A 56,055-nucleotide genomic window follows, 5' to 3' on the forward strand; every position below is an offset into this window, starting at 1 on the left:
TTCACCGAGCGGCTGCTCGACGACAAGTCCACGCTCGGCGATGTCGCGAACCGGCTGATCCATGACATCCAGGACAGCAAGCCTGACCTGGTGGTCATCGGCACCCACGGCAAGAGCGGGCTGCAGCGCGTCGTGCTTGGCAGCGTGGCCGAAACCCTGGTGCGCCACGCTTCCGTTCCCGTATTGGTGGTGCGTGGGGACATTCCGCTGGCCGAGGAAGTGACCGCCGGCCAAAGCACCACCTCCGCGTAACTCCCTATCCCAATCCTTGCCCGCTGGAATCGCTAGTGGCCGACCTTGAGGTCGGTCCACGCGCGATTCCACGCCCGCCGCGTGCCGCTGTCGAGGTCGTTCAACTGTTCGAGCCGCTGCCGCTGCGCGGCGCCCGGCGTGATGACCGGGTCGGCCAGCAGGTCTGGCCGGATGAACGCGCGCGCCGCGGCATTCGGATTGCCCGCGCCGATGGCATTAGTGATCTCTGCGGCATTTTCAGGGCGCAACATGAAGTTGATGAACCTGTATGCCAGCGCGGGATGCGGCGCCGTCTTAGTGACCACGAAACTGTCGGCGGTCATGCCATTGCCCTCGCGCTGCAGCGATGACGTGATCGAGAAAGCCCGATGGGTGTTGCGCGCGTCCAACCCGGCCTGATAGACATCGCTCGAATAGCCGAGCACCACCCAGATATTGCCGACCGTAAGCTCGCGGATATAGCTCTGGCTGTTGAACGCTGCCCAGTAGGGCAGCGCGGCGCGGATGGCCGCCTCGGCTTCGCGCAGTTGCGCAGGGTCCGTCGAGTTACCGGAGTGGCCCTTGTAGCGCAACGCGGCCGCGATGACTTCGCGGGGGTCGTCCAGCACGGTGACACGGCCCCGCAGCTTCTCCAGCATGTGCGGGTCGAAGACCAGTGACCATGACGACGCATCGAGCCCCAGAGCGTGCAGGCGTGTGGCGTTGTAGCCGACCAGCGTGATCGTGAAATCGTAGGGCAGGGAATAGACGTTGCCCGGGTCGAGCGGCGTGTTCAGGAACGCCGGGTCGATATTGCGAAGATTCGGGATGGCGTGCTTGTCCAGCGGCCGGAGCAGCCCCAGGCGGATCAGCGCCGGAATGCCGTAGTTGCTCGGACATATCACGTCGAACCCTTGCGCGCCGCCCGCGAGCTTGGCCAGCGCTTCCTCCATCGAACCGAAGTACGTCAGGTTCACGTGACAGGCGCATTCGGACTCGAACCGGGCGATCGTCTCGGGCGACAGCGCGTTGTTCCAGGTGAATACGTTCAGGTCCTCCGTGGCCATGGCCAGGCCGAAGCACCCCGTCAGCGTCAGGCCCACCAGCAGATGGCGCACCTTTGCCCATATACGATGACTCATAGTTGCGCCCTCCAGACGTCGCGCGAAACGCGATAGGCCGTGAGCGACACGGCCAGTGTCAGCATCATGAGGATGGACGAGATCGCATTCACTTCCGGCGTGACCGCGATCCGGATCATCGAGTAAATCTGCAGCGGCAGTGTCGGTTGGCCGGGCCCCGCCGTGAAGAAGGTCACGACAAAGTCGTCCATCGACAGGGTGAAGGCCAGCAACGCGCCCGCGAGGACGCCAGGCAGCATCAGCGGCAGCATGACATGCCACCCGGCCTGAAGCGGCGAGGCGCCGAGATCGCGGGCGGCGTCGATCAGGCTCTCGTCGAGCCCTTCGAGCCTGGCACGGACCACCACGGCAACGAAGCCCACGCAGAACGTGATATGCGACAGCGCCACGGCTGTCAGGCCGAGATCGATATTCACGGCAACAAAGAACAACAGCAGCGACACCCCCATCAATACCTCGGGCATCGCGATTGGCGCGAGCACCAGCGTAGTCAGCAATGGCGGCCGGTAGCGGTGCAGCGCGATGGCGGCGAGCGTGCCGAGCACGCATGACGTGCCTGCTGCGATCGCGCCGATCATCAACGAGTTCCACGCCGCACCCAGCATGTCCGGATCGTTTGCCAGCACGTCATACCAGTGCAGCGTGAAGCCGTCCCATTCCGCGTTCAGGCGCGAGTCATTGAACGAGTAGGCCACGACGATCAGCAGCGGCAGGTACAGGAACGCATAGACCGCGCAGCCCAGGCAGGCCACCCACACAGGCCATCGGGGGCGATTCATGACGATCTCCTGCCAGTGGCCACGGCGGCCGGCGCGGGTTGCGCTGAACGACGGGCGGACCTGCGCGTACCCCGCTGCGAGGCGGCACGCGCCGTGCCCTTCACGCGTGCCGCCAGCGTCGCCAGTCCGATCAACGCCAGCACGATGCCTACCAGCGCCAGCGATAGCGCCGACCCCAGCGGCCAGTCGCGGCTATCGAGGAACTGCTGCTTGATCAGGTTGCCGATCAGGATCGATCGCGTGCCGCCCACCAGTTCAGGCACGGCAAAGATCCCCAGACACGGCGTGAAGACGAGTGCGATGCCCGCGTAGACGCCCGGCAGCGAAAGCGGCCAGATCACCTGCCAGAAGCAATGCCAGCCATTCGCGCCCAGATCGCGCGCGGCATCAAGCAGCAGTGGGTCCTGCTTTTCCAGACTGGCATAGAGCGGCAGGATGAAGAACGGCAGGTGTACGTAGACCAGCACGAGGATGACGGCCGCGGGTGTGTAGAGCGCTTCGACCGGGGCGAAGCCGATCCAGCCGATGAGGCTGTTGACGCCATGCATCAGGTATCCGCGTGGACTCAGGATGATCATCCATGCGTAGATCCGGATCAGGAAGTTCGACCAGAACGGCAGGATCACAAGGATCAGCAGCAGGTCGCGCCGTCGCTTGTCGCTGCGGGCGATCCACCATGCCAGCGGGTAGGCAGCCACCAGGCAGATCGCGGTGGTCAGCGCGGCGTAGCCGGCTGACTTGAGAAACAGTCCGGCATAGAGCGGTTCCTGGATCAACTCGCGGATGTTGTCGAGCGTGAACAGATCCTGCCAGTGCCTGAGCACGGTGAGGGCCGCGGTGGTGGTCAGACCTTGGTCAGGTGGAATCAGCGGCAGCAATCCGCCGGACTCCGCCGGTGTCCGGAATGCCGCCACGATCATGATGGCCGAAGGAATGCCGAAGAAGGCGAGCAGGAAGGCGATGGGGATGCCACAGACAAGCCAGCGGGCCAGCCGATCCGCGCGCGTGATCATGGCTGTCTCTTCGCCTCACCGGCTTAGAAACACGCCGGCGTTGCCGGGCCAGTCGAGCTCGACCCGATCGCCCTGCGTGAACTGCCCGTCGGTCACCGGCCCCGCGTTGGCGACCATCGTTTGCAGCCGGTGTCCGCTGGCAAGCTCGACCGTGTATAGCGTGACATCGCCCTGGTACAGCCGGTCGACGACGGCGCCTTCTAGCATCGGCGCACTGGTGTCGTCGCCCGGCGACGCACCACGTGGCCGCAGCCGGATTTCCTCGGGCCGGATGGCGACGGTGCCGCGGCTGCCGATGGCCAGCGCTTGCCCCGCGGGCATGTCGCGCTCGCCCACGCCGGCAATGCGCACACGCAGGCGCGCCGCGTTCGATTCCGCGACGGTGGCATCCAGCAGATTGCAGGACCCGATGAATCCGGCCACGAATGTCGTGGCCGGTGCGCGGTAGATCGCTTCGGGTGTGTCGAGCTGGACGATGTGGCCTTCATGCATCACCGCGATGCGTTGCGAGAGCGCCAGTGCGTGGGTCTGATCGTGCGTGACGTAGATGAACGCCACGCCCAGTTGCTGCTGCAACGCTATCAACTCATGAAGCATCTGGGTTTGCAGCGCCGCATCGAGCGCGGACAGCGGTTCGTCGAGCAGGAGCAGCCGCGGACGCGCGGCCAGTGCCCTGGCGATGGCCACGCGTTGACGCTGTCCGCCGGAAAGCTCGTGCGGGTAGTAGCGTTCGAAGCCTTGCAGGCGGACGTTTTCGATCAGGCCGCCCAGGCGCCCGTCGATTTCGTGGCGCGGCAATTTCTGCATCCGCAGCGGGAAAGCGATATTGGCGGCCACGGTCATGTGCGGGAAAAGTGCGTAGCTCTGGAAGACCGTGTGCATGGGGCGATGCTCGGGTGGCACGCCCTGAAGGCTCTTGCCATCGAACAGTACCTCGCCGCCATCGGGCTCGGAGAAACCGCCGAGCAGCCGCAGCAGCGTGGTCTTGCCGCATCCGGAAGGCCCCACGAGCGTGAAGAATTGCCCCGATCCGACGTTGAAGCCGATATCGTCAAGGACCAGCCGGCCGCCGAAAGACTTGGACAGGTGATGAACTTCCAGCAGGTCCATGGACGCATTCCTCCCGCGCCGGCGCCGACGATAGCAATGCGGCGTTCAAGGCCACATCCACAACTGCATGATAGAAGCCCGCGCGTGATCTGGCGGCGCCAGCAGCGCAATGTTGGAGGCAAGAGGAGAAGCGTCGTGGCGCGAACGGCCACTAGGCATGAAAGTGCAATTGCCGGTCCACCTTGGGTTGGCAAGGTGGACCGGCAACCGGGTCTGGCGGGACTTCGCGCGCCTGGGCGCGCACGTCGTTACTTCTGGCCGGCAGCAGCGTGAGCAGCCGAGATCGCCGCATCGCGCTCTTTGGCCGCAGCCGCCTTGGCCTCGTTGTAGACCTTCTTCGCTTCGGCAACCTTCCGGTTGTATTCCTTGCGTGCCGCGTTAACCTCTCCGCGCATCTTGACGATGGCGTCATTGCTGCCCTGCGCCGCCGCCCCGGAGGCCGACTGCGCCCAGGCCGGGGCAGTGCAAAGTGTCGCGGAAATCATGATCAGGCTTGCCAGATATCTCATGCGGGTCTCCCGTGGTTGGCGTTTTACACCTTAGCGTGTGATGCGGGCGATCTCTATTGGCCCAAAGACTAACGGTGACGCAGGATGCCCGCCGCAGGAAAGCAAAATACGATAACTCCTTGTGTCGAATCAAAGGGCAATCGGCGTGGGGGAGTATCACGGGTAGTAAGCCATATGCAGTACGTTGGCTGTACTTGGAATGCCTGCCGTAGCGTCTACACTCGACAAACTCCTCACCGTGAAGGCCCTGCCATGTATCTCGCACCTGGAACCGAGCCAGATCGTTCAAGCCCCGCAATTCCCTCTGCGTCGGGAGGTGGCTCGATGCGTCGCCCGGCATCGGGCGAACACGCGATCGACCGGATTGCGGAGCTTTATGGCGCACCCAGGAAACTGGTCGAGCGGGAATTTTGGGACGCATGGTGCTCACTATCGTCCGATGCGCGGATTCTGGACTACGTCGTGGTGCTGGCGGAGCGGCGCGTCATCAAGGCACTGCGCGGACGATACGCGGCTGGCCCGCACTAACGGGCGTCGTTGCGTCTATCAACCCCGCCTGCCCATTACCAGATAGAGCCCGATTGCGGCCATGGCCATCCCCGGCCATGCGGCGAGCGGAATCGACTCGCCAAGCACCGCGAAGGCGATCACCGCCGTCATCGGCGGCACGAGGAAAAACAGCGCCGATACTCGCGAGGCCTCGCCGTGCCGAATCATCGCCAGCAGCAGCGAAATGGCGATGATCGAATTGCCAATCACCAGGTAGGCCAGCGAGCCGAACAGCTCCGGCGTCCATGCCACATGCATTGGTTCGAGCGCATAGGCCAGCGGCGCGGTGATGGCTAGCCCGACGGCGTACTGCACGAGATTCGACGCCACCGGATGCACGGTCGTGCCGAAGCGCTTTTCCCACAGCGTGCCACCCGTCATCGCCAGCAGCGCGAGCAGGGCGAATATCAGCCCGGCAGGGGTGGCCACGTCGATGGACGATCGGGATGTGATGACGATGGCCGCGCCCGTTACGCCCAGTGCCAGCCCAAGCCATCGCACCCGGTCCACGCGTTCGCCGGCAATGGCTGGCGCCAGCAGCCCGATCAGGATCGGCTGTTGTGATGTGACGAGCGCAACCGCGCCGGCCGACATGCCGTGCTTGAGACTCAGATAGGTGAACGAGAAATAGCCGGCCTGAATCAGCAGGCCCACCATGCCTAGATGCAGCCAGGGCTTGATGCCCGACGGGAACGCGGGGCGGATCCAGAGGCAGGGGATGATCAGCAGCCCGACCACGCAGGCATAGCGCAAGGCCAGAAAGGTCAGCGGGTCGGCATGGCGCAGGCCGAGCTTCAGAAAGACGAATCCGCCGGACCAGAGCAGCAGGAACAGTGCGGGCGCTACGCGCAGCCACTGCGTGTTCGGTGTGGCGCCCGGCGTTGCGGCGGGTACCTCATACGTCGGGCGTTCTGACATGCCTGGCTGGCGGGAGCGGGGGATGGGCCGACAGTAGCACTTTCCAGCCCGCGCCGCCTAGCGTGCTTTCCCGATCAGTGCACCGTCATCGACTCGGCTGATTCGGCGGATTCGGCTTTCGCCGCTTGCATAGCCGATGCGCGCGCGGCCGCCAGCCGCCGGTATCGGCCAAGCGCCCACAGCGGGAAGTACGCTGTGTACCCGTGATACTTCAGGTGGAAGATGCGCGGGAAGCCCGGTGCGTTGTGATACGGGTGCATCCAGAAGCCATCCTCGTTCTGCGCCTCGAGCAGATACGCGGCGCCACGATGTACCGAATCCGCGTCGCCTTCGCCGACCGCCATCTGTCCGAGCATGGCCCACGCCGTTTGCTCGGCCATGCTGCCGTCTTCATGCTTGCCGGCCAGTTCCGGGCGGGCATAGCTGTCGTTCGTCTCGCCCCAGCCGCCGTCGGCGTTCTGCTTGCCGCGCAGCCATTGCAGGCCGTTGCGCACCATCGGCAGCTTGCGATCGACACCAGCGAGCCCCAGGCCCGCCAGCACGCTCCAGGTGCCGTAGATGTAGTTGGTGCCCCAGCGTCCCCACCAACTGCCATCAGGCTGCTGCGTGTCGCGCAGGTACTGGATGCAGCGCTCGCGTGCCGTTGCGTCCTGCGGACGCTCGGTGATGCCGAGTGCCAGCAGCACGCGGCCGGAGACGTCCTCGGTTGGCGGATCGAGCAGAGCGCCGTGATCGGCGAACGGGATCGCGTTGAGAAAGTCGCGATCGCAGTTCGCATCGAACGCGCCAAAGCCGCCGTTGCGCGACTGCAGGCCGATGATCCAGTCCAGACAACGCGCCACGGGCATCTCGTAGCGCCCGGGCTGGCCCGTACGCTTGCCACGCGCGTGAAGCATCGCCAGCACGACGGCCGAATCGTCGATGTCCGGGTAGTACGGGTTCTCGTACTGGAATGCCCAGCCGCCAGGCGGCGTGTTGGGCGCAGCATTGCTTTCCCAGTCGCCGCGCAGGTCCAGCACCTGACGGTCAGTGAGCCAGTCATAGGCGCTGGCGATGGCGGCTTCGGTGCGTGCGTCGGGCGGTGCCTGCTCAAGCGCCATCACGCTCCAGGCCGTGTCCCACACCGGCGACAGGCAGGGCTGGCAATAAGACGAACCATCGTCGCGATGGACCACGAGCTTCTTCAGCGCGGCCTTGCACTCCACTCGCAACGGATGATCCTCCGGGTAGCCGAGCAGCACCATCATCTCGTAGCTGTACACCATCGGCGGGAAGATGCCGCCGAAGCCGTCTTCACCGTTCATGCGGGCTTCGGACCATTCCACCGCGCGCTGGATGGCGCGGCGGCGCAATGCACGCGGAATCAGCGGTTCGAGGTGGCGAACCACGCGGTCCGCAATCAGGAACGCGCGCTGCAGCCCACGCTTGCGCGGGAAGTATTCGCGCTCCAGTTCGGGCGGCGTGACGAACAGTTCCTGCACGTGCACGCCAAGCGGATTCTTCGCGGCGGCGCGTATCGAGCACAGCACCAGCAACGGCACCATCGTGGTACGCGCCCAGTAGGCCACCTTGTCCATGTGGATCGGCGCCCAGCGCGGAAACAGCACGAATTCCACCGGCATGAACGGCGTGCCGCGCCACGGAATCTCGCCGAAGGTCGCCAGCAGGATGCGCGTGAACACGTTCGACTTCGCCGCGCCGCCGCGCGCCAGGATGGCTTCACGCGCCCTGACCATATGCGGCGCATCCGGCGGATCGCCCGCCGCCTTCAACGCGAAGTAGGCCTTGACGCTGCAGGAGATATCGAGATCGCCGCCGAAGTAGAGGTCCCATGCGCCATGGCCGTCGAGCCGTTGCACCGCGCGCAGATACTTCGCCATGCGGGCCTGCAGCGCGGTGTCGATTTCGTCGACGAAGTGCATCATCAGGATGTACTCGGCCGTGATGGTGGCATCGCATTCGAGTTCGAAACACCAGTGGCCGTCGGGGTGCTGGCGGTCCAGCAATGCGTCGCGTGCGCGGACGATCGCAGCATCGAGTTCCGATGCGGGGATTGTTTTTCTGGTCATGCTTGTTGAGGACGGCAGTGCGTCAATTGCTCGAGTCGGCGAACCAGCTCGGCCCGTTGAGCCGGGGGGATGGCGCGATGGCCGAGAAGATCGGCCAGCCAGAGCCCGTCAGCCGCCAGCCGGCACAGGAGCAGGCCGACGGGGTCCTCGCATTGCGCGAGGTCCGTATTCAGGCTGCCGGATTCCCACTCCTGGTAGGGCGTGCGGAACTCGGGACGCGCCATGATGAGCATCATCGCGGCCTTCCACAGCTCGCGTTCGCCGGATTCGGCGAAACCATCGGCGGAGGCGCGCAGATAGGCTCGTGTATTGCGTCCCTGGGCATCGGTATCGGATTCAGCCAGCGTGGCAACCTGGCCGGTGAAATGCTGGAGCACCTTGGCAGACAGGGCTTCCAGCAGTTCCTCCTTGTTTGAGAAGTGATGCTGAAGGCCACCCTTCGACACACCGGCGCGTGTGGCGACAGAGTTGAGGGTGACGGCGCCGATGCCTTCCTCGACCAGCAGGTCGATGGTGGCGGAGAGCAGGCGGTCGCGTATCAGGAGCGGTTGCTTGGGGCGGCGGTGGGCTTCACTCATGGACCCGGAAGATACCATCCGGACGGATTGTTTTCAATTCATGGACGAATTGCCATGGATTGCGTATCGCCATGAACGTCCAGGAAAAAAGTCCGGGGAAGACCGGCGACCGAGGATCTGGCAGGGGTAAGCTCATGGTCACGGCGCTGGCACGTCCCGAGCAAACCATGCAAGAGCTTGCTTTTCGCACCCTGCTATACCGGTACTTTTTCTTCGACTGGCTGTTCAAGGACGCCAGTCGAGGCGATCTGCGCGAGCGATCGGCCGCGTGGCGCTTCAACCAGGCGCACGCGCACTGGCTGCTGACCTATCTGCGCCGCTGGGTCTGGTGTGGCGCGCTGTTCTGCCTGCTCGGCGGTTCGATAGAACTGATGCTGAGCGCGCCGGTGCTGTCGGCGTTCTTCTACGTGCCGGGCGTGTTGAGCGTGCCGATCAACGTCGTCATCTGCGTGCTGTGGGTCGGGCTGAAGACGCTCCCCGGGCCGATGTGAAGTCGCCGGTACACCAGGTCTCAGGGTCTCCGCGTCTCAGGGTCTTCGTGTCTCACGGTTTCGGTTGGGGCACGCTAGAGAATCCCGCGCGTTTGTGCGAACCATCGCAGAACGGCTTGCTCTCGGAATGGCCACAGCGACATAGCCAGACCTGATCCCCCTCGAACGTGAACGGTACGCCGGCCGGCGTCACGATGGTGATCGGCCCCTTGATGCGGTAGGGCCCGTTGTCCTGCACCGTGACAGTGACGGCCCTGTCGTTACCCTTGTCATCCATGACGTCCCTCCTTCAGGCTCGGTATCTGCCTGCGTGGCCGGAGCCTGTCGGGGACTGTACTCCGAATTTGTCCGCGCGGACGTTCTCCGGACACACGCGTTGCGCACTATGCTGAATTCACCACGGGCTGCGTCGGCGGGTCCGCCGCGCGCCTCTGCCCGGCGCCGTGGTGGCTATTCGAAGGAGAGCGTTTCATGGATATGCAGCAACTCGTTTCTGAATTCCTGGCTTCCGATCACGGCACCCAGGCGGCCCAGGCGCTGGCCGATCAGGGGGTCAATCCGGCCGATGCTCAGCAGATGCTCGGGCAGGTCGCGGAGACCGCTCACGCCCACGTTGAAGAGCAGGGTGGTGGCCTCCTGGGCGATCACGCAGGCAAGAGTTTCTTCGCGGCGTTCGCGGCGGGACTGGTGCATGGCGATGGATTCTTCAAGTCGCTGACCGAGGGGGGTGAAGGCATCCTGACCGGCCGCGTGGCCGAATCGCTCGGCGAGAAAATGGGGCTCGACCCCGGTACGGCGGCGACTGTCGCGGCCGCCGCCACACCGTATATGGTGGCGTTCCTGAAGGAGAAGCTGGCTTGAGCGTTGGACCGCTGTCGGCGCCGGATTGAGCCGTTGCAGGAGCCGTTGCAGGAGCCGTTGCAGGGGCGGTTGCCGCAGCCGATCGCGCGGGCTGATCGCCGATTTCAATATCGGTCGAAAGAAATGCTTGCGCAAGGGTGGCAGTGTCTATACAATGCGCTCCCTTCAACAGGCTCGTAGCTCAGCTGGTTAGAGCACCACCTTGACATGGTGGGGGTCGTTGGTTCGAGTCCAATCGAGCCTACCAACGCATCACGCAGAAACGGACGGTCGCCATATTTGGCGCCGTCCGTTTTTGTTTTCCGGGTCCGCCGGATACGGTCGTGATGACTCGGCCGTGATTACTCCGCTGTCGCGCCGCTGCTCTTGATCAGGCGGGCCATGATGGGCTCCGACGTTTCGAACGAGCGGCGGAATTCCTCGGGGCTGTTGCCGACCGGTTCCAGCGCCAGCGAGTCGAGCCGCGCCCGCATGGCGGGGGACTGGATCGACGCGCGCGCCTCTGCTTCGACGCGCGACAGGATGGCGGCCGGCGTGCCCGAGCGCGCGAACAGGCCGATCCATGCCGGCGGACGCATCTCCTGGTCCTTCATGCCGGCCTCGGTCATGGTCGGCACGTCGGGCATTTCCTTGATGCGGTTATCGCCCATGACGGCCAGCGCGCGCAGGCGGCCGCTCTTGATCTGCGGCCCGAGTGTGGTGACCGAGCCGATGGCCCAGGCGATATTGCCGGCAAGCATGTCCTGCACCATCGGGGCCTCGCCCTTGTAGGCCACGTGGATCATGTCCAGATGGCGGGTCTGGTTCAGGTGCGCGCCCACCAGATGGGGAAAGCTGCCCACCCCATATGAGCCGAAGCTGACCTTGCCCTTGTTCTTTGCCGCCCAGTCCAGAAACTCGGGCACGGTCTTCACAGGCACGTCGCGGCCCACGGCCAGCACGAGCTTGCCGACGCACAACTCGGAGATGAAGGCCAGGTCGCGGCGCACGTTGTACGGGACATTCGCGTACAGATAAGGCGTGTTGATCAGCGGCGTCGAATGCGTGAGCAGCAGGGTGTAGCCGTCGGGCGCGGCGCGTGTGACGGCCTGCACCGCGATCACGCCACCGCCACCGGGCTTGTTGTCGACGATGATGGTCTGTCCCAGGCGCTTGCCCATGTCTTCGGCCAGCGCGCGGGCCATGACGTCGGTTGCGCCGCCGGGCGGACCCGGCACCACGAAAGTGATGGGCCGCGACGGATAGGTCTGCGCCGGGCTGGCCGCGCTCCAGGCCATGATGCCCGCGACGAGCAGTCGTTTGATAAACATTGCGTGTCTCCTTTCTGTGTCCCGGATGTGCGGTGGATCCCTTGTCGCCAAGGTAGCGGACATCCGGAATGCGAGAACCAGCCAAATCGAATGGGCGGGATTGCCCTATCAGGGTCAGTACCGTGGCGCCGTGTGTGTCGGTAACCGGGTCTACGCCGGACGGTCGCCGATGATCGTCGCCCGGTTCATGTGGCGCACGGCCGGAAAGTAGTCCTGCACGGCGTAGTGCTGGGTGGACCGGTTGTCCCAGAGCGCCACCGTGTTGGCGCGCCAGCGCAACCGCACCTGGTACTCGGGCGCGGCGGCCTGCCGGAACAGGTACTGCATCAGGTCCATCTCCGCCATGCGGAAATCCGAGCCGATGCGGTACGGCTGCATCCGCGCGTAATTGGCGAAATGAGTGGTGAAGCCCTCGTTGACGTAAAGGATCTTCTCGCCCGTTTCCGGGTGGGTGCGCACGACCGGATGAACCATCGGCGGATACTTGGCACGCATTTCATCGTAGCGCTCGCCATCCATGCTCTGGCCGAAGGTCGGCATGGCGTCGTGCACGGCCCGGAGTTCGGCGATGCGCGTCTTCACGTCCTCCGGCAAGGCTGCGTAGGCGGCTGCCATGTTGACCCAGATGGTGTCGCCCCCGATCTCGGGACACTCCACGCAACGCAGCATCGAACCCATCGACGGGAGTTCGCGCCACGATACGTCGGAGTGATACAGGTTCTCCCGACCGCGCTTGTCGCCGCCGCGCCCGAACACCACCAGCTCCGGATGATCGGGATGGTGGCCGATCATCGGGTGGACCTCCAGTTCGCCGAAGCGCCGCGCGGCGGCGACATGCTGGGCGGGGGTGATGTCCTGATCGCGGAAGAACAGCACCTTGTGCTCGAGCAACGCCTGTCGCAGCGCGCGGCAGGTGGTGTCATCGAGGTTGCCCAGGTCCACGCCGCTGACCTCCGCGCCGATCGTCGGCGTGCAGCGGTGGAGGGTGAAGGGCCAGGCTCTGGTGTCCTCGGCGCTCTTGGCGTCCTTAGTGTCCTTGGTGTCCTTGGTGTGGCTGGTTCGCATGGCAGTCTCCTTGGTGTCTTATGTCTTGTATTGGGGCAGTCGCGCGCGTCGCCGGTCAGAAAGCCGTGTCGCCGTCGAGCAGACGCCGCGCGATGGTGCGTCGCTGGATCTCGGAGGTGCCATCGGGAATGCGCATCGTGCGCACGAAGCGGTAGCCGGCCTCGAGTCGCAGTTCGTTGGTCAGACCCATGCCGCCGTGAATCTGCATTGCCTGGTCGAAGACACGCCCGGCCATCTCCGTGGACGATGCCTTGATGATGGAGACCTCCTTGGTGGCGGGCAGATCGTTGTCCACCAGCCAGGCGCAGTGGCGGACCATCGATTTGGTGGCGTAGATGTCCATGGCGCATTCGGCCAGCATGATCTGCACGGCCTGATGGTCGCCGATAGGCTGCCCAAAGGTCTTGCGGACCTTCGCGTAGGCCACGGCCTGTTCCAGCGCCCACTCGGCCAGGCCGAGGCAACTGGCGGCCATGCTCAGGCGACCGGCGTTGACGCCATCGAGCGCCACGGACAGGCCACGGTCGACCGGCCCCAGCCGATGGGTGTCCGGCACGCGCACGTTCTCCAGCGAGATGATGCCGATGTCGGCGCCCAGGTGGCCCATCGTCGGAATCACACTCGGTACCGAGAACCCCGGTGTGCGAGTGGGCAGGAAGAAGCCGGTGATGCCGCCCTTGTGGGCGCGGGCCTTCTCTTCGTCGGTGACGGCGAAGATCATCGCGTAGTCCGCATAGGGCGCGTTGGTGATCCATTGCTTGGTGCCGTTGAGCACCCAGTGGTCGCCATCGCGCGTAGCGCGTGTGCGCATGCCAAAGACGTCCGAGCCGGCATCTGGTTCGGAAAGCCCGAAGCACATCGTCTTGTCGCCGCTGGCCAGTTCAGGCTGCACGGTGTCGAAGACCGACGGATGGAGATGCTTCAGTACCGGCGACAGCCCATTGGTGAATGGGGAGGGCAGCACCACGGTCTGCACCAGATGGCGCTCGGGGCCGCAGTGGGCGTTCAGGCGTTCCTGGATGTAGACGGCGGCCTGCGGCCCCAGCCCGCCACCGCCGAGCGCTTCGGCGGACAGCGCGGTGTAGAAGCCCAGTTCGGCCGATCGCATGCGTACCTGGCGGCGTAGCGCCAGCACCTCCGGGGCATAGCGCCCGTCGGCGGTATAGACCGTGCGTTCGCTGGCCAGCAGGGTGCGATGCTCCTTTTCGAGCGCGACGACTTCACGATCGACAAAGCGGATCAGCGCGTCGCCAAATTCCACCCACTCGCTGGGGATGTCGAAGGTCATGATGCAAGGTCTCCTGATGAGGGTTGGGGTGGGGTTACGTCGATAACGGCGTCGGCGGCGAATGCGCCTTGTCCTGCCGGCATGGCGAATACGGGGTTGACGTCCACGGCCTGCAGGCGCGGGCCAGCGGCGGCCGCGAAGATCGACAGCCGCGACAGCGCTCGGGCAAGCGCCGGGATATCTGCCACCGGGCGTCCGCGCGCGCCCAGCAGCAGCGGCGCGCTCTGGATCGAGCGAATCATGCGTTCGGCTACGTCCTCGCCGAACGGGCAGCGGTGAAAGACCACGTCGCGCAGCACTTCAACGAACACGCCACCGAGGCCGAACATCGCGATGGGGCCAAAGGCGGCGTCCTGCTTGATGCCCATGATGCATTCCACCCCGCCGCTGACCTGCCGTGCGACCAGCACGCCATCGATCCGGGCGTCGGGTGCCGCGTCGCGGGCGCGTTGCATCAACGTGGCAAAGCCGCTGCGCACCGCCGCTTCGTCGCGCACGTCGAGCAGTACGCCACCGATTTCGGACTTGTGCAGGATGTCTGGCGACAGGATCTTCATCACCACCGGGAAGCCCAGCTCGCGCGCGGCGACCACGGCCGCCTCGGCCACGGCGCACGCGCGTTCGGGCACGGCCGGGATGCCGGCGGCCTCGAGCATGGCCTTGGCTTCGGCTTCGCTCGGGGTTTGCGTGGGCAGCGCGACCGGCTGCACAACCGGCGGGGGCGTCGTTTGCGGCTGGGCGAAGGCATGTCCGAAGCGGCCCATCGCGGCCAGCGCGACAACGGCGCGGGTAGGGTCCTCGAACACTGTGAAGCCCGCTTCCTCATAGGTCTTCAGCACGTCGTGCGGCCCCTGCAGCACCAGTACGTAGAGCCGGTCCGGATACCGCTCTCGCACACGCGCCAGTTGCTCGCGCAGGCTTGGCGCCACCGCTGGCGTGGCACCGGCATAGGTGAAGAAGCCGAGGACCGAGCGGTAGCCGCCTTCGCCCACCATGGCCTCCGCAAACGGCTCGATCAACGACAGGTCGTTGACGATTTGCGCCGTGGTGTCCACTGGGTTACGCGGCGAGCAGATCGGCAGCAGCTTCAGTAGCCGGGCCTGGGTGGACGCCGGCATTTGCGGCATTGGCAGGCCCAGGTCCTCGGCGGCATCCGACGCGATGACACCCGCGCCACCGCTGACCGTGATGACTCCCAGCGTGTTGTCAGACGGATAGATGCCACGCGCGGCCAGCCGCACGATGTCGAGCATTTCCTCTGTGCTGCGAGCGCGCACCACGCCAAGCTCGGCCAGCACGGCATCGACTACGGCGTCATCGCCAGCGATGGATGCCGTGTGCGACCGCGCGGCGGCGCCGCCAACCTCGCTGCGCCCAACCTTCATCATCACCACCGGTTTGCGCGCGCGGCGCGCCGCCTGTAGCGCCGCCACCAGTCCGTTGCCGTCGTTGATGCCCTCCGAATAGAGCGCGATCACGCGGGTATGCGGGTCATCCACCATCAACTGGACGACCTCGCCCAGCGTGATGTCGGCCTCATTGCCGGTCATCACGATGCTGGACAGGCCAATGCCGGCGGACTTGGCGGCCATCACCAGATGCCCGCCGTAGGCGCCAGACTGGCTGACGATGCCGACATGGCCCGGCTGGACCGGCCCCAGAGAAATGCTTGACGCAAAGCTGCCGACGAAGCCGGTGCGCATATTGATCAGCCCGAGCGCGTTTGGGCCGAGCAGACGCAGCCCGCTGCGACGCGCGGCGGCCAGCAATTCCGCTTGCCGCGTGACGCCGTCGCCGCCAATCTCGGCAAAGCCGGCGCTGAACAGAATGGCGGCGCGGGTGCCGCGCTCGCCCAGGGCGATGACGGTATCGAGCACGTGCGCCGCCGGCACGGCCACCACCGCGACGTCAGGCACCTCTGGCAAGTCCGCAACGGAGGCGTAGGCGGGCAGGCCCTGCACTTCGCGCCGGTTCGGGTTCACCGGCAGGATGCGTCCGGCATAGCCGAGCTTGCGCATGGCGTCGATGGGACGGCCGCCGATGCGCGCGGGATCATCCGAGGCGCCGATGATCGCGACGGAGCGCGGGTTGAGCAGGGTGCTGAGCGATATGACTGGCGAGGCGACTGGATTCACGATTCACTCCGGAAATGGGGGGCGTTTCACGCGGGCGCGAAGGTTGGAACCGGCGCGCCATCCTCGCTGGGCGAGAACCTGATGCGCACCGGCTGGCCGATCCGCACGGTGTCGAGGTCGCAGTCGACGATATGGGTCATCATCGTCACGCCTTCCTCCAGCGTTACGTAGGCGATGCAGAACGGGTTCGGGCCCGCGCGGCGGGTCACGCTGAACGCATAGACGGTGCCAAGGCCGCTGGCCTCCTTCCAGGCGGTGTCGCCCATGCAGAACGGGCACAGCACGCGCGGATACCAGTGCGGCTTGCCACACGATTCGCAGACCTTGACCAGCAGCCGTCCCTCGCGGGCTGCCTGCCAGAAAGGTGCGTTGTCAGGGCGTTCCTCCGGGGCCGGGAATGGGGTGGCGATATACGGGGTGGTCATCTCATTGCTCCCGTTCGAGAATCAGCGTGGCGCTGCCATGGCGGCTGCCGAGGTAGCCGCCGGTGCCCTGGGCCAGCGCCAGGTCGCAGTGCTTCACCTGCACGGCGGGATGGGCCTCGCCACGCAACTGGCGCACGGCCTCGATGACCTTGGTGATGCCGCCGCGATTGGCCGGATGGTTATTGCAGAGCCCGCCGCCGTCGGTGTTGAACGGCAGCCGGCCCACGCCCGAAATCAGGTTGCCGTCGGCCACGAAGCGGCCGCCTTCGCCTTTCTTGCAGAAGCCCAGGTCTTCGAGCTGCATCAGCACGGTGATGGTGAAGCTGTCGTAGATGGACGCGTACTTGATGTCGGCGGGCGTGATGCCTGCTTCGGCGAACGCTGCCGCGCCCGATACGCGGGCGGCGGACCAGCTCAGGTCCACCTGACCGCCAAGCTGACCCTTCACGTGTTCGCCGGCGCCCAGGATGCGTACCTTGGGGCGATTCAGTTTCGCGGCGATCTCCGGGCGTGCCACGATCAGGGCGCCACCACCGTCGGACACCACGCAGCAATCAAGCTTGCGCAAGGGGTCGGAGATCAGCGGCGAGTTCAGCACGTCTTCCACCGTGACCACGTCGCGCAGCATCGCGTGGGGGTTGTGCTGCGCGTGATGGGACGCGGCCACCTTGATCCACGCGAGCTGTTCCGGCGTGGTGCCGTACTCGTGCATATGGCGCATGGCCACCATCGCGTACAGGTTCACGGTGACCGGGTGGAACGGCGCCTCGAATGGCGCGTCAGGCAGGTTGGCGCCCCAGTTGCGTGCCTACGTGCCGCTCGAGCCTTCGGAGCGTGGGCGGCCCGCCAGCGTGATCAGCGCGACATTGCATTTGCCAGCGGCAATCGCCTGCGCGGCGTGCGATACGTGGACCAGATAGGCGGACCCGCCTGTGTCGGTCGAATCCACGTGCCGCACGCGCAGGCCGAGGTAGTCGATCATGTTGGTCGCGCCGAGACTCGGTGCATCGCCCGCGCAGAAGTAGCCGTCCACGTCGGACAGGGAGAGTCCGGCGTCTTCCAGTGCCCCTCTGGCGCATTCGGCGTGAAGCTGCGCGACGGATTTGTCCGGCGCCTTGCGCGTCGGGTGCTCGTAGGCCCCGACGATATAGGCCTTGCCCTTGATGCTCATGCGCGGCCCCTCAGATCGGGTCCCAGCCGATCACGTCGGCGGAGCGTTCGAGCTTGTAGAAGCTGTTGCGCATGGCCGGCACGGCGACTTCGCCGATGGCCTCGGGTGTCCAGCCTTCGCCCATATGCACCGAGCGGATCGGGCGCGAATGGCTCATCAGCATGATCTCGTTGGCGCGCACGGCGAAGATCTGGCCGCTGACATCGCGCGCCGCGTCGCTCGCCAGGAATACGGCCATCGGCGCGATCTTGCCGGCCTCCATCCTTTGCAGCTTGGCCACGCGGGCTTTCTCCTCGGGCGTCTCGGCCGGGATCGAGCTGGTCATGCGGCTCCAGGCAAACGGTGCGATGCAGTTCGAGTGCACGTTGAAGCGTTGCATGTCCAGCGCGATCGACTTGGACAGTGCGACGATGCCGAGCTTGGCTGCGGCGTAGTTGGCCTGGCCAAAGTTGCCGATCAGGCCGGAGGTCGACGTCATGTGCACATACGCGCCGCCCTCCTGGTCCTTGAAATGGTTGGCGGCGGCGCGGCTGACGAAGAACGTGCCGTGCAGATGCACGTCGATCACCGAGCGCCATTCTTCCTCGTTCATCTTGAAGAACATGCGGTCACGCAGGTTGCCGGCGTTGTTGACCACGGCGTCGATGCGGCCGAAGTTGTCTAGCGCGCACTGGATGATGTTGTGAGCGCCGTTCCACGTGGACACGCTGTCGGTATTCGCCACCGCCTGGCCGCCGGCCGTGCGGATTTCCTCGGCCACGCGCTGCGCGGGGCCGGCATCGCCGCCTTCGCCGCTCATCGATACCCCGAGGTCGTTGACGACTACCCGGGCGCCAGCGGCCCCGAGGGCCAGCGCGATACCGCGTCCGATACCACCACCCGCGCCCGTGACCAGCGCGACCTTGCCTTCCATGATTCCTTGCATCGTGTTGCTCCTGAATGTTGGTGAGATTGCGTGCCGAATCGGCAGGCTTATTGCGGCTCGATGTTGGCTTTCCTGATCACGTCGCTCCAAAGCGTCAGGTCCTGCCTGAGGCGGTCGGTGAACTCGGTGGGGCCGCTGATGCTGGGGGCATAGCCGCCGCGTGCCAGACTCTCCAGGTACGCCGCATTGCGGCCGACTTCGTGGTTGGCCCCGACCAGGCGGTCGATGACCGGCTGTGGCATCCCCGGCGGGCCGATCAGGCCGAACCAGCCGCTCACGTCAAAGCCTTTCAGGCCCGATTCGGCGACCGTCGGCACGCCGGGCAGGGCGGGGTTGCGCGTCGCGGAGGAGACCGCCAGCGCCCGCACCTTGCCGCCTTGCACATAGCCAACCGCGCTGCCGGTGACATCGAACATGAAGCCGATCTTTCCGCCGATCAGGTCTGCGATGGCCGGAGAGTTGCCTTTGTAGGGGACGTGGAGAAACTTGACGCCGCCACGCTGCGCGAGCAGTTCGGCGGCCAGGTGATTGGAGGCGCCCACGCCCGCGGAGCCGAATGCGAGTCCGTCAGGGTGCGTCTTCGCGTAGGCGACCAGGTCCTGCACGTTCTTGAGCGGCGAGTCTTCCGCCACCAGTAGTGCGTTGGTATAGGTGTTGAGCAGACCGACCAGCGTGAAGTCCTTGAGCGGCTTGTATGTGGCGGACTTCTGCACCATCGGCGCCATCGTCAGGGTCGGGCTGCCGACGAAGAACAGCGTGTAGCCGTCGGGACTGGCCTTGGTGATCATGGTCGCGGCGATGGCACCGCCCGCGCCGCCACGGTTCTCCACCACCACAGCCTGCCCAAGCACGGTGCCCAGATGCTGCGCGTAGATTCGCGCGGCGCTGTCGACCGGGCCACCTGCCGAGTAGCCGACGATCAGTTTGACCGGGCGGGCCGGGTAGATCCCGGACGCGCCCGCCACGCCAGCGGCCACGCACAGCATGGCGGCTATGAACCCTCTCTTCATCCTTGTCTCCTTGCTATCCGCTGCATCCATGGCAGCGTTTTTATAAATTGATATGTACGTACATAGTAGCGGTTACTGATGGGGGGTGCGCAAGATCTGACGCGCCTGCCCACCCGAGATGGGTGGCGCGAAAATCGGCGATACCGCGCAGATGGGAGGGGAAGCGGAAAGCCGGGGGATCGCTGTGAATCATCGTGTACTATGTGCGTACAAGATCGGAGGTGGGTTGGAGGCGGATTCGCATCTGCACGGCGTATGAGATTCACCGCGAAGGCAGGCGCGGCAAGCCAGCCACGCGGCAAGACGTTGACCGGACGCGGTCGGCATTCGCAGCCAACACCCGTGCCAGGCCGTACAATGCGGCGGCATCCAGATCCAGACATCCATCGCAATGGCAACCGCCCAGAAGGACAGCAAGACCGAGTCACCCGCCCCCACGCGCTACGCCGAACTGGCGAGCATGCTGATTCGCGAGATATCCGAAGGCCGCCATGTGGTGGGCAGTCTGTTGCCGACCGAGCATGAACTGGCCGAGTTGCATGGCGTCAGCCGCCATACGGTGCGGGCGTCGCTGCGGATGCTGCAGGATCTCGGCTATATCTCGCGCAAGAAAGCGGTGGGGACCATCGTCGAGTCCGCCAACCCGGGGGCGTCGTATACGCAGTCGTTCGGGACGGCCGAGGATCTGGTGCGCGTGGCCGCCACCGAAGTGCGGGCGATCGAAGCGGTGCGCGATGTCACGCTGGACCGCGCGCTGGCGCGGCGGCTGGAAGCGCCGATCGGCAGCGCATGGGTGCTGCTGTCCGGCACGCGCGTGGATGCGCGCAAGGGTCAGACCCCGGTCGCGGTCGCGGATATCTATATCGAGGCCACGCTGGCGGGGCTGGTCGACACGATTCGGAATAGCCCCCAGGTGCTGGTCAGCGCGTTGATCGAACGCGAGTATGCGATCGCGATTGCGGAGATCCGCCAAACGATCACCGCCACGCTGATCGAGGGCCCTTTGGCCGATCAGCTCGGTGTGGAGGCTGGCACGGCGGGTATGCGGCTGGTGCGTCAGTACAAGGATTCGGCGGGCCGGATTCTGGAGATCACCGATACGGTGTATCCGGCCGACCGGGTGTCGGTGTCGTTTCAGCTCAGGCGCGGCAGGCAGGCAGGCGCGTGACCTGCCACGGCTGCCACCGCTGTCCCGGATGATGGCGGGCGCGGCCCTGTCAATCCACCTTGACGTTGGCGGCTTTGACCGCGTCGCCCCAGCGTGTGACTTCGGCGCGCACGAAACGGTTGAAGTCGGCAGGCCCCATCGTTTCAGGAATCGCGCCCAGTTCACCCATCGCCTTGGTCCACTCCGGGGTCTTCGAGATGCGGATGATCTCCGCGGACAGCTTGTCCGCTACCGGTTTGGGCAAGTTCTTCGGCGCCACGACCCCGATCCATGGGTTGCCACGGAAGCCCGGAAAGCCTGATTCGGCGATCGTGGGCACGTTCGGCAGCGTCGACACCCGCTGTTCGCTGGCCACGGCAAGCGGTCTCAGCTTTCCGCCGCGAATCAGCGGCTCCGCAATTGACACCACTTCGAACATCACCTCCACCTGCCCGCCGACCACGTCGGTCATCGCGGCGACGCCGCCCTTGTAAGGGACGTGGGCGAGATTGATGCCTGCCGTCTGCTTGAACATTTCCATCACCAGATGATTGGTGACGCCGTTCCCGCCGGATGCGTAGTTCACCTTGCCCGGATGGAGCCTGGCATAGGCGACCAGATCCGCCACGGTCTTGAACTGCGAGTTCGGATTGACGACCAGTACCAGTGGAAAGACCCCGATCAGTGCCAGCGGCTCGAAGTCGCGCACGCTGTCGTAGCGCTGGTTCTTGTAGATCCAGCCGTTGACGGCCATTGGCCCGCTCGAGGTTGCCAGCAGCGTGTAGCCGTCCGGCTTCGCGCGCGCGACTTCTTCCGCAGCGAGCCCGGCACCCACGCCCGGCTTGTTCTCGACGTAGAACGATTGTTTGAGCGACGTCGATAGCTGCTGCGCCAGCTTGCGGGCAATCACGTCAGTGGTCTGCCCCGCCGGAAAACCCACCAGCACCTTGACCGGTTTCTCCGGGTAGTCGGCGGCAGCGGCGGGATGCATAGCGGCAAGCGTCAATAGCAAGGCCGTCAGTGCGGTTCTCGCGAAGTTCATGTCCTGTCTCCCTTGTTGCTTGTTTTTTGGTTGTCTTGTGTTTTCTAGCGAACGGCTTTTGTCTCCCGCAGCCCCTTGATGTCCCGTTCGGTGTAGCCCGTGGCCAGCAGGATTTCCTCGGTGTGCTCGCCCAGCAGCGGCGCGCGCCGACGTACCGCGCCAGGGGTGTCGCTCAGCTTGATGGGCACGCCGGCGATCTTCACCGGTCTGGCCGAGCCGGGCTGTTCGACGTCGACCAGCATCTCGCGCACCGCGTAGTGCGGGTCAGCAAAGATCTCCGCGGCGGTGTAGACCGGGCCGAACGGCACCTTGCCGCCGAGAACGGCAGCGATCTCTTCCTTCGTGCGCACGGTGGTGAATGCTTCGATCGCGTCGATGACCTGCTGCTGGTGCTGCACGCGGGCTGCATTGGTGGCGAACGCCTCGTCGGTGGCCATGTCCGGGCGGCCGATGGCGATGGCCAGCTTTTCCCAGAATGCGTCGGTGGCGCAGGCAATCGAGACCTGGCCGTCGCGCGAGCGGAACAAGCCGAAGGGGCACAGCAACGGGTGGCGGTTGCCTTCGGGCGCTGGCACCGCGCCGGTGTAGGACGTCTGGTAGACGATGCGCTCGCACATGGCCAGTACCGCATCGGTCATGGCCACGTCGACGAACTGGCCCTGTCCGGTGTCGCGCGCGCGGTGCACGGCGGAGAGAATGCCGATGCAGAGCATCAGCGCAGGTATCGTATCGCCGACGCCCGGGCCGATCTTCGTGGGGGTGTCCCGGTCGGGGCCGGTGATGCCCATCATGCCGCCCATCGCCTGCGACACGACGTCGTAGGCAGGCCATTGCGCGTAGGGGCTTTCGCCGCTGCGTGGGTCGCCGAAGCCGCGTACCGTGCCATAGACCAGACGCGGATTGGTTTTGCGCAGGATTTCGTACGACAGGCCAAGGCGCTCCATGACGCCGGCCCGAAAGTTCTCGACCACCACGTCGGCGCTGTCGATCAGCTTGCGCAGGATCTCGCGCCCGGTGCTGCTCTTGAGGTCCACTGCGATCGAGCGCTTGTTGCGATTGACGCTCTGGAAATAGCCGCCGAAGTCGCGCAGGGTGTCGTCGTCACAGAAGGGGCCGGTGATGCGGGTGCCGTCACCGGTCATCGTTTCCACCTTGATCACGTCCGCGCCGTGATCGGCCAGCACCTGGGTGCAGAATGGTCCGGCGAGCATCTGCGTGAGGTCGACCACACGCAGGCCGACAAGGGCGCCGGGGGGGTGGGTCTGGGTGTCTGCGTGGGTTTGCATGCGTGGGGCTCCGAAGTGTGGGGTATCAGGCGGCGGCATCGGCGAACCAGTCATGCAGGCGCGGGTAGAGAGCGGCGGCTGGCAGCGTGTCCAGCGCGGCGACGAAGGTCCAGAGTGCTTCTGCACGGGCCTGGCCCAGCAGGGCGCCGGCCTTGGCCTTGAGCTTGGTGGCCTTGGTGTCGTAGGGCACCGGGGTGCTGAGATCGACGTGGCGGGACAGTGTCGCGCCGCTCCGGGTCAGCACCGTCGCATGGCAGGCGGTGTCGGTAATCGCCGGGTCGGGACGGATCTCGATGCGTCGCGCGAGGTCGGTCAATGCGGGGTCCTGGCAGCAGGTATCGGAGAACGACGCCAGCGATGCCGTGTCCACACCGGCCAGTACCATCGCCCCGGTCAGCGCGAGGCTGAACTTGGCCTCCAGGCCGGTCGCGGGCTGCGCGATGCAGCAGACCGGCAGCCATTGAGGTGCGATGGCCAGCGTGACGTGCTCGACGTCACCGGCCGTCAGGCGATGCTGTTCGCGCAGGCCGTGCAATGCCTCCAGCGCAGGATGCGTGCCGTGGCAGCACGCATGGAACTTGTACTGGACGTCGACAAAGCGGAAGGCTTCGTGTAGCCCATCAAACGGATTGTCGAGGCAGCCCTGTCCGGCGCCATGTGTGGTGGCGAAACCGCCGGCGCATTCAATGGCGTCAGGGCGGGCGACGAATCCCAGGGCTGCGAGGGTGGCGGACTCCACGCCCGTGGACGCCGCCATGCCTGCATGGAACGGCTTGGCCATCGTGCCAAACTGGCACTTCAGCCCCGACGCGCGCGTGGCTGCGAGACCCAGCGCGTGGGCCGCGCGTTCCGCATCGAGATCCAGCAGCCGCGCGGCAGCTGCGGCGGCGCCGAAAGCGCCTGACGTGGCGGTCTGGTGGAACCCGGCGTTGTAGTGCGGGCGTCCCAGCCATCCGCCGACGCGGCAAGTGACTTCCACCCCGGTCAGGAACGCTTCCAGCAGATCCTTGCCGCTGGCCTGCCGCTGTTCGGCCACGGCCAATGCGGCGGGCAGCACGGCAACGGTGGGATGGCCGACGAAGTCGAAGTGCGTATCGTCGTAGTCGAGCGCGTGCGCGGCTGTGCCGTTCAGCATCGCGGCCGCGCGGGCGGGAATGCGCGCCGGCAGGCCGATCGCGCTCGCTTGCGCGGTGCCGCCTTCGCCGCTGACCAGCTCGCGCACGGCCACGCTGACCGGTTCGCGGGCACCCGCGATCGCTACAGCCAGGCAGTCGTAGACGGACAACCGCGCCACGTCGAGTGCGGCGGCCGGAAAGCGCAGGGCGCGGTCAACCGCGATGCTGGCGGCGAGGGCGGTAATGCCGGTGGCAGGCATGTTCGAAGTCATCGCTTGCCCCGGAGATCAGGCTGCAACCTTGCCCAGCATGGCATCGGAGATGATGCGCATCTGGATCTCGGAGGTGCCTTCGAAGATCTTGGTCAGACGCGCATCGCGCCAGTAGCGCTCAGCCGCGAAGTGCGTGGTGTAACCGGCGCCGCCATGGATCTGCAGCCCTTCGCTGGTCACGCGCTCGCACATCTCGCTGGCGAACAGCTTGACCATCGACGCCTCGGTGTCGGCGCGCACGCCTTCGTCGATTTTTTCGCACACGGTGTAGAGCAGGGCGCGGGATGCTTCGATCTGCGTCGCCATGTCGGCTAGCTTGAATCGGATGGCCTGGAAGTTGCCGATCGAGGCGCCGAACTGGGCGCGGTCCTTGGCGTACTGGATCGAATCCTCGAGGCTGCCCTGGGCCAGCCCGATCGAGCGGGCCGCCGTGTGGGCGCGCGCCGTTTCCAGTCCGGCGGTGGTCAGGTAGAACGCCTTGCCTTCCTCGCCGACCATGCTCGAGTGCGGCACGCGGCAGTTGTCGAACGCCAGTTCCCAGGTGGTCCAGCCGTGGTAGCCGATCTTCGGGATGACGCTGCCCTTGACGCCTTCGGGCAGTTCGCCGCGCGGCTTTTCCACCAGGAATGCGGACAGGCCCTTGTGGCGCGCCTTCGGGTCAATTACGGGATCGGTGCGGCAGATCACCAGGATGAAGTCGGACTGGTCGGCGAACGTGCACCAGTACTTGTTGCCGGTGATGAGCCAGTCGTCGCCATCGCGCACGGCGCGGCAGGAAATGTTGGCCACGTCCGATCCGGCATTCGGCTCGGACAGCGAGAACGCACCCAGGAATTCGCCACGCGCCATGCGCGGCAGGTACTCGGCCTTCTTCTCGGGCGCCAGGCCCTTCAGCGCGCCGATCAGGCCGTTGCCGCGGGCGATCAGGCTGCCCACGCTCATCCAGCCACGCGAAAGCTGCTCAGCCACGAGGCAGTACTCGTAGGCGCCCAGCCCAAGGCCACCGTACTCCTCGGGGATCAGGATGCCGAAGTAGCCAAGCTCGGCCATCTCGTCGATCAGGTCACGCGGGATCTGGCCTTTTTCAGGGTCCAGCTTGTTGGCGATCGGCAGCACGCGCTCCATCGTGAACTGGCGCGCTGCCTCCTGAATCATGCGCCGCTCTTCGGTCAGTTTTTGCATCGACGACTCCTCACTTTCGCATTGGTTCGTTTTGTATGTACGGACATAATAATCAGGGTGCCCGGACTTTTGCAAGCGAAACTGTCGAGGCTGTTACGAAGTTAAGCGCGATTTATGCGCGGTATAGCAGCCTATACGCGGCATCGGCGTCAAAGATCCCGGTTGACACTCGCGATTTTCGTTGCAATTATGTGCGTACAAACAAAACGGAGTGGAAATGGAGAAGTGCCGCAGCGGTAACTATTTCGAGGACTTCCGGGTCGGCATGAAGATCAGGCATGCCACGCCGCGCACGCTGACCGAAGGCGACCGGAGTCTGTACATCGGGCTGACCGGCAGCCGGGCGGCGCTGTGCACGGCCGAGACCAATGCACGCGATCTGGGGATGGAGCGACGGCCGCTGGAAGACCTGCTGGTGTTCAACACGGCGTTCGGCAAGACCGTGCCGGATATCTCGCTCAATGCGGTGGCTAACCTGGGCTATGCGGAAGTGCGCTTTCTCGCCCACGTGTATCCGGGTGACACGCTGGCGGTCGAGTCCGAGGTTATCGGCCTGAAGGAGAACACCAGCCGCAAGAGCGGCGTGGTCTACGTGCGATCCATGGCGCGTAACCAGCATGGCCGCGAGGTGCTGAGCTGGGTGCGCTGGGTGATGGTGCACAAGCGGGACCACGGTGCGGCGTGCGCGGAAGCGGTGGTGCCGGCCACGCAGATGGTGGTGCCGAGCGCATGGATGCGTCGCAACGACTACACCGCGCGCGTTCGCGAGATCACGGCGATGACCGGCTTCGCGGACCTGTGGGACGACTACGCAGTGGGCGAGCGCATCGACCACCCGGGCGCGATGACGATCAACGACAGCGACCACAGCATCGCCACGCGCCTGTACCAGAACACGGCCCGCGCGCACTTCGACGGTCATGCCATGGCGGCCGGCGGTGGCCGGCGGTTGGTCTATGGTGGCCACATCATTTCGGTATGCCGCGCGCTGTCGTACGACGGACTGGAGAACGCGCTGTCGATTCTCGCCATCAACGGCGGCAGCCACGTGAATCCGACCTATGCCGGCGACACCATCGCCTGCGCGACGCAGGTGATCGAGACACTCGACCTGGGGCAGGGCCACCTCGGTGGTCTGCGGCTGCGCATGATCGGCGTGAAGAACGCCAGCGCGGCATCCATCGCGTTCCCCGCGCCCGGCGAGGGCCGGACCGCACATCCATCCAGCGTGGTGCTGGACCTGGACTACACCATCGCCATCCCAAGGCGGTAATACCCGGGCGCCAATGCCGAGGCGGTAACGACAAGGGGCGGGGTGATCCCCGGCCTGTCCGACCCATCGAGAACACGACACACGACACACACGAGAGACAAAGCATGACAACCGCGACACACCCGAGAGATGCCCTGTTTGCCGGCGAGAAAGCCTTTCCCGCGCTGGCCGCCTGCGAGCACTTTGCCGGTAGCGAAAAGCTGATCGGCAAGGCCATGGACCTGCAAGTGGAGTACGGTCCGGTATTCGACGTGACCTGCGACTGCGAGGACGGTGCCGCCACGGGGCAGGAACGCGAGCACGCGGAAATGGTGGCGAGGATGATCGCCTCCGACCGCAACCGCTTCGGGCGCGCCGGCGCGCGGATTCATGATCCGGCGCACCCGGCCTGGCGTCAGGACGTGGAGATTATCGTCGGGCAGGCTGGCAGCCGGCTGGCCTATATCACAGTGCCCAAGGCCACGCGTCACGAGCAGGTGGCGGAGGTCATCGCGTTTATCCGCGAGACCGGGCAACGTGCCGGGCTGGAGCGGCCGGTGCCAGTGCACGTGCTGATCGAAACCCACGGCGCGCTGCGCGACGTGTTCCCGATCGCCGAGTTGCCGGACATCGAGGTGCTGGACTTCGGCCTGATGGACTTTGTCAGTGGCCATCACGGCGCGATTCCCGCTGCGGCGATGCGCAGCCCGGGCCAGTTCGAGCACGCACTGCTGGCGCGCGCCAAGGCCGACATGGTGGCTGCGGCGCTGACCAACGGCATCGTGCCTGCGCACAACGTCTGCCTGAACCTCAAGGACGCCGACGTAATTGGCGCCGACGCCAGCCGCGCGCGCAATCAGTTCGGCTTCCTGCGCATGTGGAGCATCTATCCCGCGCAGATCCTGCCGATCGTCAACGCAATGCGCCCGGACTTTGCCGAGGTGGAGGACGCTGCCGGCATCCTTCTCGCCGCGCAGGATGCCGACTGGGGACCGATCCAGTACAAGGGCGAACTGCATGACCGCGCCACCTACCGCTATTTCTGGGAGGTGCTGGAGAAAGCCCGGGTCACGGGCATGGCGATGCCCGCGGAGGCGGAACGCCGGTTTTTCGCTGCCTGACTTTCGCTACTCGACTTTCGGTATCCGACTTTCGCTGCCTGGCCTTCACTGCCTGATGCAGCGGTACCGGCGCCCCGCGCGACCAGATTGGCCGCGCCCGGGCGCCGGTTGTCTTTTTGCCTGTCGCGCCTTGTCCTTCGGCTTTTCCTGGTGTGGTTGACGCATCCAGCCTCGCTGCCCCATAATTCTCGTCAGCAGAATTATCGTTCTTCTAGATAGAACAGAAGGAAATCTGCAAAAAGGAGACGCGACCGCAGATGTCCATTGCGGCGCAACGTCACGCCGGTTGTGAGCAGCGGCTTCGAGGCATTCTCGTCAGCACCGTCATCCGGCGTGCCGTACTCCTGGATTTCACAATCATTGGAGTCACGCAAATGCAGGATCAATCAGACCAGACCCGCGCTCTTTGGGTCGACGGCGTCAGTGTTTTCACCCCCGCGCGCACGTTCGATTCCGTCAATCCCGCCACGGGCGAGGTGAACTGGCAGGTCGCCTTTGCCACGGCCGAGCATGTGGCGGGTGCCGTCGCGTCCGCCAAGCGGGCGGTCAATGATCCGGCGTGGCGCAAGATGCTGCCCCACGTGCGGGCCGGCATCCTGATGCGGATTGCCGATGCCATGACGGCGCGCGCCGACGAGTTCGCGCGGCTGCAGATGCTTGAGAACGGCAAGGTCTGGTCGGAGTGCCGGGCCCAGGCCCTTTCCGCGGCCTCGACCTTCCGCTTCTATGCCAGTGCCTGCGAAACCCTCGGGTCGGAAGTGACGCCGTCGCGCGGCAACTATCTGTCGATGACGGCCTATGAACCCTATGGCGTCGTCGCCGCGATCACGCCGTGGAATTCGCCGTTGACGATGGAAGCGCAGAAGGTGGCCCCGGCCCTGGCCGCCGGCAACGCGGTGATTCTGAAACCCTCGGAAGTCACGCCGTCGGGCGCGCTGCTGCTGGCGCAGGTGGCGTTCGAGGCGGGCTTGCCCAAGGGTCTGCTCAACGTCGTCACCGGCGACGGCAGGGAGACCGGTACGGCGTTGGTCGAGCACCCTGATGTCCGCATGGTGTCGTTCACGGGCGGCACGGCCACCGGGCGCAGCATCGCCGGCATTGCGGCGCAGCGGCTGATCCCCGTTGCGCTCGAACTTGGTGGCAAGTCTCCGCACATCATTTTCGAGGACGCGAATATCGACGCCGCGATCCATGGCGTGGTCGATGGCATTTTCGAAGGCAGCGGCCAGTCGTGCGTCGCGGGGTCACGGCTCTTCGTGCAGCGTTCGATCTACGACAAGGCCGTGGGTTTGCTGGTCGAGCGCGCCCGCGCGTTGCGTGTTGGCCTGCCAGACGTCGCGGGCTCGCAACTGGGCCCGCTCGCGGGCTTCGCGCATCGGGATCGCGTAGAGCGCTTCGTCAGCATCGCGCGCGAGGAAGGTGGCCAGATTCTCGCTGGCGGCCGCCGGCCGCCCGAGGCGGCGCTGCAGGCTGGCGCGTTCTTCGAGCCGACCGTGATCGGTGGGTTGTCCAATAGCGCGACTGCCGTGCAGCAGGAAATCTTCGGGCCGGTGCTCTGCGTCCTGCCTTTCGATGGCGAGGACGACCTGATCGTGCAGGCCAACGACTCGGCCTTTGGTCTTGCCTCGGGCATCTGGACAGCCAACTACCAGCGTGCCTGGCGCGTGGCGCGGGCGCTGGAGACCGGACTGGTCTGGATCAATACCTACAAACAGTTGTCGATCGCCACGCCGTTCGGCGGCTTCAAGGACAGCGGCATCGGGCGGGAGAAAGGCGTCAACGGCGTGCGCCTCTACCAGCAAAGCAAAGGCATCTACTGGAGCATGGACGAGAAGAACTTCCCGTCCGACGGGGCCCTGGCCTGACGTCTACCAGTTTCCAGATCAGGAGCGCATCAAATCATGCAGGCAATCAAGACTATTGGATTTATCGGTGTTGGCGTCATGGGCGAGCCTATGTGCCGCCACCTGGCGCAGAAGAGCGGAGCTGCCGTCCTCGCGTGCGACCGCGATGGCGCACCGCTGGCGCGGCTGGCCGAATGCGGCGTGCGCGCCGCGACGATGGCGGAGGTCTCTGCGCAGGCGGACATCGTCTTCCTGTCGCTGCCCTCCGGCGAAGTGGTCGAATCGGTGGTGCTGGGCGAAAACGGCCTACTGGCCGGTGGTCGCGCCGGTCAGATCATCGTCGATCTGAGCACATCCACGATGAACACGGCACGCAAGGCTGCCGAGGCCTTGGCGGCCCGGGGTATGAAGTTTGCCGATGCGCCGGTCATGCGCACGCGTGCAGCGGCCGAAGCCGGCACGCTGGCAGTGCCGGTGGGCGCCGACGACGCGCTGTTCGCGCTGGTTGCCCCGTTCATCCGCATGTTCGCCTCGGATGTCGTCCACGCCGGTGGCGTGGGCGCGGGGCAGGTCGTGAAGATCCTCAACAACATGGTGCTCTACGAGACCGTGCTCGCACTATCTGAAGCGCGTGCGATCGGCGTGCGCGCCGGTCTCTCGCCGCAGGGGCTGTTCGAGGCGCTTTCCATTGGTTCAGCCGACAGCTTCGCGCTGCGCAATCACGGCATGAAGGCGATTGCGCCCCAGGTCTTTCCGGAGCGCGCATTCCCGGTGACCTACGCGCGCAAGGACATCAGCTACGCCGTAGCGCTGGCCGACCAATTGGGTGTGGAAGCCACTGGCGCGAAGAACCTGATGAACTGTCTCGATCAGGCCATCGAGGCCGGCCACGGCGACAAGTACGCACCGGCCATCAGCCTGGTATTCGAAGGCAAGTAACCCGGGGACGAAAGCGGCGCAAGTCGCTGGCGTGGGGGCTCTGGCCACGACGTAAAAGCGTGGCCAGAGCGTGCCGATCAGGCGCGGCGCTTCGCGGCTTTTGGCGCATCCGGAGCGGCATCGTCCGGCCAGCGGCCACCGAGTGCCTGGGTTGCCCTGCTGGCCGCTTCGAGCAGCAGGTCCGTCATGCGGTTCACGGCGAGCTCGGAGAAGCGCTCGAGCGGACCGGACAGGGAGAGGGCGCCGAGCAGCGTATTGCCAGGCCCGAATACGGGACTGGAGATGGCGCCGCACAGCGGATCGCGCTCGCCGAACGAGGTGAACACCACCGGGGTGTCCGCGGTGGCGGGCGCTCCGGCGCCATAGGCAATCAGTACCTTGCCGGGCGCGCCCTTGCGCAGGGGTAGGACGTCTCCGACGCGCACACGGTCGAGCGTGGAGTGGGAGGAGTCGATGCGCAGCAGGCAAATGCGGTTGTCCGGACCATGTGGCACATGGAACGACGGGCTTTCGGTCCCTTTCGACACCAGCCATTCCATGACCGGATAGATGGCCTCCTGCAATCCGTGACTTGCCTCGAAGGCGCGCCCGAACAGAAAGGCCAGCGAGCCAAGCGTGTAACGCTTGTCGGGCCGTTGCACGACCAGGCTGCTCCGTTCGAGCGAGGCCAGCAGACGTAGCAGCGTGCTCTTGTACATGCCGGTCGCCCGTGCCAGGTCGGCAAGGGTCTGCGGCGCGCCAGCCTGGGCCAGCGCAACAGCGATGGCAAATGCGCGGTCGACTGCCGCAACACCGTCGGTTTGACCTGCAGCCGCGTCGGGAGGAGTTTGCAACATGTCTGAAGTGGAAGAAGTGAAAAGACAGGGTCGGCGGGCTACACAGCGCTGGCTGCCGACTGGCTGCCATGGGCTCAACAGAATACCGGTTCTGCCGCAAAGGCACGTTGCCTCGTGGCGGCCGCAAATTTTAGCTTGGCGCGCTCCCGTAGTGGGCGACTTCTGATCCATTATTCGGCTAGAATTCTGCGTAGAAGAATAAATATTCCGTTTGGCGGAACAAGTCAGTTGGATCGCGGGCTCCATGTCCAATTGGCGTTCCAGTTGTTTTTGAACAGGCGATACCCATCGCCCACCGCAAGAAGCAGTTAGGAGACTTAGGATGAATATTCGCAATCGGGTCGCGGGCTTGCTCGCCTGTCTTGGCGTGCTTTCCGTTTCGGGCACTGGAGCCGCGAACGCGGCGGACGCTCCGGCATTTCCGACCAAGCCGGTGTCGATCGTGGTGCCGTACGCCGCCGGTGGCGCCACCGACATCATTGCGAGGCTGATCGGCAAGCGTCTGGGCGAAGTGTGGAAGCAGCCCGTCGTCGTCGTGAACAAGCCCGGCGCTGGGACTGTGCTCGGCGCGGGCTTCGTGGCGAAGTCTCCGGGCGATGGCTACACCCTCTACATGACAACCGCCGCCCATACCATCAGCGGTAGCCTGTATCGGTCCCTTCCCTACGACCCGGTCAAGGACTTCGCGCCGATCAACCTGTCGGCGATCGTCCCGCTGGTGCTCGTGGTCGGACCGACCGTCCCCGCCAAGGATCTCCCCGAACTGCTGGCGTACGCGCGCAGCCATCCGGGCGCGACGTATGCCTCGCCCGGCAACGGTTCACCGCAGCATCTGGCGGGCGCGCTGTTCAAGTCGAAGGCTGGTCTGGAGCTGACGCATGTCCCCTACAAGGGCGATGCGCCGATGCTGTCCGACCTGATGGGCGGGCAGGTGCAGATGGCGTTTGTCACGCTGTCATCGGCGCTGCCGCATATCAAGTCCGGCAAGCTCCGCGCGATTGCGCTGGCCCATTCGAAGCGCAGCCCGACGTTGCCGAATGTGCCGACGTTTACGCAGGCTGGCCTGCCGTTCCAGGCGGCCACGTGGTTCGGTCTCTTCAGCCCGGCAACCATGCCGTCCGGCCTGCGTCAGAAGATCAACGAGGACGTGACGCGCATCGTGGCGGAGCCCGCCACGCGTGCCAGCATCGAGGACCTAGGCGGCGACGCGGTGAACGAAGGACCGAAGGAGTTCTCGGCATTCATCGCTAGCGAGAGCAAGCGCTGGGCCGAAGCGGTGAAAGTCTCGGGCGCGCAAGTCGACTGATTCGTCGACTGATCCGATGCTCGGCGGGCATCGCAGGCAACGGGCGATGCCCCGCGCCTTCAGTGGCGCGACGCCGCAGGAAGGGGCCTGGTGGGCGTAGACTGCGTGTCACGCCAATCGTGAGCGGCTGCCCGGCAGTCAGCAGGAGATCACCATGCCCCGATACGTCGCCTTTCTTCGCGGTGTCAGTCCGATGAACGCCAGGATGCCGGAGCTCAAGCATTGCTTCGAAGCGGCGGGCTTCTCCGAGGTGCGAACGTTGCTGTCCAGCGGGAACGTTGTGTTCGACGCGCGTTCGGCGTCCATCACAGCGCTGGAGCGACGCGCCGAGAAGGCCATGCACGCGGAGTTGGGTCATAGCTTCGGCACGTTCGTTCGGCCCGCTGGCTATCTCCTGGACCTGATCGAGGCCGATCCGTTTGCCGAGTTTGACCTGGCGCCCGGGGCCAAGCGGGTCGTCACATTTCTCCGCAGTCCGGTGGCGCCCGAAATCGCACTGCCAATCGAGCGCGACGGCGCCAGCATTATCAAGGCCAGCGCGGCGGAAGTCTTCAGTGCATATTTGCCGGACCCGAAGAAAGGACCGGTGTTCATGACGCTGCTTGAGCGTTCGTTCGGGAAGGACATCACCACGCGCACGCTGGACACCGTCATCAAGTGCGCGCGAGCCTAGAGACACGATCAAGCGATTCTGGCGTACTTGTATTGTCTGCGACCGCGCGTCAAGCCAGCACCGCTTTGCTTCAGTTCCTCAACTTGATAGCGTCTCTTGGACGCGAGGCCAGGGCTCAGCCTGCGTTCCGAATGCCGCCGAAATACAGGTCCGTGCGGCGATGCTCCCATGCCGGCAGCGCCTCGCGCAGGCCGGCCACGCGCTCTGTATCGAGTTCGGCGGTGATGAAGCCGGTGGTGTCCGGCATACAGGCCAGCACGGTGCCCCAGGGGTCGATGATCATGCTGCGCCCCAGGCAGGGCAGGGCGGGTCCCGGGCCGCCGATCTGCGCGGCGGCAATCACGTAGCACTGGTTTTCGATGGCACGGGCCCGCAGCAGCGTCTCCCAGTGGTCGCGTCCGGTGTGCACGTTGAAAGCGGCGGGCACCAGCAGCACGTTGGCGCCGCGGGCGCGCAGGGTCCGGTACAGCTCGCCAAAGCGCAGGTCGTAGCAGATGCTCAGACCCAGGGTCAGGCCGGCAGCGTCCACGGTATGCAGGCCGTCCCCCGGCGCGAAGTCGGCTGACTCGCGATAGGGTTTGCCATTCACCACGGCGTCGTACAGGTGCACCTTGCGATATCGTGCGGCAATGCCGCCATCTGGCGCGAACGTGATGCCGCTATTGCCGAGGCGGGTCTCGCCTGGCAGGCGTTCATGCATCGAGCCCAGATGAATCCAGCAACCGGTGCGTTGCGCCAGCGTGGCGATGTGCTCGGAGACGGGGCCCGGAACCGCGCTGGCGGCCGCCTGTAGCGCGTTGGCATCGCCGCGGACATCGCTGTACTCCGGCGTGACGATCAGTTTCGCGCCGTCCGCCGCCGCGGCAAGAATCCAGTGTTCGAGCGCTGCCAGGTTGGCCTCGCGGTCCTGCCGGCTGTCGATCTGGATGGCAGCGACTTTTATCCGCATCATTCCGCTCCGTTCTCGTCTTGCGGCACGGCAAGCACCTGCGCCACGATCCGCGCCGCTTCGGCCAGCCATTGCGCGCCATCGCCACCGTGCAGCGTCTGCGCGGTGCGCGCGTCCGTGAAGCCGTCGGCCAGTACGGCCAGCACGACGCTGTAGGCGCCTACGGTCAGAATGCCGGCGTCGTGACGAAGGCCGGGCAACTGTCCGGTCTTGTTGGCCAGCATGGCACCGGCTGGCAGCGCCGCGCCGAAATGGGCGCGCTCGCGCTGATCGGCCAGCAGCCCCAGTGCGAAGTCACGCAGCGGGGCGGGCAACGATCCATCACGCAGCAGCCAGCACAGCGAGGCCGCAGCGTCGCTGGCGCTCGTGAAGTTGTCCAGCCCTGCGGCGCGCGCGGCGGCGTCCATCATGCGACGCTGCAGCCGCGTCTGCCTGAGTCCCGCGCGATCGCACCAGTCGTTCACGCCCTCGAAGCCGAGCAGTTCGATCAGCGCATTGGTCGCCAGGTTGTCGCTCAGCACGATCATCAGCCGCGCCAGTTCCGCCAGCGTCAGGCTCTGGACACTGGGCAATTGGCTGAGGATGCCAGTACCGCCCACCCGCTCGAGTCCGTCCAGAGAGAAGCGTTGCTCAAGCTGCAGATGACCCTGCGCCACCTGTTCCAGCAGCGTGAACAGGATCGGCAGCTTGATGATGCTGGCCGATGGCTGCACGCGCTCGGCCTCGCGCTCCAGCACCACCTTGCCATCGGCAAGCCGCAGGCTGATCGCCACACGTGCCTGCGTGCCGGCCAGCAGCGGTGCCAGCGCGGTTTCTACCCGCGCGCGAAGCGCGGCCGCATCGGGAATCCGGTTACCTAGCGGAAATGCCACGAGTTCCATATCGCCTCCTCAGACCAGCAAGAAGAACAGCCCAGAGAACAGACAGAGATTCACGATGATCACCGCCCAGCCGTTGTAGAGCATGTACTTTAGCTGGGTCGAACGGGCCAGGCCCATCTGTCCGAACATGTCGGAGGTAGGGAAGGGGCCGAACCAGTCGATCTGCGAGCTGCCAAGGATCACGGCGGTGGTGGCCGCGGGGCCGACGCCGGCGGCGGCCAGCAGCGGGCCGAAGATCTTGGCCGTGAATGTCATCTGCGCGACTGCCGCGCCAGGGATGTGTCCAATCACGTTGAACCACAGGATGATCACGCACAGCATGGCGCCGCCGATGCCTGCCAGGTGCGGGCTGGCGATGTCGAGCAGTGCGTGGTAGGCGTTGAGCTTGTCCACCAGCACCAGCACGGGGTTGAACAGCCAGAACAGGAAGAAGATCCAGATCAGCTTGCCCGCACCGGCATACATCGCCTGAAGGATGGCGCGCGGACCCATGCCGCCGGCCAGGCCGGTGGTGGCGGCCAGCGACACCATGACGATGATGGCGAAGGCAAAGCCGGCCTTGACGATCACGCCAGCCGTGGCCAGCCCGATGATGGTCAGGCAGAACGCCCACGCGGCGCGAACTGCCGTGCGCGGTGGCGTGGCGGACAGGTCGAACGCGGCGATGCCGTTCTTGGCTTCGTCGTACTGGTGCTCGGCCTCGGTCATCTTCTGGATGCGGCCCGACATGAACCAGCCACTGGCAAGTGTGGCCGCCGCCATCGGGATGCCGGCCACCATCAGGTATTCCGGGTAGCTCAGTCCGGTCAGCCCCAGCACGGTCACGACGTTGGGCGTGAACGGTCCGAGCACCAGGCCGGCGGAACCCGCGGTCTGGAACAGCGCGGCCACCGCGGGCGGCGACAGACGCACCGCCGCGGCGATCGGGATCACCACGGCGGCGATGATGGCGTTACCGCCGGCCAGCGTGCCCAGCGCGCCGCAGATCAGCGTGGAGGTGACCATGATGCCGAGGCGCACGCGTACCTGATTGGACAAGCCGATACGCCGCACAATGGCGCGCACCAGTTGCTCGGCGGCGCCCGTGCGCGAGGCCACCTCGCCCACGCCGGCGCCCAGGACGATGATCAGGCCGACAACCGCGATAAAGGAGCCGAGCGAGTCGGCCAGCAGTTTGCCCATGCCCACCGGCGTCGTGCCGGTCATGATCGCGCCGAGCACGATGGCGGCGATGGTCGACAGCACGATGTCAACGCCGAGCAGCGCGATGATGGCGAACACGAGCACGGGCGTCAGGCCCCAGAGGTTCGTCTCGCCGGGCATGGCCAGGTGCGTGTAGAGGGCGATTGCCAGACCCACCACGAACACCGCGATCGCCGCGACGCGCCGGCCCGGTTGCAAGTCTGATGAAGTGGGGGCTTTGCTTGCTACTGATGTCATGTGACGACTCCTGCCTGCTTTCGTCTTATCTTGTTTTGTATTTCTGGTCGGGCAGGCCTCTGCCGGCGCTGCCCGCTCCCGTCCCTGTGCCTGCGATGTCCGTGAGGCTTACTGCGGCGTGATGCCAGCCTTGCGGATCACCGTGCCCCAACGCTCGTATTCCTGACGGATCTGGCGGGCAAAGGCATCCGGCCCGACCGAGACCGGGAAGGCGCCGGCATCGACAAGGCGCTGCCGCGTGTTGGCATCGGCCAGCGCCGCCTGGAAGGCTTCCACCAGGCGGGTGCGAACCTCCTGCGGCAACTTTGCCGGCGCTACCACGCCATACCAGGCGCTGACGTCATAGTCCTTGTAGCCCTGCTCGGCGAAGGTCGGGACGTCGGGCAGCTTGTCGTTGCGTTGCGTGCCGGTGATGGCGAGCGCGCGCAGCTTGCCCGCCTTGATGAATGGCAGGGACGACGGGAAGTTGTCGAAGATAACCTTGACGTTGCCGCCGATCGCATCGTTGAGCGCCGGCGCCGAGCCCTTGTACGGCACGCTGATCATGTTGGCGTCGTTGAGTTGCAGGAACCAGGCCATGCCAAGGTCGTTGATGCCTCCGGCACCGGCGTTGGCGTAGCTTTCCTTGCCGGGGTGCTTCTTCGTGTAGTCCACGAACTCCTTCAGCGTGCGGGCCGGGAAGCCGGGGTGCACGCTGAGGATGTTGGGGCTGCTGACCAGATTGACGACCGGCGTGAAATCCTTGACCGGGTCATAGGGCGGCTTGGCCAGCAGATGCGGCGCGGTGCCGTGCGTGCTGACCGTGGCGAGGCCGAGCGTGTAGCCATCGGCCTTGGCGCGTGCCACGGCATTCATGCCGATGGTGCCGGCCGCGCCGACGCGGTTGTCGACCACGATCTGCTGGCCCAGGATCTCCGAAGCCTTGCTGGCAACGATACGTCCCACGACGTCGGTCGGACCCCCGGCGGAAAAGGGGATGACCAGCGTGATCGGCCGGTCGGGATAGGCGGCGTGCGCCAGCGTGGCGGTGCCCAGCGCGATGGCGCCGAGGACAGGCGCCAGAAGGAAGTGTCTGCGTTTCAAGTTGGGTCTCCTCGTGGTTCTTGTCGGGATGGATGTTGTCGGGGGCAGCGGGCCGGTACTCCGGTCGTCCGGCTCAGTGGCGCAGGAACTGTCCGGCGGCGGCGCCGGTGGCGCCATCCGGGCCCCAGACCTGCACACCGTTGACATAGACCGCATCGATGCCGGCCGACGGCTCGCACGGCTGCGTGTAGTCGGCGCGGTCGATCACCTGTTCGGGATCGAACAGCACCAGATCGGCGGCGTAGCCCACTTCCAGCACCCCACGCCCGGGCAGGCCAAAGACCGAGGCGGGCAGCGACGTCATGCGGCGCACCGCGTCCTCGAGCGTCAGCAGGCCCAGTTCGCGGGCGTAGTGGCCAAGCACGCGCGGAAAGCTGCCCCAGAGCCGTGGGTGGGGGTAAGGGCCGGGAATGCCATCCGAGCCGATCATCGTGCGCGGGTGAGACAGCACGCGGCGCAGGTCCCCCTCATCCATCTGGAAATAGATCGCGGTGGCCGGCCCGAGCCGTGCCGCCGCTTCCTCCAGCGATACATGCCAGTCGGCGGCGATGGCCGACAGGTCCCGGCGTGCCTGCTCGGGATGCGGCTGCGAACTCGTGACGATGATCCGTTCCGCCTCGCCGACGAACTCGGGCAGCAGCACCGTGGAGCTGGCCGTATAGGGGTAGACGTCGAGGGATACGTCCTGGGTGGCCAGCGCCTTGTCAATCAGGCTCAGGGTGACGGTGGTCTTGCCGAAGTTCTTGCGCCCGATGCATTTGTGGTGCGAGATCACGACGGGCAGCGCGGCTTCGCGGCCGATCTCCAGCGTTTCGCCGACGGCCTCGACGACCTGATCGCGCTCGCTGCGCATATGGGTGGTGTAGATCGCGCCCGGGTGACGCGCGGTCACGCGCGCCAGGGCCACCACTTCGGCGGTTGGTGCCGCGCGGCTTGCCGGATAGCTGAGGCCGGTGCTCATGCCCAGGCCGCCATCGCTCAGCGCCTGGTCGAGCATCGCGGCCATCGCCTCGATTTCCTCGGCGGTGGCGGCACGCGTGGTATCGGTCATGGCACCCGCGCGCAGCGTGCTGTGGCCCACCAGCAGACCGACGTTGACGCTGGGTGGCGAGGCCTCCAGCGCGCGCCGGTAGTCGGCGACGGAGGGAAACCGGTAGTCCGAGACCTCACCCAGCAGCATCAGCGGCTGCGGCAGGCCGTGGGTCGGCGTTAGCGGCGCGATGCTGATGCCGCAGTTACCGGCAATCACGCTCGTCACGCCCTGGCTGGTCTTGGCCGGCATTGCAGGCGTATTGAGCAGGGCGCTGTCATCGTGCGTGTGCACGTCGATGAAGCCGGGCGCCAGCACGCGACCGGTTGCGTCGACCGTATGCGCGGCCTGCCAGCCGGAGCAGTCACCGAGCGCGACGATGCGTCCGTCCGTCACGGCCAGCGCGCCGGTACGACGTGTGGCGCCGGTACCATCGATCAACGTGGCGTTGGTGAACAACAGGTCGCAGGATGGCATGGGATCAGTCCTTCGGTGATAAGCGTTGGCGCGGGGGCGACTCAGCCGAGTGCCGCGTAGGCGAGGATCTCGACCAGCATCTCGGGCCGCCCGAAACCCACGGTCACGATGGCCGCGCGGTTGGGATAGGGTGCCGGAATCATCTCCGCATAGACCCGGTTGAAGACGGCGAGATCGGCACGGTCGGTCACATAGACGATGACCTGGGTCAGGTCGGCAAGGCTACCACCGGCAGCATCCAGAGTCTGCTTCAGGTTCTGCAGCGTCTGGCGCGCCTGCGCTTCCATGCCGCCTTCCACCACGTTGCCGTCGGCGCCGGTCGGGATCTGCGTGGTGAACAGGATGCCGTTGCCCAGTACTGCCCATTCGACGGGAGCAGCGGATCGAGGCAGGCCGGTATCGATGATCTGTTTCATGGTGTCTTGTGCGGGTATCGGTGTGAGAGGAAACGATGTTGGCCCGGTATCGGCGCGCCAGCGCATCAGCGCATCAGCGCGAACGCAGAAGCATCCAGCGGCGAGGGGCGGCCGGCCATGGCGTCGGCGAGCAGCGCGGCGCTGCCGCAGGCCAGCGTGAAGCCCAACGCGCCATGACCGGTGTTGAGCCACAGGTTGTCGTACGGCGTGGCGCCGATCAGCGGCTTGCTGTCTGGCGTGGCCGGCCGGCCGCCGCACCACGAGGTCGCTGCATCGAAGTTCGCGCCGTCCGGGAAGGTTTCGCGTGCCTGCCTGGCGAGCAGGGCGACGCGACGTGCATCGGCACGGGGATGGCGGCCAATCAGGTCGACCATGCCGGCGATGCGCAACTGCTCGCCCAGACGGGCGTAGACCACCTTGTAGTGCAGGTCCGTCACGCTGATGGCAGGGGGATGATGGTGGCCCGGTTGGGTCGGCGCGGTCAGGCTGTAGCCGGTCAGCGGATACAGTGGCAACGTCACGCCAAGCGGCGCCAGCATCGGCACGCTCTGCATGCCGGCGGCGACCACGAAGGCGTCGGCCTCGATGTCGCCCGCATCGGTGCGCGCGGCCACCACGCGTCGCCCTGCGTGCCGCAGCCCCGTCACCCGCGTGCCACAGCGGAAGCTCGCGCCAAATCGGCGCGTGGCGGCCGCGGCCAGGCCAACGGTGAAAGCATGGCAGTCACCAGCTTCCTCGCTAGGGGTGTGGATGCCGCCGGCCAGCTTGTGCTGCAACGAGGCCAGGGCCGGTTCGAGCGCCACGCAGGCCGCGGCGTCCAGCGCCTGCTGGCGACTGCCGAGCGAGGCCTGATATTCCAGTTGCCGCCGGGCGCCGTCGAAGGCAACCGGATCGCGATACACCACCAGCTTGCCATTGCGCTGGTAGTTGAAGTGCAGCGCCTCGCGCTCGACCAGTTCATGCACGCCATCGCGGCTGAGTTGGCCCAGCCCGAGCAACTGCGCGGTGACTTTCTTGGCCACGCCGGTGCGGCAGGCACGCAGGAACTCGAGGCACCAGGTCCACTGGCGCCAATCAAGGCGAGGAACGAAACGCAGGGGCGAGTTGCGGTCGAGCAGCCATCCCGGCAGCTTGGGCAGCACGGCCGGGTCGGCCAGCGGCGCCACGTAGCTGTAGCTGAGTTGCGCGCCATTGGCCAGGCTGGTTTCCTGGGCCAGTTCGTCGCGCGCTTCCAGCAGGGTAACGGTATGCCCCTCGCGCGCCAGATAGTAGGCGCTCGCGACGCCAACCACTCCGCCACCCAGTACGCATACCCGCATGTTTCTCTCCCCACCCTTGAAAATGACCTGCCGCCCGCAACTGCGGGCAAGGCGACAGTGTTGACGAGAGCGGGGGAGCGTTCAAATGACCTTTAGCGCATACCCTATAACCTGAGGTTATCCAGACCGGCCCGGCAGCGCCGCCTCGAACTGGGATCCGAGGATCGCCAGCAGGGTGTCGTGGGCGTGCGAGGACGCAGCGCCGTCCGCGTAGATCGCGGCCACGCCTACCGACAGGGCGGGCTCCAGCGGCCGGATCAGCAGTTCCTCGCCGCTCGCGCGCTGCGAGAACTGAGCCGTGAAATGGTCGACCAGAGCGTAGCCGACGCCGCACTCCGCCAGCGCCGCGGCCACGTAATAGGTACGCGCCTCGATCATCGGCGTGCGCTCCTCGAGCCCGAGATCGCGGAAGGCCTGGGCGATCAGGCCGCCCAGCGGGTCGCTGTTGCCGATGCCGATCCAGTGCTGATCGTCGAGCGCGGCCAGTTGCACCGGCCCATGCGGCGGCGCGTTCGAGGCGGGGCCGAGGTAGACGACCTCCGCCTGCCCCAGCGCGCTCGATGTCACGCCAGGGCGCGGGGCCGGGTCGAATACCACGGCGATGTCGAGTTCGCGCGACATCACCAGGCCCTGCAGTTCGTCGCCATGCCGTGTCTCGATTTCCAGTGAGACGCCGGGGCAGCGCTGGCGAAACTCTCGCACCGCCTGCGGGATCAGGCTCAGGCCCAGGCTGGGCAGGCAGCCAATGCGCAGATGGCCCTCGGGATGGCGTCGCAGGTTGCGCGCGAGCTGGCGCACGTTCTCCAGGTTGGCGAACAGATGCACCGTTTCGGCGTGCAGCAATTGCGCCTCGCGCGTGGGCAGCAGCCGGCCGTGCGCGCGGGTGAACAGCTTGAAGCCGAGGTCGCGTTCCGCGTGGGCCAGCACCTTGCTGGCGGCGGGCTGGGAGATAAAGAGCAGTTCGGCGGCCCGGCTCAGAGAGCCGGTACGCATGACCGCATGGAAGATTTCAAGGTGACGCAGGCGCATGGCGCGGGGGCTGGATCGACGGCATTGCGCCGCAGTGTAGCGGACAAGTGGCCGAAATACCCCCGTTACCGCCGTTACCCCCGTTTTGGGCAATGCTCCCGGCCGATGCTTACGCGGGATCGACCAGCGCGGCGACATCCAGCGCGTACATCTGCCGGTTGCCGTCGTGGATCGAGTCAATGCACACGCGCTTGCCATCGCGGCTCCAGCGCGGGTGCAGGTCGCAGCGGTTTTCCTTCTTGAGCGTCGGGCTCGTGTAGAACGAACCGATGTCGTGGCGCACGCCACTGGGCACGTGATACAGAAACAGGATGCGCTCGTTGGTCTGCGCGTCGGGGTAGGTATCGCTGAGCAGCCAGTCGGGATGCGTGCGGGAGAACGTCATATGGCCGTTCTCGGTCAGGACGTCGGCCCCGATCACCGTGACCTCGCCGTCCGCGCGGTCCTCGTACAGGTGATAGTGGATGCTGCCGGCGTGCGGACCCCAGACGATGATGTGGGTGTCGTCCTTCCACAGCGGATGCGAGATCTGGTACTCCGATTTTTCATAGTCGAAGGTACCCACGGCATTCGGATCGAAATGCGCCGCCAATTGCGGTAGCGGGTGGTCCGAGCACTCGAGCAGCCGCATGTCGGTGCCATCGGGGTTCACGGTGATCAGCCGATGCAGGAAGCAGGTCTCGTCCTCGACCCGCTCCGTCCAGCGGTGCAGGAACAGCACGCGCGACGACGACGGATTGATTTCGATATGGCTGACCCAGTGGATCGCCTTGTCCATCGACGGAACCGGATGGAAGTTGCGCAGCGTGTCGTAGCTGACGATTAGCCGGGACATGCCGGTCGCAAGGTCCATCACATGGATGCCATCGCGCGCGGGGGCCAGATCCAGTTGGGGGAGGGCCCGCAGCGAAGCCTCGTCGCTGTAGCCGATGGTCTGGTGCGTGACGTAAAGCCTGCGGTAATCGATGCACAGCGCGTAGCGGCTGTCCGGCGCCACCACGTAGACCGGCATCGGCAGCGGGCGCGAAACACCGCTGGCGACGTCATGGATGACCGCGCCGAGGCACGGATAGAAGGCGGATTCGTCGTCGGTGCGGCAGTTGTAGATCAACTGCCTGCCGGGCGCGCCATCGAGCCACTGCAGTTGGGCGCCCATCTGCCAGTTCCATGCGGTGGTCTGGCCGACCTTCTGGAAGCGGTCGTCGTCCTGGGTATCGAAGAAGCCGATCTCGGCGATGAGGCCGGGGTGCAGGTCCGCGTCGGCCATCGGCACGCGCTGCGCTAGCACGTAGCGGTCGGTGCGATCCCAAGTGCTCTTGTTGTAGTAGCCGAAGAAGTGATGGAGCTTGCCGTCACCCAGCCGTCGGCACGGCAGGGGATGGTGTTCGATCTTGTCGTGATGCATGGTCAGCCGGCTTGATGGGCGTGGAATCGGTATGAGGTTGGCGTTGTGATTATTGGGCGGTCGATTATTGGGCGGTCAGCCGGGCTTTGGCGATGACCTGGTCCCAGCGGGCTTTCTCGCCGGCAATGAATGTCGTGGCGGCGTCGCGGGTGTTACCAACCGGCGTCATGCCCTGCTCGGCGAGCGCCGAACGGAATTCCTGCGATGCAACGATCGAGCGGATGTCGGCATTGAGCTTGTCGGCGATCGCGTCGGGCACTTTCGCGCCGACCGCGACCGTGGTCCAGGATGTGGCAACGAAGTTCGGCACGCCGGCCTCGGCGGCCGTTGGCACCTGCGGCAAGGCCGGCAGCCGGGTCTTGCCGGTCACGGCCAGCGCGCGCAACTTGCCCGAGCGGATGTACCCGAGCGTGGTTGGCGGGTTCTCGAACATCATGTCGATCTGCCCGCCCAGCAGGTCGGCAATGGCCGCGGAGCTTCCCTTGTACGGCACATGGGTCAGATGCGCGCCGGTGGTGACCTTGAACAGTTCGCCGATCATGTGCACCGACGATCCGACGCCGGCCGAGCCGAACGTCATGCCATCCGGGCGCTTTGCCGCCGCGTCGACGAGTTGCTTGAGGTTCGTTACCTGGATGCTCGGGTTGACCAGAACGACGTGCGGCATCTCCGCGAGCACGGTCACCACCTTCAGGTCCTTCGACGGGTCGTAGTTCAGCTTCGGATACGTGCCGTAGGTGGCGTGCAGGCCGATGGAGCCGAGCAGCAGCGTGTAGCCGTCGGGTGCGGCGTCGGCTACAGCCTTGCCGCCGATATGACCGCCCGCGCCGGGGCGGTTCTCCACGACCACCGGCTGGCCGTACAGCTTGCCAAGCTTGTCCGCCAGCATCCGCGCCTGCAGGTCCGAGCTGCCGCCCGCACTGAATGGCACGATCAGGCGCAGTGCGTGGTCGGGGTATGCGGCATGGGCGATGGCCGGCACGACCGTGCCCAGCAGTGCGGCAATGAGGGGCAGGCAACGGGAAAAGCGTGGCATTCGATGTCTCCGGGATGTTCTGTGGGCGTGGCTACGATGGCAGGAGTGTAGGCGCGGGCAGCCATGCCGGATAATTCAAATTTGCGCGGACCCTATACGCTGCTGATATACACTCGGTGACCCCCATCGAAGCCCGTCCATATGCCGCGCGCGCCAACTTTTCGTGAAATCGAGGTCTTTCGCGCCGTGATGCTGAGCGGCACCACAACGGCCGCCGCCGCCATGCTGCACACCACGCAGCCGTCGGTGAGCCGGGTGCTGGCGCAGATGCAGACCGGTACCGACCTGAAACTGTTTGATATGGAAAAGGGCCGGCTGCGGCCCACGCCCGAGGCGCAGCGGTTGTTCGAAACCGTACAGGGGCATTTCCAGGGTCTTGCGCGTATCGGCCAGGAGGTGCATCTGCTGCGCCGTTCCGGCACGGGCCTGCTTCGGCTCGGCTGCACGCCAACGCTCGGTCTGGGGCCGATGCCCGGTATCGTGGCGCGCTTTATCGAGCGGCATCCCGATGTATCGGTGGACCTGCAGACCGTCGGCAGCCACCAGCTTGGCGAAGGGCTGCTGCACGGACGATTCGATCTGGTGCTGGCCACGGGGCGGCTCGACCATCCCCAGTTCGATATCCGCGTCATGCACCGGTCACCCGCCGTATGCGTGATGCATCCCGGGCACGTCATGGCATCGCGGCGGCGGATTCGCGCGGCGGACCTGTCAGGCCAGCGGCTGCTGACCCTGAACGCGGACGACGAACTGAGTGTTGCGCTCTGGCAGGCGCTGCACGAAGCCGGGGCGGAACCGGCCGCGACGCTGCAAACCACTTATTCGAGCACGATCTGCCGGCTTGCGGCCGAGGGGGCCGGCATCGGTATCGTCAATCCGTACGCCGCGCGCGTGTTCGGCCAGGCCCTGACGGTGGTGCCGCTGGTGCCGGCGATCGCCGTGGAGGTGCGCCTGGCTCATGCGGGCCACCTCGCCAGTTCGCGGCTGACGGAGGTCTTTGCCAGCCTGGTGGCCGAGGGGCTCGAGGCTTAGGCGTTCTGACGCAGAGTGGGGCGGGCGCGCTTCCGCCATCTCGGCATTCTCTTTCCTGATTCGATCTGCAAACCAGTCATGAGCGGGTTAACCCCGTTTGCTCCCTATAGTTTTACAGATAGGATGTCCAACATCCTACTTAACAACATCGGCAATCCGCGAACGCCGAGCAAAGACATTGGAGACAACTGTGGGATCTGGACCGCTTTCCCGTTTCACCGTGCTGGACCTGACGCGCGTGCGTTCGGGCCCGGCTGCCGTGCGCCAGTTTGCTGACTGGGGCGCGAACGTCATCAAGATCGAAGAGCCGGGGCTGGCGCCCGACGATCGGCCCGGTGGCTCGGCGCAGGTGGCTGACTACCAGAACACGCATCGCAACAAGCAGAGCATCACGCTGAACCTCAAGCACCCCGAAGGTCGCGCGCTGTTCCTTGACCTCGTGCGCAAGGCCGACGTGGTGGTGGAGAACTACCGTCCCTCGGTGAAATTCAAGCTCGGCATCGACTACGAGTCGCTGCGCAAGGTGAATCCGCGCATTGTCTACGGCAGCGTTTCCGGCTTCGGCCAGGATGGGCCGTATCACGACCGCCCGGGCCTGGACCAGATCGCGCAGGGCATCTCGGGGATGATGTCCGTGACCGGCGAACCCGGGCGGGGACCGATGCGCGCGGGTATACCGGTTGCCGATCTGACCGCCGGCCTGTTCTGCGCGATCGGCGTGATGGTGGCATTGCTGGAGCGCGAGGTATCAGGGCAGGGGCAATGGGTACAGACCTCGCTGCTGCAGTCGCAGCTGTGGATGATGGATTTCCAGGCAATGCGCTGGCTGATGAATGGCGAAGTGCCGGGTCAGAGCGGCAACGATCACCCGACCAGCAGCCCGACCGGCGTCTTCCCCACGGCGGACGGTCACATGAACATCGCCGCCATGGGTAACGACATCTTCGCCCGCCTTTGCAATGTGCTGGGCGCGCCCGAACTGGTGCAGGACGAGCGGTTCCGGACCGTGCCGCTGCGCGCGCGCCATCGCGCGGCGCTGGGCGCGGAGATTGCCGAACGCACCCGTACCCGCACGACGCAGGAATGGATCGCGCGCATGAACGAGGAAGGTGTGCCGTGCGGCCCGATCCTCAATATGAAGGAAGCATTCGCCGATCCGCAGGTGGAGCATCTGCGCATGAGCCAGCCCATCGATCATCCGACGCTCGGGCCGATTTCGGTCGTAGGCCAGGCGGTGACGCTGAGCCGCACGCCGATGGGGAAACTGGCGCCGGCTCCGGAAAGCGGGGAACACAACCTTGACGTCTATCGCGCCCTGCTCGGTCTGGACGCGGCGAAGGTCGAGGCGCTCGCCGCGCAGGGTGTCATCTGATTGGGCGCTAACATATCCGGCATGAATGTCCCCGACACCGGGGCGCAAGACATGACGGAGATTCAGATGAAGGCCCCATTCGATACCGAAGCCCGCGGATTCACGAGCCTGCGCCGGCCAGACAACCTGCCCGACGAGATCGCGCACCAGATTCGCCAGCGCATTCTCAACGGCTCGCTGGCGCATGGCCAGCGGTTGCCCACGGAGCACGAACTGGCCACGGCGTTCGACGTGAGCCGCAATGTCGTGCGGGAGGCCATCGCACGGCTGAAACTGTCGGGCTACGTGGAAACGCGGCGCGGCACCGGCTCGTTCGTGGCCCACGGTATCGGGCAGCGCAATTTCGAGATCGTCACCGATGAACTGATGGAGAAGGATGCGCTCGAGCATGTCTTCCAGTTGCGGGTCGAGATCGAATCGGGCGCGGCGGCGCTGGCGGCGATGTATCGCACGGACGCGCAACTCGAGGCATTGCGCGTCGCGCTGGCGAAGGTCGACGAATCGGGCGGGGATCTGGAGAAGGGCACGGATAGCGCGCTCGATTTCCACCTTGCCGTGGGTAACGCCACCAACAACCCGTACTTCATCCGGTTGATGGCGCATCTGAGCCATGTATTGCACGACGCCGTGCGCACGCTGCGAACCGGATCGACGGGGACGGCGCGTATCGCGGAAGTCGAGAACGAACACCACGCCATCTTCGATGCCATCGCGGCTGGCGATGCGGAAGCGGCACGCACGGCCATGCGCCGGCATTTGACCAACGGAATCGAACGACACCGGGCCAGACGGCCAAGAAAGGCAACATGAACAGCACACGCATTCTGGAAGGCGAAGTTACCGATGCCCTGCTCGTGGAGAAGCGGGGCAACACAGGCTGGATCACCTTCAACGATCCCGGGCGCCACAACGCCGTCTCCTTCGACATGTGGGCGGCGGTGCCCAAGGCGCTGGCAGCATTCGAGCAGGACGACGACATCCGCGCGGTCGTGCTCACCGGCGCTGGCGAACGTGCTTTCGTGAGCGGCGCCAACATTTCCCAGTTCGACAAGCTGCGCTCGGGTGACGAAGCCGTGGCGGCCTACGAGCAGGTTGCAGAGGCCGCGCAGCTCGCGCTCTACGACTATGCCAAGCCCACGCTGGCACGCATCAAGGGTTATTGCATCGGCGGCGGGATGAACATCGCGCTGTGCTGCGATATCCGGATCGCATCGGCCGACAGCACCTTCGCGATCCCGGCCGGCAAGCTCGGGCTCGGGTACCGGCTGACCGCTATCCGCAACCTGGTGACCACGGTCGGGGCGGCCAATGCGCTCGAGATCTTCCTGACCGCGAATCGCTACGCGGCTGCCGAAGCCAAGGCCCTCGGACTGATCCATCACGTGACCGATACACCGGATACGGCGGACCTCGATGCCGCGCTCCAGGTCCGCCTCGACCAGATCGCCGGGAATGCGCCGCTGACGCTGCGCGCCGGCAAACGCATGATCCGCCAGTTGCAGCAGCTTGGCCCGGAAGTCGATATCGCGGCCATGCAGCAACTGGTCATGCAGTGTTTCGCCAGCGACGACTATCGCGAAGGCAAGCGCGCCTTCGCTGAAAAACGCAGTCCGGTCTTCACCGGGAAGTAGCGCGCGTCCCGGGAGACCGGGACGGCCGGGAGCCCACCGCTCCCGGCAGTATCGCCGCGCCGGACGTGGCGAACATATAAAACTACAGGAGACATGTATGAACAAGAGGCCGATTCTTGCCCTCGCAGCGGCGATGATCGTGGGCGGGCTGGGCATGGCGCAGAATGCTGCCGCGCAGTATCCGCAGCAGCCCGTCAAGATCGTCGTGGGCTACGCGGCCGGCGGTACCACGGACATCCTGGCACGGGCCCTGGCCGAGCAACTGGCCGCCGAACTGAAGCAATCGGTGATCATCGAGAACAGGCCCGGCGCGGCCGGTAATGCCGCCGCCGCGTACGTGCAGCAATCCGCGCCCGATGGCTACACGCTGTTCATGGCGACGGTGTCGAGCCACGGCATCAACCCGGCCCTGTACAAGAAATCGCTTGGCTACGATCCTGTCAACGGATTTGTGCCCATCAGCATGGTGGCATCGATCCCGCTGGTGCTGATCACGACCCCAAACCTGCCGGTGAAATCGGTGCCCGACCTGGTGGCACTGGCCCGGCAGAAGCCGGGTGAACTGAACTATGCGTCGAGCGGGAACGGATCGCCGGTGCACCTCGCAGGCGCCATGTTCGCCCAGGGTGCAGGTGCCAAGCTTGTGCATGTGCCGTATCGCGGCGGGGCGCTTGCCAATACGTCGGTGATTGCCGGCGAAACGCAGATGAGCTTCGCGACGTTGCCTGGCGCGTTGCCTCAGGTCAAGGCGGGCCGGCTGCGGGCCATTGCAGTGACTACCCGGGACCGGTCCGCGCAACTGCCGGATGTTCCTGCCATGCGTGAAGTACCGGGGTATGGCAACTTCGAGATCAATACCTGGAACGCGCTGCTGGCGCCGCGCAATACGCCGCAGCCGATCATTGATTCGCTGAACAAGGCAGTTGGCAAGGCGATGGCCTCGCCAAAGCTGGTGCAGCGCTTCAATGGCGAGGGCGCGACGCCCGTCGCCAGTTCCCCGGCCGATCTCGGGCGGTTTATCCAGGCGGAACTGGCCAAATGGGCTGGCGTCGTGGGTGAGCTGAACGTGAAGGTCGACTGACGGCGCCGGGGACAAAGGGGGATAAAGGGGGACATCACCCCCTTTGTCTTCCTCCACCCATCGTCCCTACCCCGATCCCACCCAGAATCAACCCCATAGCCATGATGAGCTGCAGCGAGATGGGTTCGCCGAGCGCGATGGCCGAACACGCCACGCCGAACACCGGCACCCCGAGCAGGCCGAGCGATGTCGTGGCCGCGGGCAAGGTCCGGTTGACGGTGTTCATGGCCCAGTAGGCCAGGGCGATGCCGAAGAATCCGCCGTAGAGCAGCAGTCCGGCCAGCGACGGTTGCCAGTCGACCTGCGGCATGCCGTCCAGCAGCAGCGCCAGCGGTATCAGCAGGCAGGTGGCCAGCAGCGCTTGCCAGAACACCAGCTCGAACGGTGGCGTGACCCATTTGTGGGCGCGGACATACAGAATGCTTATCGCCCAGCAAAGCGCGGCAAGCAGCACCAGGCCATTGCCGAGCACCGCGTTCCGGTCGCGCCAGTCGAACGCCAGCGGGTTGAAGATCAGCAGCAGGCCCAGCAGGCCGAGGCCGACGCCGGCAAGGCGTCTGACGGTCATGGGTTCGCCGAGCATCAGCCACGCGCCGGGCACCACCCACAGCGGCGTGGTGTAGGCCAGCACGGCGGAGCGTCCCGCCGCAACGTACTGCAGTCCGATGCTGGCAAGCACGGAGAACGCCGTCATGTGCAGCACGCCCACGCTCAGGATGACGGGGATGTCGCCTCGCTTGGGCAGCACGAGGCGTTTGCGCACCACGCAGATCACCAGCAGCGCGGCAGCGCCCACAGCGGAACGCAGCGCTACCACCCAGATCGGCGGCAGGTACGCCAGCAGGGCCTTGCCGACGGGCCAGTTGATGCCCCACGCCAATGCGATGCCGGCCAGTAGCAGCCAGGCCCGCTGCGCATCCGACGCCGGCATCGTGCTGCGGGTGGTGCCGGTGGTCACGGCGAGACCGCTTCAGCATCCGTAGCGCTGGCGGATGCCGTCGATGCCCAGGCGCGCACATAGTCAGGCGTGCCCGTGGGCGCCGCATCGGTCAGCGGTGCCAGCGGCTGCAGCGCCATGGGCAGCACGCCTGCCCAGACCGGCCGGTCCATGTCGGCTTCGTCGTCCGCCGGACCGCCCGTCCGGATCTTTGCTGCCGCCTCGTCGAGCGGAATGCGCAAGACGGTCGTGGCAGCGAGTTCGCTGGTATCGCCCGGACGTACCTCGTGCGAGCGTCCGGGTGCGATGCGTTCGACGAAGGCGTCCAGTGCCGCTGCTTTCGCCGGACCTTCCACCGCTTCGAAGCACCCGTAGATGACGGCCGACCGGTAGTTCATCGAGTGATGAAACGCCGAACGCGCCAGCACTAGCCCATCCAGATGGGTGATCGTCACGCAGACCTGCGCGCCGGTGGCCGCGAGCTTCAACATGCGACTGCCGTTGGAGCCGTGGATGTAAAGGTGATCGCCCTCGCGCCAGCACGCGGTCGGGATGCAGTGGACGCCATGTTCGTCCGCAAACGCCAGGTGGCAGACGTAGGCGGCATCGACGATGGCGTGGAGGGTCGCGCGATCGTAATGGCCGCGTCTGGCGACACGGTGGATGCGGGTGCGGGGCGAAGGCGGCTGGGTATTGGTCGCGGTCATTGCGGGACGTCCTTTGGTTGGGGATGTGTCCACGATAGGCAAATCGTGGCACCATGCGTAGACCCACAGTCATCAATGTTCATGGAGCCACGATGGATTTCGGCGTGCTGTTGTCGGCGTTCGAGCGTGAAGCCACGCCGTCGGCGTCAGGGCGAATGCCACGGCAATACCAGCTGTATGCCTGCCTGCGGACGGCCATTCTCAGCGGCAAGATCGAGGAGGGCACGCGACTGCTGCCCACGCGCGCGCTGGCCGATGAACTCGGCATGGCGCGCAATTCCGTGCTGTATGCCTACGAGCGTCTTGCCGCCGAAGGTTTCGTCACGGGCAGCCGGCAGGGCACCGTGGTGGCGCGTGTCGGGCTTCAGCACACCCCGGCGAGCGTGCCCGAGGCGCCGCCGGTGTTGTCGCGGCGCGTGGCGGGCATTATGCGGCCGGGCGATGGCATGGATGACCCGCTGCCGTTCCTGCCCGGCACGCCGGCGTTGGACGCGTTCCCGCTGGCGCAATGGCGGCGCCATCTCGAACGTGCCTGGCGCAACATCACACCGGCGCAACTCGGCTATATGCCCGTGGCTGGCAACGTGGCGCTGAGACAGGTGATTGCCGAGTACCTGCGCGTTTCGCGCGGCGTGCGCTGCGATGCGTCGCAGGTGTTCATTACCGATGGCACCCAGAACGGACTGGACCTGTGCGCGCGGCTGCTGGCGGACGCCGACGATATCGCCTGGATCGAAAACCCTGGCTATAGCGGCGCGCGTAGTGCGTTCCAGGCGGCCAATCTGCGGCTGGTGCCGATCCCGGTCGATGCCGATGGGCTTGCGCCTCGTCCGCAGGACTGGACCGAGACACCGCCCAGGCTCATCTACATCACGCCCTCGCACCAGTACCCGCTAGGCGCGGTGATGAGCCTGGAGCGGCGACTGGCGCTGGTGGCACAAGCACGTGCCGCTGGCGCGTGGATCGTCGAGGACGACTATGACAGCGAATTCCGGCACCAGGGAACGCCGCTTTCGGCGGTGCAAGGCCTGGCCGAGGATGCGCCGGTGATCTACCTTGGCACCTTCAGCAAGGTGTTGTTCCCGGCGCTGCGGATCGGTTTCATGGTGGTCCCGCCGGCATTGGCGCCGGTGGTCCACCGCACGGCCGGCGCGCTCATGCTGCGCGGACGGGTGGCCGAGCAACTCGCGTTGGCATCGTTTATCGAGGCGGGGCATTTCACGCGCCACCTCAGGCGGATGCGGCAACTCTACGCCGCCCGGCGTGCCGCGCTGCACGATGCGATGACGCGTCATCTGCAAGGGCTGGTGACGGTTTCGGGAGGCGCGGGCGGCATGCACCTTTCCGCCCGACTGGACGTGCCGGTGGCCGATACCGAAGTCAGCCGCATCGGCCGCGCGCAAGGGCTGGTGCTGCGGCCGCTGTCAAGGTTCTGTCTGCCGGGCTCGGCGCCGGCCTACAACGGCCTGGTGCTCGGATACGGGGGCGTGCCGGCGGAGCGGATGGATGGTCTGGCCCGTCAGATCCGGGAGGTCATCGAAAGGGCCTTGCTGGAGGCATAGGAGGCGTAAGAAGCGCGGGAGGTGCGGTGAGTCCCGTCCCGCGCGTTCCCACAGCCTTACTTCTGGGCGACCGGACGTTCAGCGGTCCTGGCGGGAGAGTCGTCACGCACCAGGACAACGGGGACCGGGCAATCGCGTGCCAGGCTTTCGGCGACGCTGCCAAGCAGCATGCGCTTCAAGCCGTGCCGGCCATGCGTGCCGATGACGACGATATCGGCGCTGCACGTTCGCGCATAGCCGTTGACGCGGTCCGCGATGTTGCCCATCGTTGCCAGATCGTCGATCAGGGTTTCGTGATGCTCGAGCCCGGCAGCCGCGGCGATCTCGCCAGCTTCCTTGAGAAGCGATTCGCCTGCAGCCGTCAGCTGTGGGCGTAGTTCGGTGAAATCGCCATAGCCGAAGTCGTACTGCAGGAAGCTGTAGTCGATGACGTGCAGGATCTCGAGCTTGGCGTGAAACGCGCTGGCAAGGCCGACGGCTTCGTTCAGGGCGCGACGCGCGCAGTGGCTATCGTCGACGGCGACAAGAATATGCTGGTGCATGATGGGCGTCCTCATGGGCAGTGGGGCAGTGGGGCAGTGGGAATTCATGCGGTTACCTTTCGGTGTTGCCGCGCCGCGCTCGCCATGGCGAGCAGCAGGTTGCGTAGTTCCACGATCTCGAGCGTCTTGTCGAAGCAGTGGGCCACGCCAGCCATCAGGCACGCGCGGCGCATCTGGGGTGTGCCCTCGTTAGCCAGCACGATCAGCGTGCTGGCCGGCAAGGCGATCGCGAGCGCGCGAATTCGCGGCAGGGGTGTGTTCTCTGTGGCGTTCAGGCCGATCAGCACGACATCCGGCTGGAGGTCTACCAGTTCCGTTTGATGGGCTTGCGCATCGTGTCCGGCGCCGGCCACACGTAGGCCGTCCAGGGACGCCAGCAGGCGCAACTGCCTGCGCCTGACGGCCGGCGTTCTTTCGACCAGATACACAGTTAGTCGGTCGGTGTCTGTGCGCGAAATCATTGGGCGAGTATCGCGCCCGCCGGTCGCTCGCGGAAGCAGGGTGCACTGAGAGTGGCGTCAGTCCTGTCGCGTGGATTGTCAGGTTTTCCTGACGGAGCAGGCTGCCGGCGTGCGTAACGGGCGGATAGCGACACGTCAAGCCTCCGCGATGCCTGCGAGGCAGTCGCGGCGCTGGCAATATGTCACGAGCATCACCGGATACCGCCGTCATTCTTGATCTGGGAGCAGATGGGTAGGCACGCCGAGGCATATCTTGAAAAGGTGCCCCCCTGGGCATTCTGCTTCTCACACCCTACAAGGAGCTTCTCCGTGAATGCACTGACTTCCGCACAATTTGCCACTTTGGCCGCAATGCTCGACGCGGAAGAAGCCCGCGCGCGTGCCGCACTGGGTACCGGCGCCTCGCCGCGCGCCCCGCTGGAGCGGCAGGATCCGGGCGACAAAACGGACGTCGCGGATCGGGAGATCGGTCAGCGGCAGGCCGATGTGATGCGCGAGCATTACCGCGTGGAACTGGAAGACATCGCGGCCGCGCGCGGCAGGATGACGCTCGGCTCCTATGCGATTTGCCGCGAGTGCGAGGAGCCGATTCCATTCGAGCGACTGCAGGCATACCCGACGGCAAAACGGTGCATGGACTGCCAGCGTGAGCACGAGCAGAAGCGTCGCGGCAGGTCCTGACCACGCAAGGATGGAGGATTTCCCTGGGGGGACGGTGGCCGATGCATGGATTCAGGAAGCGTGCTACCCGATGGCGATCGAGTAGCACTCGTCCACGACCAAAACCAAGACCAAGACAAAAACCAAAACCCGATGATTACCCCCGCAGCTCCCGTCGCAAGATCTTGCCGGTAACGGTCTTGGGAAGCTCGTCCATGATCATTACCAGGCGGGGATACTTGTACGCCGCCATCCGGGCCTTGCAGTACTCCGCCAGTTCTTCTGGCGTGACGCTCGCCCCTGGCTTGAGGCTGACCACGGCTTTCACCGTCTCGCCACGGTAGGCATCGGGAACGCCAACCACGGCGGCTTCCCGCACGGCGGGATGGGTGTACAGCACGTCCTCCACCTCGCGTGGCCAGACCTTGTAGCCGCTGGCGTTGATCATGTCCTTCTTGCGGTCCACGAGGTAAAACCAGCCGCGTTCGTCCATGAACCCGACATCCCCGGTGCGGAAGTAACCATCGACGATGGCCTTGGCGCTCTCCTGCGGCTTGTTCCAGTATCCCGGCACGATCATCGGCCCACGCGAAATGATCTCGCCGACTTCGCCAACTGCCATCGGTTTGCCCTCGTCGTCGCCAATATACGACTCGACGTTGTAGGCCGGCACGCCCACGGCAAGGGTGCCGGAGGCCGGGTCCACGGGCGCCTCGACCCCGCGCGGCACCACGTGCGTTGGCGAGTTGGTCTCGGTCAGGCCGTAGCCGTTGTGGATGTAGTGGCCGAAGCGTTCGCGAAACGCCTCCACCACGCTGGGCGGAATCGGCGCGCCGCCGGAGTAGATCTTGGTCAGCGACGCGAAGCAATCGCGCGTGGCATTTGGGTGGTTCATCAGTGCGATGAACACGGTGATGGCGCCGATGGTGAAGGCGGGGCGATGCTCGCGCAGCGTGTCGAGCATCACGCCCGGTTCGAAGCGACAGGCCAGCACCAGCGGAGCGGCGCACATGAAGGCGGCGCCGATATGGCCGATCAGCCCGGTGATATGAAACAGGGGCGCGACGCCGAGGATGGGCTCTCCTTCGCCCAGCGTGATCCAGTCGCGGTAGACCTGGGCGTTGAAGGCTACGTTGCCGTGGGTGTTCATCGCGCCCTTGGGCACGCCGGTGGTGCCGGAGGTGTACACCAGCATGGCGATGTCGTTCGGCCCCAGCGCCACTGGTGGAGGATGGCGGCCGGCGTTGGCTGCGATCACTGCCGACAGCGATTCCGCGCCCGGTGTTTCCTGTCGGCTCGCATTGGCGAACAGCCGTGGGTCGTGGCGCTGCTGGTACTCCAGTTCGGATGTCGTCATCACCAGAGGCAGCACGCCGTTTTCCGCGCTGGCTTCTTCCGCAAGCAGGGGGCG

Annotated in this window: 53 protein-coding genes, 1 tRNA gene and 2 pseudogenes (2 of these 56 only partly in view); 19 read left to right on the plus strand and 37 right to left on the minus strand. The window is 65.7% G+C overall.

The genetic code is table 11. The features are described 5' to 3' along the window. A protein-coding gene (locus B2246_RS02880) for a universal stress protein (RefSeq protein WP_008651525.1) crosses the window boundary here: on the plus strand, positions 1-252 show its 3' portion. It extends 243 nt beyond the left edge of the window; only the last 252 of its 495 coding nucleotides appear in the window; its start codon lies beyond the left edge, outside the window; its stop codon occupies positions 250-252. Between the two features lie 32 nt (positions 253-284). On the opposite strand, the gene B2246_RS02885 is transcribed toward B2246_RS02880, so the two are convergent. The 5 genes from B2246_RS02885 to B2246_RS02905 all read right to left on the minus strand — a co-directional run bounded on the left by B2246_RS02885 (position 285) and on the right by B2246_RS02905 (position 4,784). Next, positions 285-1,373 carry an ABC transporter substrate-binding protein gene (locus B2246_RS02885; RefSeq protein WP_008651527.1) on the minus strand — a complete coding sequence of 363 codons (1,089 nt, stop codon included), beginning with the start codon at positions 1,371-1,373 and terminating at the stop codon, positions 285-287. Next, the gene (locus tag B2246_RS02890) at positions 1,370-2,152 is read right to left on the minus strand and encodes an ABC transporter permease (protein WP_035883461.1); all 783 of its coding nucleotides are present in this window, start codon (positions 2,150-2,152) and stop codon (positions 1,370-1,372) included. The genes B2246_RS02885 and B2246_RS02890 overlap by 4 nt, the downstream gene beginning before the upstream one ends. Further along, a complete protein-coding gene (locus B2246_RS02895) occupies positions 2,149-3,165 on the minus strand; it encodes an ABC transporter permease (protein ID WP_008651531.1) in 1,017 nt (338 codons plus the stop codon). Before B2246_RS02895 ends, B2246_RS02890 begins: the two co-directional genes overlap by 4 nt. A gap of 15 nt (positions 3,166-3,180) precedes the next feature. Continuing rightward, positions 3,181-4,275, minus strand: coding sequence for an ABC transporter ATP-binding protein (locus B2246_RS02900; protein ID WP_286881786.1), 1,095 nt, complete (start codon positions 4,273-4,275; stop codon positions 3,181-3,183). Between the two features lie 248 nt (positions 4,276-4,523). Continuing rightward, on the minus strand, positions 4,524-4,784 hold the full coding sequence (locus B2246_RS02905) for a hypothetical protein (RefSeq protein WP_008651534.1): 261 nt from the start codon (positions 4,782-4,784) through the stop codon (positions 4,524-4,526). 324 nt (positions 4,785-5,108) lie between these two features. Between B2246_RS02905 and B2246_RS02910 the strand changes: the two genes are divergently transcribed. Beyond that, the gene (locus B2246_RS02910; protein WP_008651536.1) at positions 5,109-5,312 is read left to right on the plus strand and encodes a DUF3562 domain-containing protein; all 204 of its coding nucleotides are present in this window, start codon (positions 5,109-5,111) and stop codon (positions 5,310-5,312) included. Between the two features lie 18 nt (positions 5,313-5,330). Here B2246_RS02910 and B2246_RS02915 read toward each other — a convergent pair whose 3' ends face one another. From B2246_RS02915 to B2246_RS02925, 3 genes are all read right to left on the minus strand, one after another. Further along, positions 5,331-6,251: a DMT family transporter gene (locus B2246_RS02915; protein WP_008651537.1), complete on the minus strand. Its 921-nt coding sequence runs from the start codon at positions 6,249-6,251 to the stop codon at positions 5,331-5,333. Between the two features lie 74 nt (positions 6,252-6,325). Further along, complete coding sequence (gene shc / locus B2246_RS02920) at positions 6,326-8,320, minus strand: squalene--hopene cyclase (RefSeq protein WP_035883465.1); 1,995 nt, start codon at positions 8,318-8,320, stop codon at positions 6,326-6,328. After that, a complete protein-coding gene (locus B2246_RS02925) occupies positions 8,317-8,898 on the minus strand; it encodes a TetR/AcrR family transcriptional regulator (protein WP_008651539.1) in 582 nt (193 codons plus the stop codon). The genes shc and B2246_RS02925 overlap by 4 nt, the downstream gene beginning before the upstream one ends. 167 nt (positions 8,899-9,065) lie before the next feature. Between B2246_RS02925 and B2246_RS02930 the strand changes: the two genes are divergently transcribed. Then, entirely contained in the window at positions 9,066-9,389 is a 324-nt protein-coding gene (locus B2246_RS02930) for a hypothetical protein (RefSeq protein ID WP_024570806.1), read from the plus strand. Positions 9,390-9,441: 52 nt separating this feature from the next. Here the strand turns inward: B2246_RS02930 and B2246_RS02935 are convergent, their stop codons facing one another. After that, on the minus strand, positions 9,442-9,666 hold the full coding sequence (locus tag B2246_RS02935) for a CDGSH iron-sulfur domain-containing protein (protein WP_008651541.1): 225 nt from the start codon (positions 9,664-9,666) through the stop codon (positions 9,442-9,444). Positions 9,667-9,860: 194 nt separating this feature from the next. Between B2246_RS02935 and B2246_RS02940 the strand changes: the two genes are divergently transcribed. Both B2246_RS02940 and B2246_RS02945 read left to right on the plus strand, forming a co-directional pair. Beyond that, the gene (locus B2246_RS02940) at positions 9,861-10,250 is read left to right on the plus strand and encodes a hypothetical protein (RefSeq protein WP_017513452.1); all 390 of its coding nucleotides are present in this window, start codon (positions 9,861-9,863) and stop codon (positions 10,248-10,250) included. 170 nt (positions 10,251-10,420) lie between these two features. Continuing rightward, positions 10,421-10,497 (plus strand) — tRNA-Val (locus tag B2246_RS02945). 94 nt (positions 10,498-10,591) lie between these two features. Here the strand turns inward: B2246_RS02945 and B2246_RS02950 are convergent. The 8 genes and pseudogenes from B2246_RS02950 to B2246_RS02985 all read right to left on the minus strand — a co-directional run bounded on the left by B2246_RS02950 (position 10,592) and on the right by B2246_RS02985 (position 19,579). After that, the gene (locus tag B2246_RS02950) at positions 10,592-11,560 is read right to left on the minus strand and encodes a Bug family tripartite tricarboxylate transporter substrate binding protein (RefSeq protein ID WP_017513451.1); all 969 of its coding nucleotides are present in this window, start codon (positions 11,558-11,560) and stop codon (positions 10,592-10,594) included. Positions 11,561-11,710: 150 nt separating this feature from the next. Further along, positions 11,711-12,625 (minus strand): TauD/TfdA dioxygenase family protein, encoded by a 915-nt coding sequence (locus B2246_RS02955; protein ID WP_286881785.1) that lies wholly within the window; start codon positions 12,623-12,625, stop codon positions 11,711-11,713. Positions 12,626-12,680: 55 nt separating this feature from the next. Then, the gene (locus tag B2246_RS02960) at positions 12,681-13,913 is read right to left on the minus strand and encodes an acyl-CoA dehydrogenase family protein (RefSeq protein ID WP_286881784.1); all 1,233 of its coding nucleotides are present in this window, start codon (positions 13,911-13,913) and stop codon (positions 12,681-12,683) included. Further along, complete coding sequence (locus tag B2246_RS02965; protein WP_035883469.1) at positions 13,910-16,048, minus strand: acetate--CoA ligase family protein; 2,139 nt, start codon at positions 16,046-16,048, stop codon at positions 13,910-13,912. The genes B2246_RS02960 and B2246_RS02965 overlap by 4 nt, the downstream gene beginning before the upstream one ends. A 26-nt stretch (positions 16,049-16,074) precedes the next feature. Continuing rightward, positions 16,075-16,473, minus strand: coding sequence for a Zn-ribbon domain-containing OB-fold protein (locus tag B2246_RS02970; RefSeq protein WP_008643316.1), 399 nt, complete (start codon positions 16,471-16,473; stop codon positions 16,075-16,077). A 1-nt stretch (position 16,474) separates the two neighbouring features. Then, positions 16,475-17,644, minus strand: a pseudogene (locus B2246_RS02975) (thiolase domain-containing protein). A 10-nt stretch (positions 17,645-17,654) separates the two neighbouring features. Further along, on the minus strand, positions 17,655-18,569 hold the full coding sequence (locus B2246_RS02980) for an SDR family NAD(P)-dependent oxidoreductase (RefSeq protein ID WP_286881783.1): 915 nt from the start codon (positions 18,567-18,569) through the stop codon (positions 17,655-17,657). Positions 18,570-18,616: 47 nt separating this feature from the next. Then, positions 18,617-19,579 (minus strand): Bug family tripartite tricarboxylate transporter substrate binding protein, encoded by a 963-nt coding sequence (locus tag B2246_RS02985; protein WP_286881782.1) that lies wholly within the window; start codon positions 19,577-19,579, stop codon positions 18,617-18,619. A gap of 391 nt (positions 19,580-19,970) precedes the next feature. Here B2246_RS02985 and B2246_RS02990 point away from each other — a divergent pair, with 391 nt between their 5' ends. Beyond that, complete coding sequence (locus B2246_RS02990) at positions 19,971-20,747, plus strand: GntR family transcriptional regulator (RefSeq protein WP_286881781.1); 777 nt, start codon at positions 19,971-19,973, stop codon at positions 20,745-20,747. Between the two features lie 49 nt (positions 20,748-20,796). Here B2246_RS02990 and B2246_RS02995 read toward each other — a convergent pair whose 3' ends face one another. From B2246_RS02995 to B2246_RS03010, 4 genes are read right to left on the minus strand one after another with little or no spacing between them, the layout of a single operon-like run. Next, entirely contained in the window at positions 20,797-21,768 is a 972-nt protein-coding gene (locus B2246_RS02995) for a Bug family tripartite tricarboxylate transporter substrate binding protein (RefSeq protein ID WP_286881780.1), read from the minus strand. A 44-nt stretch (positions 21,769-21,812) separates the two neighbouring features. Then, a complete protein-coding gene (locus B2246_RS03000; RefSeq protein WP_286881779.1) occupies positions 21,813-23,054 on the minus strand; it encodes a CaiB/BaiF CoA transferase family protein in 1,242 nt (413 codons plus the stop codon). 25 nt (positions 23,055-23,079) lie between these two features. Then, positions 23,080-24,441, minus strand: a complete 1,362-nt coding sequence (locus B2246_RS03005) for an MmgE/PrpD family protein (protein ID WP_286881778.1) — start codon at positions 24,439-24,441, stop codon at positions 23,080-23,082. Positions 24,442-24,456: 15 nt separating this feature from the next. Then, entirely contained in the window at positions 24,457-25,623 is a 1,167-nt protein-coding gene (locus B2246_RS03010; RefSeq protein WP_286881777.1) for an acyl-CoA dehydrogenase family protein, read from the minus strand. Positions 25,624-25,840: 217 nt separating this feature from the next. On the opposite strand from B2246_RS03010, the gene B2246_RS03015 reads away from it, so the two are divergent. The 4 genes from B2246_RS03015 to B2246_RS03030 all read left to right on the plus strand — a co-directional run bounded on the left by B2246_RS03015 (position 25,841) and on the right by B2246_RS03030 (position 30,779). Further along, positions 25,841-26,896 carry a MaoC family dehydratase gene (locus tag B2246_RS03015; protein WP_008643269.1) on the plus strand — a complete coding sequence of 352 codons (1,056 nt, stop codon included), beginning with the start codon at positions 25,841-25,843 and terminating at the stop codon, positions 26,894-26,896. A 104-nt stretch (positions 26,897-27,000) separates the two neighbouring features. Then, complete coding sequence (locus tag B2246_RS03020; protein WP_286881776.1) at positions 27,001-27,996, plus strand: HpcH/HpaI aldolase/citrate lyase family protein; 996 nt, start codon at positions 27,001-27,003, stop codon at positions 27,994-27,996. A gap of 374 nt (positions 27,997-28,370) precedes the next feature. Next, entirely contained in the window at positions 28,371-29,861 is a 1,491-nt protein-coding gene (locus tag B2246_RS03025; RefSeq protein WP_286881775.1) for an aldehyde dehydrogenase, read from the plus strand. A gap of 36 nt (positions 29,862-29,897) precedes the next feature. Then, a complete protein-coding gene (locus B2246_RS03030; protein ID WP_080709796.1) occupies positions 29,898-30,779 on the plus strand; it encodes an NAD(P)-dependent oxidoreductase in 882 nt (293 codons plus the stop codon). A gap of 77 nt (positions 30,780-30,856) precedes the next feature. Here B2246_RS03030 and B2246_RS03035 read toward each other — a convergent pair whose 3' ends face one another. Beyond that, positions 30,857-31,615 (minus strand): IclR family transcriptional regulator, encoded by a 759-nt coding sequence (locus tag B2246_RS03035; protein WP_049799804.1) that lies wholly within the window; start codon positions 31,613-31,615, stop codon positions 30,857-30,859. A 322-nt stretch (positions 31,616-31,937) separates the two neighbouring features. Here B2246_RS03035 and B2246_RS03040 point away from each other — a divergent pair, with 322 nt between their 5' ends. Next, the gene (locus B2246_RS03040; RefSeq protein ID WP_286881774.1) at positions 31,938-32,921 is read left to right on the plus strand and encodes a tripartite tricarboxylate transporter substrate binding protein; all 984 of its coding nucleotides are present in this window, start codon (positions 31,938-31,940) and stop codon (positions 32,919-32,921) included. A gap of 154 nt (positions 32,922-33,075) precedes the next feature. Beyond that, positions 33,076-33,594 carry a DUF1697 domain-containing protein gene (locus tag B2246_RS03045; RefSeq protein ID WP_286881773.1) on the plus strand — a complete coding sequence of 173 codons (519 nt, stop codon included), beginning with the start codon at positions 33,076-33,078 and terminating at the stop codon, positions 33,592-33,594. Positions 33,595-33,709: 115 nt separating this feature from the next. Here B2246_RS03045 and B2246_RS03050 read toward each other — a convergent pair whose 3' ends face one another. The 10 genes and pseudogenes from B2246_RS03050 to B2246_RS03095 form a co-directional block, all read right to left on the minus strand. Continuing rightward, positions 33,710-34,546, minus strand: a complete 837-nt coding sequence (locus B2246_RS03050) for a carbon-nitrogen hydrolase family protein (protein ID WP_080709798.1) — start codon at positions 34,544-34,546, stop codon at positions 33,710-33,712. Next, positions 34,543-35,424: a serine hydrolase gene (locus B2246_RS03055; protein WP_035883481.1), complete on the minus strand. Its 882-nt coding sequence runs from the start codon at positions 35,422-35,424 to the stop codon at positions 34,543-34,545. Before B2246_RS03055 ends, B2246_RS03050 begins: the two co-directional genes overlap by 4 nt. Positions 35,425-35,433: 9 nt before the next feature. Continuing rightward, the gene (locus B2246_RS03060; RefSeq protein ID WP_035883482.1) at positions 35,434-36,864 is read right to left on the minus strand and encodes a hypothetical protein; all 1,431 of its coding nucleotides are present in this window, start codon (positions 36,862-36,864) and stop codon (positions 35,434-35,436) included. Between the two features lie 108 nt (positions 36,865-36,972). Then, positions 36,973-37,947 carry a Bug family tripartite tricarboxylate transporter substrate binding protein gene (locus B2246_RS03065; protein WP_286881772.1) on the minus strand — a complete coding sequence of 325 codons (975 nt, stop codon included), beginning with the start codon at positions 37,945-37,947 and terminating at the stop codon, positions 36,973-36,975. 73 nt (positions 37,948-38,020) lie between these two features. Beyond that, complete coding sequence (locus B2246_RS03070; RefSeq protein ID WP_035883484.1) at positions 38,021-39,454, minus strand: N-acyl-D-amino-acid deacylase family protein; 1,434 nt, start codon at positions 39,452-39,454, stop codon at positions 38,021-38,023. A 41-nt stretch (positions 39,455-39,495) separates the two neighbouring features. Continuing rightward, positions 39,496-39,870, minus strand: coding sequence for a RidA family protein (locus tag B2246_RS03075; RefSeq protein ID WP_029309585.1), 375 nt, complete (start codon positions 39,868-39,870; stop codon positions 39,496-39,498). A 65-nt stretch (positions 39,871-39,935) separates the two neighbouring features. Continuing rightward, positions 39,936-41,237 (minus strand): annotated as a pseudogene (locus tag B2246_RS03080) (D-amino acid dehydrogenase); the annotation flags it as partial. Between the two features lie 69 nt (positions 41,238-41,306). Then, positions 41,307-42,218, minus strand: a complete 912-nt coding sequence (locus B2246_RS03085; RefSeq protein WP_186426588.1) for a LysR family transcriptional regulator — start codon at positions 42,216-42,218, stop codon at positions 41,307-41,309. Positions 42,219-42,327: 109 nt separating this feature from the next. Then, positions 42,328-43,623, minus strand: a complete 1,296-nt coding sequence (locus B2246_RS03090; RefSeq protein WP_035883487.1) for a hypothetical protein — start codon at positions 43,621-43,623, stop codon at positions 42,328-42,330. A 64-nt stretch (positions 43,624-43,687) separates the two neighbouring features. Next, entirely contained in the window at positions 43,688-44,659 is a 972-nt protein-coding gene (locus tag B2246_RS03095) for a Bug family tripartite tricarboxylate transporter substrate binding protein (protein WP_008647515.1), read from the minus strand. A gap of 141 nt (positions 44,660-44,800) precedes the next feature. On the opposite strand from B2246_RS03095, the gene B2246_RS03100 reads away from it, so the two are divergent. The 5 genes from B2246_RS03100 (at position 44,801) to B2246_RS03120 (ending at position 49,775) form a co-directional block, all read left to right on the plus strand. Then, positions 44,801-45,691 carry a LysR substrate-binding domain-containing protein gene (locus tag B2246_RS03100; RefSeq protein WP_035883489.1) on the plus strand — a complete coding sequence of 297 codons (891 nt, stop codon included), beginning with the start codon at positions 44,801-44,803 and terminating at the stop codon, positions 45,689-45,691. Between the two features lie 190 nt (positions 45,692-45,881). Further along, on the plus strand, positions 45,882-47,063 hold the full coding sequence (locus B2246_RS03105; protein WP_008647518.1) for a CaiB/BaiF CoA transferase family protein: 1,182 nt from the start codon (positions 45,882-45,884) through the stop codon (positions 47,061-47,063). Between the two features lie 66 nt (positions 47,064-47,129). Then, entirely contained in the window at positions 47,130-47,873 is a 744-nt protein-coding gene (locus B2246_RS03110) for a FadR/GntR family transcriptional regulator (RefSeq protein WP_008647521.1), read from the plus strand. Then, positions 47,870-48,694, plus strand: a complete 825-nt coding sequence (locus B2246_RS03115; protein ID WP_286881770.1) for an enoyl-CoA hydratase — start codon at positions 47,870-47,872, stop codon at positions 48,692-48,694. The genes B2246_RS03110 and B2246_RS03115 overlap by 4 nt, the downstream gene beginning before the upstream one ends. A 97-nt stretch (positions 48,695-48,791) precedes the next feature. After that, entirely contained in the window at positions 48,792-49,775 is a 984-nt protein-coding gene (locus B2246_RS03120) for a Bug family tripartite tricarboxylate transporter substrate binding protein (RefSeq protein ID WP_286881769.1), read from the plus strand. 34 nt (positions 49,776-49,809) lie between these two features. Here the strand turns inward: B2246_RS03120 and B2246_RS03125 are convergent, their stop codons facing one another. Both B2246_RS03125 and B2246_RS03130 read right to left on the minus strand, forming a co-directional pair. Then, positions 49,810-50,733, minus strand: coding sequence for a DMT family transporter (locus B2246_RS03125; protein ID WP_286881768.1), 924 nt, complete (start codon positions 50,731-50,733; stop codon positions 49,810-49,812). Then, positions 50,730-51,419: a pyridoxamine 5'-phosphate oxidase family protein gene (locus B2246_RS03130; RefSeq protein WP_286881767.1), complete on the minus strand. Its 690-nt coding sequence runs from the start codon at positions 51,417-51,419 to the stop codon at positions 50,730-50,732. The genes B2246_RS03125 and B2246_RS03130 overlap by 4 nt, the downstream gene beginning before the upstream one ends. A gap of 92 nt (positions 51,420-51,511) precedes the next feature. Here B2246_RS03130 and B2246_RS03135 point away from each other — a divergent pair, with 92 nt between their 5' ends. Continuing rightward, entirely contained in the window at positions 51,512-52,981 is a 1,470-nt protein-coding gene (locus tag B2246_RS03135) for a PLP-dependent aminotransferase family protein (protein WP_286881813.1), read from the plus strand. A 56-nt stretch (positions 52,982-53,037) separates the two neighbouring features. Here B2246_RS03135 and B2246_RS03140 read toward each other — a convergent pair whose 3' ends face one another. After that, positions 53,038-53,523, minus strand: a complete 486-nt coding sequence (locus B2246_RS03140; RefSeq protein WP_008648886.1) for a universal stress protein — start codon at positions 53,521-53,523, stop codon at positions 53,038-53,040. 44 nt (positions 53,524-53,567) lie between these two features. Continuing rightward, positions 53,568-53,984: a chemotaxis protein CheY gene (locus tag B2246_RS03145; protein ID WP_035883494.1), complete on the minus strand. Its 417-nt coding sequence runs from the start codon at positions 53,982-53,984 to the stop codon at positions 53,568-53,570. Positions 53,985-54,293: 309 nt separating this feature from the next. Here B2246_RS03145 and B2246_RS03150 point away from each other — a divergent pair, with 309 nt between their 5' ends. Continuing rightward, positions 54,294-54,665 (plus strand): TraR/DksA family transcriptional regulator, encoded by a 372-nt coding sequence (locus tag B2246_RS03150; RefSeq protein ID WP_286881766.1) that lies wholly within the window; start codon positions 54,294-54,296, stop codon positions 54,663-54,665. 136 nt (positions 54,666-54,801) lie between these two features. Here the strand turns inward: B2246_RS03150 and B2246_RS03155 are convergent, their stop codons facing one another. Beyond that, positions 54,802-56,055, minus strand: partial view of a class I adenylate-forming enzyme family protein gene (locus B2246_RS03155; RefSeq protein WP_286881765.1) — the 3' portion only. The gene runs 414 nt beyond the window's last position; the window shows 1,254 of its 1,668 coding nt (coding positions 415-1,668); its start codon lies beyond the right edge, outside the window; the stop codon is at positions 54,802-54,804.

The organism is Cupriavidus sp. UBA2010, from assembly GCF_002335265.1.
Taxonomy (GTDB): Bacteria; Pseudomonadota; Gammaproteobacteria; order Burkholderiales; family Burkholderiaceae; genus Cupriavidus; species Cupriavidus metallidurans.

Excerpts from the sequence above, each read along its gene's own strand:
- B2246_RS02930 (WP_024570806.1), top strand. The coding sequence starts at position 9,066 with ATGCAAGAGCTTGCTTTTCGCACCCTGCTATACCGGTACTTTTTCTTC.
- B2246_RS02905 (WP_008651534.1), bottom strand. The coding sequence starts at position 4,784 with ATGAGATATCTGGCAAGCCTGATCATGATTTCCGCGACACTTTGCACT.
- B2246_RS03005 (WP_286881778.1), bottom strand. The coding sequence starts at position 24,441 with ATGACTTCGAACATGCCTGCCACCGGCATTACCGCCCTCGCCGCCAGC.
- B2246_RS02960 (WP_286881784.1), bottom strand. The coding sequence starts at position 13,913 with ATGACCTTCGACATCCCCAGCGAGTGGGTGGAATTTGGCGACGCGCTG.
- shc (WP_035883465.1), bottom strand. The coding sequence starts at position 8,320 with ATGACCAGAAAAACAATCCCCGCATCGGAACTCGATGCTGCGATCGTC.
- B2246_RS03020 (WP_286881776.1), top strand. The coding sequence starts at position 27,001 with ATGACAACCGCGACACACCCGAGAGATGCCCTGTTTGCCGGCGAGAAA.
- B2246_RS02925 (WP_008651539.1), bottom strand. The coding sequence starts at position 8,898 with ATGAGTGAAGCCCACCGCCGCCCCAAGCAACCGCTCCTGATACGCGAC.
- B2246_RS03035 (WP_049799804.1), bottom strand. The coding sequence starts at position 31,615 with ATGTTGCAAACTCCTCCCGACGCGGCTGCAGGTCAAACCGACGGTGTT.
- B2246_RS03050 (WP_080709798.1), bottom strand. The coding sequence starts at position 34,546 with ATGATGCGGATAAAAGTCGCTGCCATCCAGATCGACAGCCGGCAGGAC.
- B2246_RS03025 (WP_286881775.1), top strand. The coding sequence starts at position 28,371 with ATGCAGGATCAATCAGACCAGACCCGCGCTCTTTGGGTCGACGGCGTC.
- B2246_RS03140 (WP_008648886.1), bottom strand. The coding sequence starts at position 53,523 with ATGCACCAGCATATTCTTGTCGCCGTCGACGATAGCCACTGCGCGCGT.
- B2246_RS03055 (WP_035883481.1), bottom strand. The coding sequence starts at position 35,424 with ATGGAACTCGTGGCATTTCCGCTAGGTAACCGGATTCCCGATGCGGCC.
- B2246_RS02985 (WP_286881782.1), bottom strand. The coding sequence starts at position 19,579 with ATGAAGAGAGGGTTCATAGCCGCCATGCTGTGCGTGGCCGCTGGCGTG.
- B2246_RS03000 (WP_286881779.1), bottom strand. The coding sequence starts at position 23,054 with ATGCAAACCCACGCAGACACCCAGACCCACCCCCCCGGCGCCCTTGTC.
- B2246_RS02915 (WP_008651537.1), bottom strand. The coding sequence starts at position 6,251 with ATGTCAGAACGCCCGACGTATGAGGTACCCGCCGCAACGCCGGGCGCC.
- B2246_RS03090 (WP_035883487.1), bottom strand. The coding sequence starts at position 43,623 with ATGCATCACGACAAGATCGAACACCATCCCCTGCCGTGCCGACGGCTG.
- B2246_RS03145 (WP_035883494.1), bottom strand. The coding sequence starts at position 53,984 with ATGATTTCGCGCACAGACACCGACCGACTAACTGTGTATCTGGTCGAA.
- B2246_RS02990 (WP_286881781.1), top strand. The coding sequence starts at position 19,971 with ATGGCAACCGCCCAGAAGGACAGCAAGACCGAGTCACCCGCCCCCACG.
- B2246_RS03075 (WP_029309585.1), bottom strand. The coding sequence starts at position 39,870 with ATGAAACAGATCATCGATACCGGCCTGCCTCGATCCGCTGCTCCCGTC.
- B2246_RS03095 (WP_008647515.1), bottom strand. The coding sequence starts at position 44,659 with ATGCCACGCTTTTCCCGTTGCCTGCCCCTCATTGCCGCACTGCTGGGC.
- B2246_RS02895 (WP_008651531.1), bottom strand. The coding sequence starts at position 3,165 with ATGATCACGCGCGCGGATCGGCTGGCCCGCTGGCTTGTCTGTGGCATC.
- B2246_RS03030 (WP_080709796.1), top strand. The coding sequence starts at position 29,898 with ATGCAGGCAATCAAGACTATTGGATTTATCGGTGTTGGCGTCATGGGC.
- B2246_RS02910 (WP_008651536.1), top strand. The coding sequence starts at position 5,109 with ATGCGTCGCCCGGCATCGGGCGAACACGCGATCGACCGGATTGCGGAG.
- B2246_RS02950 (WP_017513451.1), bottom strand. The coding sequence starts at position 11,560 with ATGTTTATCAAACGACTGCTCGTCGCGGGCATCATGGCCTGGAGCGCG.
- B2246_RS02935 (WP_008651541.1), bottom strand. The coding sequence starts at position 9,666 with ATGGATGACAAGGGTAACGACAGGGCCGTCACTGTCACGGTGCAGGAC.
- B2246_RS03060 (WP_035883482.1), bottom strand. The coding sequence starts at position 36,864 with ATGACATCAGTAGCAAGCAAAGCCCCCACTTCATCAGACTTGCAACCG.
- B2246_RS03085 (WP_186426588.1), bottom strand. The coding sequence starts at position 42,218 with ATGCGCCTGCGTCACCTTGAAATCTTCCATGCGGTCATGCGTACCGGC.
- B2246_RS02885 (WP_008651527.1), bottom strand. The coding sequence starts at position 1,373 with ATGAGTCATCGTATATGGGCAAAGGTGCGCCATCTGCTGGTGGGCCTG.
- B2246_RS02980 (WP_286881783.1), bottom strand. The coding sequence starts at position 18,569 with ATGCAAGGAATCATGGAAGGCAAGGTCGCGCTGGTCACGGGCGCGGGT.
- B2246_RS03010 (WP_286881777.1), bottom strand. The coding sequence starts at position 25,623 with ATGCAAAAACTGACCGAAGAGCGGCGCATGATTCAGGAGGCAGCGCGC.
- B2246_RS03110 (WP_008647521.1), top strand. The coding sequence starts at position 47,130 with ATGAAGGCCCCATTCGATACCGAAGCCCGCGGATTCACGAGCCTGCGC.
- B2246_RS02995 (WP_286881780.1), bottom strand. The coding sequence starts at position 21,768 with ATGAACTTCGCGAGAACCGCACTGACGGCCTTGCTATTGACGCTTGCC.
- B2246_RS02940 (WP_017513452.1), top strand. The coding sequence starts at position 9,861 with ATGGATATGCAGCAACTCGTTTCTGAATTCCTGGCTTCCGATCACGGC.
- B2246_RS03135 (WP_286881813.1), top strand. The coding sequence starts at position 51,512 with ATGGATTTCGGCGTGCTGTTGTCGGCGTTCGAGCGTGAAGCCACGCCG.
- B2246_RS03115 (WP_286881770.1), top strand. The coding sequence starts at position 47,870 with ATGAACAGCACACGCATTCTGGAAGGCGAAGTTACCGATGCCCTGCTC.
- B2246_RS03040 (WP_286881774.1), top strand. The coding sequence starts at position 31,938 with ATGAATATTCGCAATCGGGTCGCGGGCTTGCTCGCCTGTCTTGGCGTG.
- B2246_RS03130 (WP_286881767.1), bottom strand. The coding sequence starts at position 51,419 with ATGACCGCGACCAATACCCAGCCGCCTTCGCCCCGCACCCGCATCCAC.
- B2246_RS02890 (WP_035883461.1), bottom strand. The coding sequence starts at position 2,152 with ATGAATCGCCCCCGATGGCCTGTGTGGGTGGCCTGCCTGGGCTGCGCG.
- B2246_RS03045 (WP_286881773.1), top strand. The coding sequence starts at position 33,076 with ATGCCCCGATACGTCGCCTTTCTTCGCGGTGTCAGTCCGATGAACGCC.
- B2246_RS02970 (WP_008643316.1), bottom strand. The coding sequence starts at position 16,473 with ATGACCACCCCGTATATCGCCACCCCATTCCCGGCCCCGGAGGAACGC.
- B2246_RS02955 (WP_286881785.1), bottom strand. The coding sequence starts at position 12,625 with ATGCGAACCAGCCACACCAAGGACACCAAGGACACTAAGGACGCCAAG.
- B2246_RS03070 (WP_035883484.1), bottom strand. The coding sequence starts at position 39,454 with ATGCCATCCTGCGACCTGTTGTTCACCAACGCCACGTTGATCGATGGT.
- B2246_RS03015 (WP_008643269.1), top strand. The coding sequence starts at position 25,841 with ATGGAGAAGTGCCGCAGCGGTAACTATTTCGAGGACTTCCGGGTCGGC.
- B2246_RS02900 (WP_286881786.1), bottom strand. The coding sequence starts at position 4,275 with ATGGACCTGCTGGAAGTTCATCACCTGTCCAAGTCTTTCGGCGGCCGG.
- B2246_RS03100 (WP_035883489.1), top strand. The coding sequence starts at position 44,801 with ATGCCGCGCGCGCCAACTTTTCGTGAAATCGAGGTCTTTCGCGCCGTG.
- B2246_RS03120 (WP_286881769.1), top strand. The coding sequence starts at position 48,792 with ATGAACAAGAGGCCGATTCTTGCCCTCGCAGCGGCGATGATCGTGGGC.